Consider the following 55,916-nt stretch of genomic DNA (forward strand, 5'->3'; position numbering starts at 1 on the left):
GCTTCCCTTCGGTGTTTCCAACCTTACCAGATCCGTTTTCCGTTCCGTTTCCGGTCGGATTTTCGTTTCCGGCCCCCTGTTGGAGCGGGGTTTCGCTTTCGGCCTTTCGGCCCCCGGCGTGATCACTACTTTAGCGGATTTTCCCCGGGGCGCCTAATCGGTGCCCGTTCCGAATTTCGGCAAGCCGAAATTCTTCCCGTTCAGGGAAGCCGTCCAAGTAGTGGAGGTCGTTGCCGTGTGGCAACTCGGAGAACTCTACACGAGGTTCAGGGGTGCTTGCGCCGCCCCTTGGGCGCCCGCGCCGCAGGGTTGCCCGTGCGGGTCGTGCGGCGGCGCTCGTGGCGGGCGCGGGCCGCGTCGTACTCGGCGCGGTGGAGCTTCTCGCCCGGGGCCTCCATGAGGCTCCGGAAGAAGTAGGCGAGCAGGGTGCCCAGGAAGCCGATCATCATCAGGCTCTGCATCGAGCGTTCGGCCGCCGCGTCCGCCGGGCCCTCCGGGCGGCGGACGAACCGCTCCCATGTACGACGGAAGGCGAGGGCGCTGCAGACGGCGAAGGCCACGACGACCATCGCGTTGATCAGGCCGCCCACCTGGGCGATGGCCAGGCCCTCGTACCCCAGGCGGAGGACGAACGCGCCGGCCGCCGCCGCTGCCAGGGAGCCCACGGCGAGCCCGGCCCGGCGCAGGGCGTAGCCGCCGTCGTGCTCGACCCAGGTCGTACCGAAGAACCGGATCGGTTCGGGCCGGGGTCCGGTCGCCATTTCGTGCTCGCCGCTCATACGTCGATTATCGCCAGGGCCGCGCGTCCGGCGGCGAGGCGGCGGCGAGCCGGCAGCGAAGCGGCTTGTCGGCCTCAGCCGCCTCAGCCGCCTCAGCCCGAGCAGGCGACGGCCACGTAGCCGCTGCTGCCCGTCTTCACATAAGCGTCGGACACGTACTGGCCCGGGGCGATGCAGTCCCAGACATCCGTCGTGCCGCACGGGCCGGAGATGGTCTCGCCGCGGGTCTGGCAGCGGATGGAGACGCTGGAGCCCTGCGGGAGGACCTTGACCAGTTCGCTGTCGCTGCTGGGGCCCCGGCGGACATTGACCTGATAGCCGGGAGCGATCGAGTAGTACGCCATGGTGTTCTCCCCCGTGAGGTGAATGACATGCGCAGGCTAGCAACGCGCGGCTCCGCCTCCCCGGTCCCCCCTGCCCCATCGATTAGGCTCCGCAAGCCGCCGAAAGCGGTCGAATCACACGGGTGACACGGGGGTGGGGCATGCCGCCGCTGCGCAGTACGGGGACCGGTCCGGAAGCGGACGATCCGCAGTACGCGGGCCGGTACCGGCTGGAGGGGCGCCTCGGCTCGGGCGGCATGGGCGTCGTCCATCTGGCGCGGTCGCCCTCCGGGCTGCGCATCGCGGTCAAGGTGGTGCACGCGGAGTACGCGGTGGACCCCGAGTTCAGGGCGCGTTTCCGGCAGGAGGTCGCGGCGGCGCGACGGGTGAGCGGTGCGTTCACCGCGTCCGTCGTGGACGCCGATCCCGATGGTGAACGGCCGTGGATGGCCACCCTCTACATCCCCGGCCCCACCCTCTCCGAGCAGGTGAAGCGGAACGGGCCGCTGAGCTCCGACGAGGTGCGGCGGCTGGCGGCCGGGCTCGCGGAGGCGCTGCGCGACATCCACCGGGCGGGCGTCGTGCACCGGGACCTCAAGCCCAGCAATGTGCTGCTCGCCGAGGACGGTCCGAAGGTGATCGACTTCGGCATCTCCCGGCCGTACGACAGCGAGCTGCGCACGGAGACCGGCAAGCTGATCGGTACGCCGCCCTTCATGGCCCCGGAGCAGTTCCAGCGGCCGCGTGAGGTGGGGCCGGCGGCGGACGTGTTCGCGTTGGCGTCGTTGCTGGTGCACGCGGCGACGGGGCGGGGGCCGTTCGAATCGGAGAGTCCGTACATCGTCGCGTACCAGGTCGTCCACGACGAGCCCGATCTGACGGGGGTGCCGGACGATCTCGTACCGCTGATCCGGGCCTGTCTCGCGAAGGAGCCGGCGGACCGGCCGACGCCCGACGCGATCATGGCGATGCTGCCGACGCCGGAGCCCGGGCCGGTGACGGCCTCTCCGGTCACGGCTTCAGTCGCTCATTCCCCTTCCCCTTCCCCTTTCCGTTCCTCCCGGCGGATGTCGCGGTTCCGACGGGGCGCGGCGGCCACCGTGGCCGCCGTCGCGCTGATAGCGGGCGGCGCCTGGGTGATGGAGGAGGCGGAGGACCTCGGCAAGCAGCCGGCGCACAGCGACCACTCCACTCCCGCGGGTTCGTCCTGGCGCCCGTGGGAGACGTCCGTCCTGGCGGACCCCGCCGGGAACGGTGAGGTGCGGGCCGGGTTCTGTACGTACGCGGACGGTGCCCTGTACTGCGCCGGGCGGGACGTGCACGCGGCCCGTATCGACGCCGCCTCCGGCAAGGTCGCCTGGCGGCGGCCGGCGGCCAACAGTGACCGGCCCGGTGTGAGCGGGGCGCGTGCGCCGCATGTGTCCGGTGGGCTGGTGCACGCGCTGTCGCCGGACAAGCGGGAGCTGTCCGCGCTCGACCCGGCCACGGGTGAGCCGCGCTGGACCCGCGATGTGTCGGCGTACGACGGGCGGGTCTACCACGCGGGCGACACGGTGCTGCTGGTCGCCGGGGACGGGGTGATCACGGCGGTCGACGGGGCGACGAACCGGGAGCGGTGGCGGCACGCGCTGCCCGGTGGGATCAAGCCCGTCTTCTCCTTCTACGGGCGTGACGCCATCGGCGTCGCCCTCGCGCCCGACGGGCGGCACACCCAGGTCGTCGGCGTCGACCCGGTGCGGGGCACGACGCTGTGGCGGTGGACGGCGGACGGTGCGCTGACGGCTGTCGGCGCCGGGCCGAACGGCAGCGTCTATCTCAGCGAGGCCAATGCGCGGACGCAGGTTTCCGCTGTCGTCCGCTACACCCCGGGGATCGGACGGGAGCGGCGGATTCCGCTCCGTACGCCGCTGGACGCATCGAGCGTCTTCGCGAAGGGGGATCTGGTCTACGTCCTGTCCTCGGACGGCGGGCTGACGGCCGTCGATACGGCGGACACGCCGCCCGGGCATACCCCGGGGCAGCTGTGGCGCATGGAGACGTCCGTGGCCAACGCGTCGGCGCTGGTCGCTGACGAGGACGGACGTCGGCTGTACTTCTCCGCCGCCGACGGGCGGCTGCTGGCCGTGGACGCCGGGCGCGGGGCGCTGCTGGGGCAGACGTCGCCGCGCCTCGGGCGGGCCGGGCGGGGCTTCCTGGAGCTGCTCCCCGCGCCGGTCGTCGCGGACGGGAAGGTGTTCGGCGCGGCGCCGGACGGGACGGTGTTCGCGGTGGACGCGCGGAATCCGGCGGGGTGGCGTTAACGAGCGGAATCCGGCGGGGTGGCGGTAGGGCGCGCCGCCCCGCCGAGGGCCCGTCCTCACCCCAGCTTGCTGACGTCCCGCACCGCGCCCTTGTCCGCGCTCGTCGCCATGGCCGCGTAGGCGCGGAGGGCCGCCGAGACCTTGCGGTCGCGGTTCTTCGGCGCGTACGTGCCGCCGAGGGCCTCGCGGCGGGCGGCCAGTTCGTCCTCCGGGACGAGGAGTTCGATCGAGCGGGACGGGATGTCGATGCGGATGCGGTCGCCGTCGTGGACGAGCGCGATCGTGCCGCCCGAGGCGGCCTCGGGCGAGGCGTGGCCGATCGACAGCCCCGACGTGCCGCCGGAGAAGCGGCCGTCCGTCACCAGGGCGCAGGCCTTGCCGAGGCCGCGGCCCTTGAGGAAGGACGTCGGGTAGAGCATCTCCTGCATGCCGGGGCCGCCGCGCGGGCCCTCGTAGCGGATGACGACGACGTCGCCCTCCTTCACCACCTTGGAGAGGATCTTGTCGACGGCCTCCTCCTGCGATTCGCAGACGACGGCCGGGCCCTCGAACGTCCAGATCGACTCGTCGACGCCGGCGGTCTTCACCACGCAGCCGTCGACGGCCAGGTTGCCCTTGAGGACGGCCAGTCCCCCGTCCTTGGAGTACGCGTGCTCGACGGAGCGGATGCAGCCGCCGGCCGCGTCCACGTCGAGGGACTCCCAGCGCTCGGACTGCGAGAAGGCGGTCGCGGAGCGGACGCAGCCGGGGGCGGCGTGCCACAGCTCGACGGCTTCGGCGGAGGGGGAGCCGCCGCGCACGTCCCAGGTCTTGAGCCACTCGGCCAGCGTCGGCGAGTGCACGGAGTGGACGTCCTCGTCGAGGAGGCCGGCGCGGTAGAGCTCGCCGAGGATGGCGGGGATGCCGCCCGCGCGGTGGACGTCCTCCATGTAGTACGTGCCGCCGGGGGCGATGTTCGGGGCGACCTTGGCCAGGCAGGGGACGCGGCGCGAGACGGCGTCGATGTCCTTGAGGTCGTAGTCGAGCCCGGCCTCCTGGGCGGCGGCGAGCAGGTGGAGGATGGTGTTGGTGGAGCCGCCCATGGCGATGTCGAGGGCCATGGCGTTGTCGAAGGCGGCGCGGGTGGCGATGTTGCGCGGCAGGACGGACTCGTCGCCCTGGTCGTAGTAGCGCTTGGTGATCTCCACGACCGTGCGGCCGGCGTTCTCGTAGAGCGCCTTGCGGGCGGTGTGGGTGGCGAGGACGGAGCCGTTGCCCGGGAGGGAGAGGCCGATGGCCTCGGTGAGGCAGTTCATCGAGTTGGCGGTGAACATGCCGGAACACGAGCCGCAGGTCGGGCAGGCGTTCTCCTCGATGCGCAGGACGTCCTCGTCGGAGACGTTCTCGTCGACCGAGTCGACGATGGCGTTGATCAGGTCGAGCTTGCGGACCGTGCCGTCGACGAGCGTGGCCTGGCCGGCCTCCATGGGGCCGCCGGAGACGAAGACGACGGGGATGTTCAGGCGCAGCGCGGCCATGAGCATGCCCGGGGTGATCTTGTCGCAGTTGGAGATGCAGATCAGGGCGTCGGCGCGGTGCGCCTCGACCATGTACTCGACGGAGTCGGCGATCAGGTCGCGGGAGGGCAGCGAGTAGAGCATGCCCGCGTGGCCCATGGCGATGCCGTCGTCGACGGCGATGGTGTTGAACTCGCGGGGGATGCCGCCCGCCGCCTTGATCGCGTCGGAGACGATCCGGCCGACCGGCTGGAGGTGGGTGTGGCCCGGCACGAACTCCGTGAAGCTGTTCGCGACCGCGATGATCGGCTTGCCGAAGTCCTCGCGCGCTACGCCCGCGGCCCGCAGAAGGGCTCGGGCGCCCGCCATGTTGCGGCCGTGGGTGACAGTGCGGGACCTCAGCTCGGGCATCCTGCTCACTCCTTGTGTCTCGGACGTCCGAGCCTACGCCGCCGGTCCGCGAGGCGGACAGGGTTTCCGGGATGCGAGATGCGGCTGAGGCCTCCGGGGCCCCTACGCGGCCGGGTCGCCCGTCAGGTGGCGCTGGACCGCCGGGGCGACCATCGCCACGACCTGGCCGATGTCCCTGGACGCCAGCGGTTCGATCTTGATGACGTGCCGCAGCATGATCACGCCCACCAGGTGCGCCGCCGCCAGCTCGGACCGCAGCTGTGCGTCGGGGGCCGTCAGCTCGGCGGCGATGCGGGTCATCAGCCGGGTGTACACCAGGTTCCGGAAGACCTCGGCGGCGGCCTCGTTGGCCACGGCCGACCGCACGATCGCGAGCAGCGGCTCGCGGGTGACCGGGTCCTCCCACAGCCCGAGGACGAAGCGGGTCAGCCGCTCGCCCGCGCTGTCCAGCGGGCCCTGGACGACGACCGCCTGGGCGTCGAGGGCGGGCGCGAAGGCCGTCTCGACGGCCGCGGCGAAGATCTGTTCCTTCGGGCCGAAGTAGTGGTGGACGAGCGCGGGGTCGACGCCGGCGCTCCTGGCCATGCCGCGGATGGACGCCTTGTCGTAGCCGCGCTCGGCGAATTCGGCGCGGGCGGCGGTGAGGATGCGCTCGCGCGCGCCGGGGCCGTCGCCCGCGTCGGTACGGGCGGGACGGCCGCGACGGCGGGGGGCGGGGGGCTGGTCCTCACGGCCCCCGGTCGGCGGTTCCTCGCTCGTCGTCACGGTCTCGGGACCCCCGTCCTCGGCGCTCCCGTCGGGGAGGCGAGGTGGAGGCGGGTGTAGGCCAGGGCCTCCGCCAGGTCCGCTTCGCGCTCGGCGGCGGACATGGCCCGGCGGGTGTTGACCTCGATCACGATGTGCCCGTCGAAACCGTTCGTCGCCAGGCGCTCCAGCACCTCGGCGCAGGGCTGCTTGCCGCGCCCGGGGACGAGGTGCTCGTCCTTCGCGGAGCCGTTGCCGTCGGCGAGGTGGATGTGGGCGAGCCGGTCGCCCATCCGGTCGATCATCTGGAGGGCGTCCGTGCGGGCCGTCGACGTGTGCGACAGGTCGACCGTGAAGTGGCGGTAGTCGTCCTTGGTGACGTCCCAGTCGGGGGCGTAGGCGAGCATCTCGCGGTCGCGGTAGCGCCACGGGTACATGTTCTCGACGGCGAACCGGACGTCGGTCTCGCCCGCCATGCGCCACAGGCCCTGGACGAAGTCGCGCGCGTAGGAGCGCTGCCAGCGGAACGGCGGGTGGACGACGACGGTGCTCGCGCCCAGCTTCTCCGCCGCCGCGCGGGCGCGCTGGAGCTTGACCCACGGGTCGGTCGACCAGACGCGCTGGGTGATCAGCAGACAGGGGGCGTGGACGGCCAGGATGGGCACCTGGTGGTAGTCGGAGAGGCGACGCAGCGCGTCGATGTCCTGGCTGACCGGGTCGGTCCACACCATGACCTCGACACCGTCGTAACCCAGCCGGGCGGCGATCTCGAAGGCCGTCGCCGTCGACTCGGGGTAGACCGATGCCGTGGACAGCGCGACCTTCGCATCCGGAATGCGCACCACTGGCTCTGTCACGAGGGACAGCGTATGCCCGCCCCTCCGGCGGCGGGCAGGTGGTTCCGTACGAGGAGTACGTCGCGTACGTCACGGTGGGGCGGCACGGCACCGCCCGGTGGGGCGGCACTGCCCGCCCCACCGGGCGGTCCGCTCAGGGCGTGGGCAGGTGGTCCAGGCGGCGCAGGATGACGCCCTCGCGCAGCGCCCACGGGCAGATCTCGATCTCCTCGACCCCGAACAGCTCCAGCGCCGCCTCCGCGACGAGCGCGCCCGCGAGCAGTTGCGGCGCGCGGCCGTCGGAGACGCCGGGGAGTCTGCCGCGCTGGGCGGTGGTCATCGTGGCCAGCTTGGGCACCCACTCCTCCAGCGCCTTCCGGCTGAGCGTGCGCTGGGTGTAGAGGCCCTCGGCGGAGCGGGCCGCGCCCGCGATCCGGGCGAGCTGCTTGAAGGTCTTGGAGGTGGCGACGGCGTGGTCGGGCGCGCCGAGGCGGGCGAAGTCGCCGACCTTACGGGCGATCTCGGTGCGCACGTGGCGGCGGAGCGCCCGGACGTCCGAGGGGTCGGGCGGGTCGCCGGGGAGCCATGCCTTGGTGAGGCGGCCGGCGCCGAGGGGGAGGGAGGCGGCCGCGCCGGGCTCCTCGTCGAGGCCGAAGGCGATCTCCAGGGAGCCGCCGCCGATGTCGAGGACAAGGAGCTTTCCGGACGACCAGCCGAACCAGCGGCGGGTGGCGAGGAAGGTGAGCCGGGCCTCCTCCTCGCCCGTGAGGACGGGCAGGGTGACGCCGGTCTCCTGCTGGACGCGGCTGAGGACGGCGTCGGCGTTGGAAGCCTCGCGGACGGCCGAGGTGGCGAAGGGGAGCACTTCCTCGACGCCCTTGTCCTCGGCGGCCTGGAGCGCCTCCTGGATCACGGCGATGAGCCGCTCTATCCCGGCGTCGCTGATCGCGCCGGACTCGTCCAGCAGCTCGGCGAGGCGCAGCTCGGTCTTGTGGGAGTGGGCGGGCAGCGGGCGGGCGCCGGGGTGCGCGTCGACCACCAGCAGGTGGACCGTATTCGAACCCACGTCGAGGACACCGAGTCTCATGGCCTGAACGCTACTGCGGTGGCCGAGGGCACTTAGTCTTGAGGGGTGGCGAAGACGAAGAAGGCCAAACCGGACAAAGGGCGGGAAAGAGCCTCCAGCAAGCAGGTCGACGGTTCCGGCGAGAACGGTTCTGGCAAGAACGGTTCGGGTGGGAACGGCTCCGGCAAGGCGGACAAGCTCGGGTCCAAGGCGGGCAAGCTCGGGTCCAAAGTGGTGAAGGCCGCCAAGGACGCCCCGGCGCCCGACGAGGTCGGGCTCGACTTCGCCCGTGCCTGGGTCGAGTTCCCCGACCCGGCCGACGACGAACAGGTCTTCCGCTGTGACCTGACCTGGCTGACCTCCCGCTGGACGTGCGTCTTCGGCGACGGCTGCCAGGGCATCCGGGCCGGGCGCGCCGCCGACGGCTGCTGCACGCTGGGCGCGCACTTCTCCGACGAGGAGGACGAGCAGCGGGTCGCCGGGCACGTGGCGCGGCTGACGCCGGAGATCTGGCAGTTCCACGAGGTGGGCGCGGAGTCCGGGTGGACGCAGGTCGACGAGGACGGCGAGCGGCAGACCCGGCGCTGGAAGGGCTCCTGCATCTTCCAGAACCGCCCCGGCTTCGCGGGCGGCGCGGGCTGCTCGCTGCACATCCTGGCGCTGCGGGAAGGCCGCGAGCCGCTGGAGACGAAACCGGACGTCTGCTGGCAGCTGCCGGTGCGGCGTACGTACGACTGGATCGACCGGCCGGACGACACGCAGGTGCTGCAGGTTTCGATCGGCGAGTACGACAGACGGGGCTGGGGTCCGGGCGGGCACGATCTCCACTGGTGGTGCACGTCGGCGCGGTCCGCGCACGTGGGCGCGGATCCGGTGTACGTGTCGTACCGGGCGGAGCTGGTGGAGCTCATGGGTGAGCAGGGGTACGCGCGGCTGGTGGAGCTGTGCGAGCAGCGGATGGGGTCGCTGCTGCCGATGGCTCCGCATCCGGCGGATGGTCGGCCCGGGGCCTGAACGGCGGCGCGTGCCCGGGTGCGGGCCGGTGGTCCCGTTGTGCCCACCCGTTCCGCCCTGCGGAACGATTGCCCACAACGGCTACGGGCTCGGGGGCGCCGACGGGTGGGTCGTCGACGGGTACGGGGTCGGTGTCGGTGTCGGGCGGGGGGTGCCGCAGCCTTCGATGGTGACGACCGTGCCGCCCGGCGCGATGGCCACTCGGGCGCTCCAGGGGCCCGCCGGTTCCCGGCTGTGGTCGACGAGCACGGTGACCGTCACGGACTGCCCCGGGCGCAGCACTCCCCCGGGCTGGCTCAGACGTAGCCAGGGCGCCCCGGCGGACATCGACCAGCTGACCGGTTCGCCACCGTCGGCGGTGAGCTTGATGAGCGTGGCCGTGCCGCTGGGCTGCGCCTCGACCGTCAGCCTGCCGGGGCCTACGTGACCGACCGGTGCGGCGGGACCGACCGGTCCGGCGGGACGGCCCGCTGGAGCGTGCGGCGGTGTGGTGGCGGCCGGGGGTGCGGTGCCGGCGGAGCGCGGGGCCGGGGCGGTGCTGCCGTCCGGGCCGAGGACGGCCACGGAGACGTCCGGGAAGCGGTGGCCGATGGGCCCCGGGGTGCCGTTGACGCGCCGGGTGGGGCCCGCCGGGGCGGTCGCCTCGTACGGATCGGCGTAGGCGCCCTCGTACATGCCCTCGTGGGGGCTGCCGCCCAGGCTGTCGGTCTCGGTGGCGGACACGGGTGCGGCGCCCGAGCCCTCGCCGACCGGGGTGCCCCGGTAGGCGGCCCACAGGGCGAGGAGTGGCGCGGCGACGACCGTGGCGACGACGGTGGTGGTCACGGCCCGGCTGCGCAGTCTGCTGCGGCGGGCGGCGCGGTCCTTGGGGGTGAGGGGGAAGCCGCCGCGGTCGAAGCGCGGGGTCGCGGCGCGCTGGGCGCCCGCGCGCCGGCGCTGGGGGCGTGCGTCCAGGGCGCCGCGCATCGCGGCGCGCGCTGCGGCGCGGGGGGCGCGGAGGACGGGCAGGGCGGCGGCCGGGGACGCGGCGGTGCCCGGCCAGGGCTCGCCCGCGACGGCCCGCTCGGCGGTACGGCGGCAGTCGGCGCACTCGTCGACGTGACGGACGAGCTCGCGCCGCAGCGCGGCGCCCAGCAGCACTTCCCGGTCGCCCACGAAGCGGGTGACCACCGGACAGCGGCCCGACTCGACGACGGCGAGCGCGGTGCGGGTGCGCTCGACCTCGCAGGCGGCGCTGGAGAGCAGGACGCGTGCCGCGTCGAGGTCCAGGCGGAGCACGGCGGCGACCTCGTGGGGGGCGAGCCCGTGGCGCACGGCCAGTTCCAGGGCCTCGCGCTGCTCGGCGGTGGTGCCGGCGGCCTCGGGCCAGGCGAGCAGGGCCAGTTCCGCGCGGGCGCCCGCGTCGGGGGCGGGCGGCGGGTCGCCGGGGCCGCGCTCAGCGAGCCTGCGCAGGCACCCCCAGCGCGCGAGGGCGTACAGCCAGGCGCGGTGCGCCTCCTCGGCGGCGGGGGCACGGTCGGCCCGGCGCTCGGCGAGCGCCAGGGTCTCGCCGAGGGCGGCGACGGCGGACTCGTGGTCGCACAGGACGGACAGGCAGTAGGTGAACAGGCCGTCGAGGTGCGGGCTGTTCCCGGGGCCTTCCTCGCCTTCCTCGTCATGGTCGTACGCGTGGTCGTACGCGATGTGCTCGGTGGTGCTCTCGACGACCTGGTGCCGGTCCGCGCGCGGCGCACTGCTGGGTGCGCGGTGCGCGCCGGTGGCATGCGTGGGGGGCTCGGGCCTGCTCGTCATCATCCCGGCGACGGTAGGCCGGTGTCGCGCCCTCGTCCGCCCTGCTCACAGAGGTTTAGCCCATACGGGTGACTCTCTCCCTCAAAGGGGGACAGGAGCCCAACATTCCGCCCCGATTGGCCGAGCTCCGGACAGGGCGGTACGTACTGGCGACCGAAACCGACGACCGAACTCGCGACCGGACCGACCGAACTCGCGACCGGACTGTCAGTGCCCACCGCTACGGTGTTCCGCATGGCTGCCCGTACCTCTCGCTCGTCCGCCAAGGACCGGCCCTCCTACCGCTGCACCGAGTGCGGCTGGACCACCGCCAAGTGGCTCGGCCGCTGCCCCGAGTGCCAGGCGTGGGGCACCGTCGAGGAGTTCGGCGGCGCCCCCGCCGTGCGGACGACCGCGCCCGGCAGGGTCACCACCGCCGCCGTGCCCATCGCCCAGGTCGACGGCCGTCAGGCCACCGCGCGCGGCACGGGCGTCCCCGAGCTGGACCGGGTGCTCGGCGGCGGCCTGGTGCCCAGCGCCGTGGTGCTGCTCGCGGGCGAGCCCGGCGTCGGCAAGTCGACCCTGCTGCTGGACGTGGCGGCCAAGGCGGCCACCGACGAGCACCGCACGCTGTACGTGACGGGCGAGGAGTCCGCGAGCCAGGTCCGGCTGCGCGCCGACCGCATCGGCGCCCTCTCCGACCATCTCTATCTCGCCGCCGAGACGGACCTGTCCGCCGTCCTCGGGCACCTCGACTCGGTCAAGCCCTCGCTGCTGATCCTGGACTCCGTCCAGACCGTGGCCTCCCCCGAGATCGACGGTGCGCCCGGCGGCATGGCCCAGGTCCGCGAGGTCGCCGGCGCCCTCATCCGGGCCTCCAAGGAGCGCGGCATGGCCACGCTCCTGGTCGGTCACGTCACCAAGGACGGCGCCATCGCGGGCCCCCGCCTGCTGGAGCACCTGGTCGACGTCGTCCTGCACTTCGAGGGCGACCGGCACGCGCGGCTGCGCCTGGTGCGCGGCGTGAAGAACCGCTACGGCGCCACGGACGAGGTCGGCTGCTTCGAGCTCCACGACGAAGGCATCACCGGCCTCGCCGACCCCAGCGGCCTCTTCCTCACCCGCCGTGCCGAGCCCGTGCCGGGCACTTGTCTGACGGTGACACTGGAGGGCCGTCGTCCGCTGGTGGCCGAGGTGCAGGCGCTGACCGTCGACTCCCAGATCCCCTCCCCGCGCCGGACGACCTCGGGCCTGGAGACCTCGCGCGTCTCGATGATGCTCGCCGTGCTGGAGCAGCGCGGCCGCATCAGCGCCCTCGGCAAGCGCGACATCTACAGCGCCACGGTCGGTGGCGTGAAGCTCTCCGAGCCCGCCGCCGACCTGGCCGTCGCCCTCGCCCTGGCCAGCGCCGCCAGCGACACCCCCCTGCCGAAGAACCTGGTGGCCATCGGCGAGGTGGGCCTGGCGGGCGAGGTCAGACGGGTCACGGGCGTGCAGCGGCGGCTGGCCGAGGCGGCCCGGCTCGGCTTCACCCACGCCCTCGTGCCCGCCGACCCCGGCAAGGTGCCCAGCGGGATGAAGGTGCTGGAGGTCTCGGACATAGGCGAGGCCCTCCGGGTGCTGCCCAAGCGCCCCCGCCGCGAGCCGGCCCGGGGGGCGGGCAAGGAGACGGGCCGGGAGTCCGGCGGGGAGACCGGCCGGGAGGCGAGCCCGAGGACCACTCCCGAATAGGCTGGGCGCCAGTAGACTTTCCCTGGTCCCGCCCGCACGTACGCTCCGCCGCACACCACAGCGCGCGACGCGCACGGCGTGCACGACGGCGCGTACGCGACAGCAGGGCGGCCCGCGGCACCGTTGACCTTGCGACCTGAGGAGTGCAGTGGCAGCCAACGACCGGGCATCGGGCCCCGGCAAGTCCGGAGGCGCCTCCGGTGGCTCCGGGGTCGACGGGCTGATGCGCACGCTGAGCGCCGTCGCGCCCGGCACGGCCCTGCGTGACGGCCTGGAGCGCGTGCTCCGCGGCAACACCGGCGGGCTCATCGTCCTCGGCATGGACAAGACCGTCGAGTCGATGTGCACCGGCGGATTCGTCCTCGACGTGGAGTTCACGGCCACCCGGCTGCGCGAGCTGTGCAAGCTGGACGGCGCGCTGATCATCGACAAGGACATCAGCAAGATCGTGCGGGCGGGCGTCCAGCTGTACCCCGACGCGTCGATCCCCACCGAGGAGACCGGCACCCGCCACCGCACCGCGCAGCGCGTCTCCATCCAGTCGGGCTTCCCCGTGGTCTCCGTCAGCCAGTCGATGCGGCTGATCGCCCTGTACGTGGGCGGGGAGCGCCGCGTCCTGGAGGAGTCCGGCGCGATCCTCTCCCGTGCCAACCAGGCGCTGGCCACCCTGGAGCGCTACAAGCTCCGCCTGGACGAGGTGGCGGGCACGCTGTCCGCCCTGGAGATCGAGGACCTGGTCACCGTCCGGGACGTCACGGCCGTCTCCCAGCGGCTGGAGATGGTCCGCCGCATCGCCACGGAGATCGCGGAGTACGTGGTCGAGCTCGGCACGGACGGCCGGCTGCTCTCCCTCCAGCTCGACGAGCTGATCGCGGGCGTCGAGCCCGAACGGGAGCTGGTCGTGCGGGACTACGTCCCCGAGCCGACCGCCAAGCGCACCCGCACGGTCCCCGAGGCCCTCTCCGACCTGGACTCCCTCTCCCACGCCGAGCTCCTCGAACTGCCCATCGTCGCCCGCGCCCTGGGCTACAGCGGCTCCCCCGAGACGCTGGACTCCGCCGTCTCGCCGCGCGGCTACCGGCTGCTGGCGAAGGTGCCCCGGCTGCCCGGCGCCATCATCGAGCGGCTCGTGGACCACTTCGGGGGGCTCCAGAAGCTTCTCGCCGCCAGCGTGGACGATCTCCAGACCGTGGACGGCGTGGGCGAGGCCCGGGCGCGGTCCGTGCGCGAGGGGCTCTCGCGGCTGGCGGAGTCGTCGATTCTGGAGCGGTACGTCTAGCTTCGCCGCTCAGCCGGATGCCGTCAGACCGCTGCGGGTCGGCGTTGGCTGAGCGCGCAGTTCCCCGCGCCCCTTTGGGGCGCGGGTTTCCCTCTCAGGCCTTCTCCAGGGTGAATTCCGTGCGGTCCGTGACGCCCGCCACCTTCACCTCTACCCGGTAGGTCCCCGGTACCGCCGCCGAGGGGCCGGAGGGCGTGGCGCACTGGGGGGCGCTGCGCCTGCGGTCCCACTCGACGGTGCGCTTGGCCTCGCCGGAGCCCGGTACCTCGAAGAGCACCGCGGCCGTGCCCCGGACACAGTCGCCGGAGTTCCAGACGTGCTCCTCGCCCTTGTCGTCGGTGATGACGAACATGGCGGCGGTGGCCCCGAAGTTCACCTTGCAGGCGCTGCCACCGGAATTCTTCACGACGAGTTCGAACTTGGGCTTCTCGTCCGGGCGGTAGGAGTCCTTGACGCTGCGCACGCTCAGCCGCACCGCGCCCGGCGCGCAGTCGGGCAGGCTCGACACGGCCGCCACCGGCTTGCTGTCACCGGTCACCGCCAGCCCGGGGCCGCCGCCGAAACCACCGGCCGCGGCGGCCGCGCCGCCCGCGCCACCGGCCGCTCCCGAACCGCCGCCGCTCCCGGCACGGTCACCGGAGCCGCCGGCACCACCGCCGGTTCCACCGCCGCCCGAATCGCCACGGCCGCCCGGTCGTTGACCGATGTGCGGCCCCGAAGGCGTCGGGCCCGGGGTGATCGTGGCATCCGCCGTCGGCGTCTGGCCGTTCTTGGCGCCCTCGCTCTGATCGCCCTCGGAACCGCCCCCGCCACCGTCCATGGCGAGGAACCAGATGACGACCAGGGCCAGAAGTCCGAGCACGCCAAGTGCAACTGCCCTCCGCCGCCAGTAGATGGAGGAAGGAAGCGGCCCGATCGGATTGCGCAGAGATCCCACGCGAAAACTCTACGAGAGATCGGCCGGGGGACCAGCCAGTACCCGCCGTAGGAGTGCCTGCTTTTCCCATCATCTGCCCGCAACTGGGACCGTGGTGACGGTCCGACCGGTCACCGGCACGGTCTGCGAGCGTTCGTACGGCTCGTCAGAAGGTCTTCTCCCATTCCGTCTTGTGCCCGAACCCCCGGCCGTTGTCGACCAGCCGCAGCCAGTGCGGGCGCAGTTCCCACAGCCCCGTGCGCTCCATCGCCTGCCGCAGCCGGTCGGTCCGCTCCACGTACGGGAAGCGCGCGCTGTACGCGTGCCAGGCGGTCTCGCGGTCGGCGCCCTGAAGGAGGCGGCAGGTGCCGCGGCCCTGGACACCGGTGAGCGAGGTCCAGTCCTGTCCGTCGCGCTGTGCGGTGAAGGCGACGCGGCCGTCGCCCGCGAGCAGGGCACGGCCGTGACGGGTGGTGCCGGAGGTGACGAAGAGGAGAGACGGGACGGATTCACCGGACCCGCCGGTGGCCGCTGTGGACACCGCGTAGAGCACCGCGCACGCCTGCGGGCCGTCCTCGTCCACGTAGGCCAGGGTCAGGGTCGCGTGCGCGTCCAGGGCGGCCCGGATCTCGGCGGGCGGCGCGAACGACTGGTCTGTCGGGTGGTCCGTCGGGTCGGTCATGGCATCACCCTAGGAAGTGGACGAAGCGGCTCGCACGGGGCCGGTCGGCGGTGGGGGCGCTCACTCGATCGGGGCGGCCGGGGGCTCGGGTGGCCGACGCGGGCTCCAGCCGTTTCGCCGCCCCGCGTGGGCGTGCCAGGATCGGAGACGACATGACTGCGATGCCTGCCACCACACCCCAGACGTCCACCCTGTTGCACGCCCCGGTGATCGACTGGTTCGCCGTGCACGCCCGTGATCTGCCCTGGCGCCGCCCGGAGGCCGGGCCGTGGGGGGTGATGGTCAGCGAGTTCATGCTCCAGCAGACCCCCGTGAGCCGGGTGCTGCCGGTGTACGAGCAGTGGCTGGCCCGCTGGCCGCGCCCGGCCGACCTGGCGGCGGAGCCGCCCGGCGAGGCGGTGCGGGCCTGGGGGCGGCTGGGCTATCCGCGCCGGGCGCTGCGGCTGCACGCCGCCGCGTCCGCGATCACCGAGCGGCACGGCGGCGAGGTGCCGAGCGATCACGCCAAGCTGCTGGCGCTGCCGGGTGTCGGCGAGTACACGGCGGCGGCCGTGGCGTCCTTCGCCTACGGGCAGCGGCATGCCGTCCTCGACACCAACGTCCGCCGGGTCTTCGCGCGCGCGGTGACCGGCGCCCAGTACCCGCCGAACGCCACGACCGCCGCCGAGCGCCGGCTGGCCCGCGCCCTGCTGCCCGAGGAGGAGCCGGTGGCCGCCCGCTGGGCCGCCGCCACGATGGAGCTGGGCGCGCTGGTCTGCACGGCCCGCACGCCCTCGTGCGGCGCGTGCCCGATCGCCGCCGAGTGCGCGTGGCTGGCCGCCGGCTCGCCCGCCCACGACGGGCCGCCGCGCCGGGGCCAGACGTACGCGGGCACCGACCGGCAGGTGCGCGGCAAGCTGCTGGCGGTGCTGCGGGAGGCGGTCACGCCGGTGCCGCAGGCCGCGCTGGACGCGGTGTGGCACGAGCCGGTGCAGCGGGCCCGGGCGCTGGACGGGCTCGTGGCCGACGGGCTCGTCGAGCCGCTGGCCGACGGCCGCTACCGGCTGCCGCTGACGTGACGGGCCCGCGCGGCGCCCGTACGCGGAGCCCGCGGCACGCACGCCCGTAACGGCGCCCGCGGCGATTCGCACAGCCGTCATACAGCGGTCACAAAGCCATCGTCGGAAGCCGCCCCCGCCTTGCTTCCGAAACGGACAGAGCCGGTCTTTCTTTGATCTATTCCTCCGGCTGTTACACAACCTATGGATAGCTGTGCCACAGCCGACGGGCTCTCGCACATCGCGTCGCAACAGCTCCTCCGTAGCGTCCTACCCGTGCTGGAGGACCACCAGCGTGGCGCGGGGAACGCGAGTGGAATGGAGGCTGCGGTTATGGCAGGCAGCAGCGGCAAGGTGCTGGACTTCGAGGAGTACGTGCGCAACCGTCAGGACGCCCTCCTGCGCAGCGCCCGGCGTCTCGTCCCGGACCCCATCGACGCGCAGGACCTGCTCCAGACCGCCCTCGTGCGCACCTACGGACGCTGGGACGGGATAGCGGACAAGTCGCTGGCCGACGCCTACCTCCGCCGCGTCATGATCAACACCCGTACGGAGTGGTGGCGCGCCCGCAAGCTCGACGAGGTGCCCACCGAGCAGCTGCCCGACGCGAGCGTCGAGGACGGCACGGAGCAGCACGCCGACCGCGCGCTGCTGATGGACATCCTCGGGGTCCTCGCGCCCAAGCAGCGCAGCGTCGTCGTGCTGCGACACTGGGAGCAGATGAGCACCGAGGAGACCGCGGAGGCGCTCGGCATGTCCACGGGGACGGTCAAGAGCACGCTGCACCGCGCACTGGCCCGGCTGCGCCAGGAGCTGGAGAGCCGGGACCTGGACTTCCACGCCCTCGAGCGCGTCGATCGGGGGCAGGAACGGTGCGCCGCCTGAAGCGCGCCGCCGGCTTCGGGCCGGCGATGATCACCGGTGGAGCGGTCACTGCCATGGCCGCTGCCGCCGGTCTTCTGCTTGCCGGCTGCGGGACGAGCGGTGACGGGGTGCGCAAGGAGGGGCCGGCGCAGAACCAGCCCGCCGCGAAGGCGGTCACGCGTACGCCCGGGACGACCGCCACCCCGGCCCAGAAGGTCGACGCGATCAAGCTGATCAAGGCGGACCCGAAGGTCAGCGATCAGATCAAGAAGAACCTCAAGCCGTGCGTCAAGGACCAGTACCCGGTCGACGTCACCTACGGCCAGCTGACGGACGACGGCGGCACCGATGTCGTGGTGAACGTCCTGACGTGCGGGGACTCCCTCGGTATCGGCTCGTATGTGTACCGTCCCAAGGGGGATACGTACGAGAATGTGTTCACGGTCGAGCAGTCGCCCGTGTACGCGGACATCGACCGCCGGGATCTCACGATCACCAAGCAGGTCTACGGTCCGGGTGACGCGGTGTGCTGCCCCTCGGGAGTCGACGTCCTGACGTACCACTGGTCGGACGGCGCGTTCCACGAGATGGGCCGTACCCACACCGACTACAACAAGGTCGGCGACACCGGCATGGTGCCGAGCGAAGGATCGGAGGGCTGAGAGCGGCGTGGCCGATACGCATGTGCTTTTCGTCGAGGACGACGACGTCATTCGCGAGGCGACGCAGCTCGCTCTGGAGCGCGACGGCTTCATGGTGACGGCGGTGCCGGACGGACTGCTGGGGCTGGAGAGCTTCCGGGCCAAGCAGCCCGACATCGCCCTCCTCGATGTGATGGTCCCGGGCCTGGACGGGGTCAGCCTGTGCCGCCGGATCCGCGACGAGTCCACCGTTCCCGTGATCATGCTGTCGGCGCGGGCCGACTCCATCGACGTCGTGCTGGGCCTGGAGGCCGGCGCCGACGACTATGTGACCAAGCCCTTCGACGGCGCCGTGCTCGTCGCCCGCATCCGGGCCGTGCTGCGCCGCTTCGGCCACGCCAGCGGGGCCGGCGGGGCGGGCGCCGCGGCCGAGGAGCCCCAGGGCATCGAGGGCGGGGTGCTGCGCTTCGGCGACCTGGAGGTCGACACGGAGGGCATGGAGGTCCGCAAGGCGGGCACGCCCGTCGCCCTGACCCCCACCGAGATGCGGCTGCTGCTGGAGTTCTCCGCCTCGCCCGGCACGGTCCTCTCCCGCGACCGGCTGCTGGAGCGCGTGTGGGACTACGGCTGGGGCGGCGACACCCGGGTCGTGGACGTCCACGTGCAGCGACTGCGCGGCAAGATCGGCCAGGACCGCATCGAGACGGTCCGTGGCTTCGGCTACAAACTCCGGGGCTGACGGCCCGGTGCGGTTCGTTTCCTCGACACGGTTCCCTTCCGACGGCCCGGTGCGATTGGTTTCCGACGGCCCGGTGCGGTTCGTTTCTCAGGGCTCGGTCGTCCCAAAGGGCACGGTCGTGTCAGGGTGAAGTCGTGGTGAAGCTCGCTCTGCGCAGTGGCCTGCGCTGGAAGGTCAGTCTGGCCATCGCCTGCGTCGGCGCGCTCGTCGCCGTCGCGCTCAGCCTGGTCGTCCACAACGCGGCCCGCGTCTCCATGCTCAACAGCAGCCGCGACCAGATGGACGACCGGGTCCAGATCGCGCAGCGCTACTACGAGTCCACCGGCGGCAAGCGGATGCTGCGCGCCCAGGTCAACGACCCGGCGCTGCCCAAGCAGCTGCGCGAGGCCGCCGAGCTCGGGCTGCGCGCCACCTACCTCCAGGACAACGGCTCGGGCGCCCCCGAGGTGTGGGCCTCCACCCCGCTGCGCGACGGCAAGATCCTCTCGATCCACACCCGGTTCAAGGACCGCTACGACATCCTCAACGACCTCGACCGGGCCCTGATCATCGGCTCCGTCTCCGTCGTCCTCGGCGGCACGGCGCTGGGCATCCTCGTCGGCGGCCAGCTCTCCCGGCGGCTGCGCAAGGCCGCCACGGCCGCCCGCAAGCTCGCGGACGGCGAGTCGGACATCCGCGTCCGCGACGCCATCGGCGGCCGCGTGCGGGACGAGACCGACGATCTGGCCCGGGCCGTCGACGGCATGGCCGAGGCGCTCCGCGACCGGCTGGAGGCCGAGCGGCGCGTCACCGCCGACATCGCCCACGAGCTGCGCACCCCGGTCACGGGCCTGCTGACCGCCGCCGAGCTGCTGCCGCCGGGCCGGCCCACCGAGCTCGTCCGGGACCGGGCGCAGGCCATGCGCACGCTGGTCGAGGACGTCCTGGAGGTCGCCCGGCTGGACGGCTTCGCGGAGCGCGCGGAGATGCAGGACATCGAGCTGGGCGAGTTCGTCCAGCGCCGGGTGCGGGCGGCGGCCCCGGAGGCGGAGGTGACCGTCCTGCGGACGGCGTACGTCTCCACCGACCCGCGCCGCCTGGAGCGCATCCTGGGCAATCTGCTGGCGAACGCCGCCAAGCACGGCAAGGGCCCGGTCGAGGTCACGGTGGAGGGCCGGGTGCTGCGCGTGCGCGACCACGGCCCCGGCTTCCCGGAGGAGCTGCTGCGGGAGGGCCCGAGCCGCTTCCGGACGGGCAGCGAGGACCGCGCGGGCAAGGGCCACGGCCTGGGCCTGACGATCGCGGCAGGTCAGGCCCGGGTGCTGGGCGCCCGGCTGACCTTCCGCAACGCGGATCCGGTGGTGGAGGGCGGCAGCGGCGCGATCGCGGTGCTGTGGCTGCCGGAGTCGTCCCCGACGAGTACGGGGACGTTCCCGGTGATCAGCGTCTGACGCGGTGGCGGGATTCGGTCAGAGCGCGCCGCCGCGGGCGCCCATGAAGGCGACCGGGTCGACGGCGGAGCCGTAGTCCGGGGTCGTACGGATCTCGAAGTGCAGGTGGGGGCCGCTGGAGTTGCCGGTGGAGCCGGACAGGCCGATGTCCTGGCCGGTCATGACCCGCTGGCCCACGGAGACCTTCACCGAGGACATGTGCGCGTACTGCGAGTACTGGCCGTCCGCGTGCTTGATCACGACGGCGTTGCCGTACGCGGGGCCGTCGCCGCCACCGTTGGGGCCGGCCTTGACGACCGTGCCGGCGTGGACGGCCTTCACGGGCGTACCGGAGTTCACGACCAGGTCCTGGCCGCTGTGCTTGTTGGCCCACATGCTGCCGGCCTTACCGAACGGCTGGCCGATCTGATAGCCGTCGACGGGGTGCACCCAGGCGTTGGCGCGGCTGCGCGAGGCCTCGGCCTCCTTGCGGGCGTCCTCGGCCCGCTTCCGGGCCTCCTCCGCGCGCTTGGCGGCCTCCTGCTTCTCCTTCTCGGCCGCCTTCTGCTGCGTCTCGGCCTGCGCGTGCAGCGCGTCGCCCAGCGGCGCGGCGGCCGCGAAGCCGGGGAGGACGCCGGCCGAGGCGGCGGCGTCGGCCGCGAGCGCGACCCCGGAACCGAGCGCGACCGACGCCCCGAGCCCGGCTGCCACGAGAGCGGCGGCACGGACGCGGGAAACGGACTTGCTCGGGTCACGGAAAGCGGTGCGCTTCGGCTTCGGCATACGGGAAAACCTCCGGAAAAAGAACAGGTCCCGGCCGTCGGACCGGGATCGCCATTCCTTGGTAACCCGCGCTCGGGGGCGCTGACAAAGGGGGCTGCTACTAGGGCGGGCCGTAATTCGTAAATGATCTTGGGCGGGGCGCGCGGGCCCGCCCGGGGAGGGTTTCCCCTCCCGTGCACTATCGGGCTTAGTGGCGGCGAAAAGGCCTGTGGGTCTTGTCACCGCGCAGGGACCAACGACCCTATGGATTCCGGGACCAAAGTCCCGGCGAGGGCGATACGCTCCGGGAAACGTGCCAGGGGGGATCACAATGAGCGACTTCGACGAGATCATCGAGCTGTCGGACGCGGTCCGGGCCATACGCGACGGACTGACCAGCGCGGCGGCGGCCGCGGCCGAGTCCGGGGAGGACCTGACGTTCGACGTGGGCGAGATCGCCATGGAGTTCACGGTCGAGCTGCGACGGGACGTGAAGGGCCGGGGCGGCGTGAAGGCCTGGGTCGTCGACGCGGGCACCGACGCCTCCCGGGGCTCCACGCGGACCCACAAGGTCGCCTTCAAGCTGACCCCGAAGGATCGCCGCACGGGCGAGGGCTGGAAGGTCGGCAACGACCGCCCGGCGGGGCTGTCGGGATTCGGGCTCGCGGACCAGCAGTGACACCCTTCGAAAACCGCCTGGTGGCGGTGCTCGGGGCACGGCAGGGCAGCGGGGTGCTGCTGTCACAACGGCTGGTGCTGACGGCGGCGCACGTGCTCGGGGACGAGCCGTCCGCGATGGTCGCGGTCCCCGGCGAGCGCGAGGCGGCGCGCTGCACGCGCGTGTGGACCGGTGCGCCCGGGGACTGCGACGCGGCCCTGCTGGTGGCCGAGCGGGACCTCGTGCCCGGCGGCAGCCTGCCGCCGCTGCGCTACGGCACCGTCACCCGCGCCGGGGCCGTGCACGACTGCCAGGTGTTCGGCTTCCCGCAGGTCCAGCGGTTCGCGGAGGACCAGCTGGAGGCCGCGCAGGTCTTATGCACCCTGATGCCCACGTCCGGCTGGCTGCGTGAGCGCTACGTACTGCACAGTCGGCACCACCCGCCGCGTCCCCTCCACGACGGCTCTCCATGGGCGGGCCTGTCGGGAGGGCCCGTCTTCTCGGGCCCCGTCCTCCTGGGCCTGGTCATCGAGGACCGCCCGGGCTGGCAGCACTCCGCCATCGACGCCATCCCCATCGAGAAGATCCTCCTGAGCCCGGGCTTCTCCACCTCGGCAGGCGCACACGGCCTGCGGCCCGTGCTGGAAGTGCTCAACCCGGAGAACCCTGCGGACTTCGCCTACCAGGACGTGTACGCCAAGGCGATCAAGGCCCGCTACAGCCGCATGGAGGTCTTCGGCCTCGACGACCTGGGCAGCAACGAGAACAGCTGGGACCTGGACACGGCCTATCTGAGCCTGGAGGCGCTGGCTCCGCGCCGGCCCGACCGTCCTGACAGCGCGGGCCTCCGTCCTGAGCCGCAGCGGATCGAGGAACTGCTGGGCTCACGTCCGCGGGCGGTGCTTCGCGGGGAGGCGGGCGCCGGGAAGACGACGCTCGTGTGGTGGCTGGCCTCGCACGCCGCCTGCCGGACCCTGCCGGAGGAGCTCGCCGCCCTGAACGGCCTCATCCCCTTCGTGATCCCCATGCGCAGCCTCGCCGCCCAGGGCATCACCACCCCCACCCCCGCCCTGCTGCCCACCATCGCCCGGCTCCAGGTGGACGAGGCGCCGAGCGGGTGGGCCGGCCGCGTCCTGGAGGCGGGACGGGCCCTGCTGCTCGTCGACGGCCTGGACGAGCTCCCGCAGCCCGACCGCGGCCCGGCCCGCAAGTGGCTCGCCGACCTGCTGCGGATGTACCCGGACACCCGCTGCCTGGTGACCGTCCGACCGCTCGCGGTCGAGCACTCCTGGCTGGCCTCCGAGGGCTTCGAGGAGCTGCAGCTCCTACCCATGAGCGACGGCGACATCCAGTCCTTCGTGGCCGCCTGGCACCAGGCCGCCCGCCTGGAGTGCGACGGCTATGCCGACGCGGCGCGGGCGGACCAGGAGCGCGCCCGTCTCACCGCCCTCGAACGCGACCTCGCCCAGGAGTTCCAGCGCAACGCGGGCCTGCGCGACCTGGCCCGGACACCGCTGCTGTGCGCGGTGATCTGCGCCCTCCACCGGCGCCGCCAGGGCCTCCTCCCCCGCACCCGCTGGCACCTCTACGAGGCCGCGCTGGCCATGCTGCTGGGCAACCGCGACGCCCACCGCCGCGTCGGCAGCCCGGAGGGCATCGACGTGACGATCGAGGACAGCCGGCAGCTGCTCCAGCGCATCGCGGTCTGGCTGGTCCGGAACGGCCGCGCCGAGTTGTCGAGAGAGCAGGCGGTGCGCCAGCTCGAACAAGCGATGAAGGGCCTGCGCCGCGTGCGGGAGCAGGGCCCGGCGGAGCGGGTCCTGACGCACCTCCTCAATCGAAGCGGGTTACTGCAGGAACGCGCTGCGGATTCCCTGCAGTTCATCCACCGCACCTTCCAGGACTACCTGGCGGCGAAGGAGTTCCAGGACAGCGATTCGCTGGACGAACTGCTGGGGCATGCGGAGGAGGAGCAGTGGCAGGACGTCATACGGCTCGTCGTCGGCCACTGCGGGCGTGGCGAGGTCCGGCGGGTCATCGCGGGGTTGATCGCGGCCGGTGACTCGGCGGACGGGCGGAGGGCTCGGTGGTCGCTGCGCACGCTGGCGGCGGAGTGCGCGATCGGGGCGGCGTATCTGGACGACGCGCAGCACGACGCGGTCTGGGAGGAGGTCAGGGGGCTCGGGGCACCCACGACACAGAGGGAGATGGAACTCCTTTCCTCCCTCGGACCGGAAGTCCTGCCGTTCCTGCCGGAGCCGGGGGGTTTGGCCGCAGAACCGGCACGACATGTCGTGAGGGTGCTCGGCTCACTGGGAGACGCGGCCATGCCGCTCTTGAAACGCTATGGCCGGCATAAGTCGGACAGGGTCCGGCAGCAGGTGGCCAGTACCTGGAACGTCATGAACGCCCGGTCCTTCGCCGAAGAGGTGCTCGCGGAGATGTGCATGGATGACGTCACGCTCCTCGCCCGCTCGACGGACGAACTCGCCCAGCTCCCGTCTCTCGGCCCCATCAGCTACCTGGCCATCACGGGTGACCATACAGCGGAGGAAGTCGGCCCAGTCCTCAGCAGCCATCCACTGAGGGCTCTGAGCCTGTCCGACAACCTCGTCCTCGCACATCTGGATTTCATCCGCGATCACTCGGCGATCGAGACCCTGATCCTCAGGAACTGCTCCGGACTACGGGATATCAGGGCCTTGGCGGGATCCGGAATTCGGAGTCTGGATCTGGACGCGAGATCCCTTCCGTTCTCCGAACTGGAATTCCTCGGCGAGCTGTCGGAGCTGACTTCCCTGATACTGCTCGGTCTACCGCCCGATGGCGGAAAAATCCCTCCGCCACTGCCAGGAGTCCTGAGTCTCGGTATCGAAAGTGAGGCAGGCCCTGTACACCTGACCAATATCGGGGCTTGGCATAACCTCACCGGATTGTTTATCCAGGCGGAACTGGCTTCTCCGGAGGAGCTGGGCGAGCTGGCAGGTCTGAACCACCTGGATACCCTCGTTCTGCGCCTCGGGGCAGCCGGGGCGCTCGCGGGCATGGAACCGCTCGGTCAGATAAGCGTCCTCGATCTCACCCTTACCAAAGACGTGACAGTGGACGCGGGGCTGCTCCGGGTCTTCCCGGAACTCGACGTGCTGCATCTCAAGGCGTGGGGTCCTTCGGGACCCATCGAGCTGGACCTTACGGACCTGCCCGATTTGAGGGCCCCACTGGAGGTGTGGGCCGACGCCCGACCAGGAATGAAGGTGATCGGCGCCGAACACCTCGGCGACCGCATCACGATCAGAACCGGCCCCTGACCGCCGTCTACTCCCCCACCGCCAGCTTCACCCCGAATCCCACGATCGCCGTCCCCGTGACCCGGTCCATAACCCTCCGGGCCGCCGGCTTGCGCAGCCAGTCCCGGAGCGCCCGGGCGAAGCCCACCAGCACCGTCGCCCACAGCACACCCAGCACCGCGTGCACGGAAGTCAGTGCCAGGCCCATCAACAGATGCGGCGCCGTCGCCGGGATGAACTGCGGCAGGACAGCGACGTAGAAGACGCCCATCTTCGGGTTGAGCAGGTTGGTGACGAGCCCCTGCCGCCAGCCGGCGGCGAAGCCGCCCGGGGCGGCGGGTTCGGCGGGCTCGGGCCCGTCGTCCACCGACCCCGCCGCAGAACGGCCCCGCGCCTCCCACAGCATGCGCGCGCCCATCCACAGCAGGTACGCCGCCCCGGCCCAGCGCAGGGTCTCGTAGGCGAGGCGGGAGGCCGCCAGGAGGGCGGTCACGCCGGCCGAGGTGAGGGCGCCCCAGCACAGGGTGCCGGTCTGGATGCCGAGGACGACGCCCCACGCGCGGCGCTGCTCGCCGCGTGCGGCGGTGCGGAGGATGAGGGCGGTGTCGAGGCCCGGGGTGATGGTGAGGAGCCCTACGACCAGGGCGAATGACCACAGTGCGGTGATGACCATGGAATGCCAGCGTAATCAGCCGGTGATCCCCGGGCCATGCCTTGGCGCTCGCGATATCCGAAAACGGGTCGGCCCCGGACCGTCGTTCGACGGGCCGGGGCCGATCAGCGCGCTACGCGCTTACGCGTCCTTCGAGAGGTTCGGGCCCGCGCCACCGGCGGCGGACTCGACCGGCGGGGTGTCGGGCAGGGCCGACTTCTCCTCGCCGCGGAAGGTGAACTTCTTCTCCTCACCCTCGCCCTCGGTGCCGACGACCACGATGTGGCCGGGGCGGAGCTCACCGAAGAGGATCTTCTCGGAGAGGATGTCCTCGATCTCGCGCTGGATGGTCCGGCGCAGCGGGCGGGCGCCCAGGATCGGGTCGTAGCCCTTCTTGGCCAGGAGCAGCTTGGCGTCACCGCTGAGCTCGATGCCCATGTCGCGGTCCTTGAGCCGCTCGTCCACCTTGGCGATCATCAGGTCGACGATCTGGATGATGTCTTCCTGGGACAGCTGGTGGAAGACCACCGTGTCGTCGACACGGTTGAGGAACTCGGGCCGGAAGTGCTGCTTGAGCTCCTCGTTGACCTTGGCCTTCATCCGCTCGTAGCCGGTCTTGACGTCGCCCTGGGCGGCGAAGCCCAGGTTGAAGCCCTTGGAGATGTCCCGGGTGCCGAGGTTCGTCGTCATGATGATGACGGTGTTCTTGAAGTCGACCACGCGGCCCTGGGAGTCGGTCAGGCGACCGTCCTCCAGGATCTGCAGGAGCGAGTTGAAGATGTCCGGGTGGGCCTTCTCGACCTCGTCGAACAGGACCACCGAGAACGGCTTGCGGCGGACCTTCTCCGTCAGCTGGCCGCCCTCTTCGTAGCCCACGTATCCGGGCGGGGAGCCGAAGAGACGCGAGACGGTGTGCTTCTCGCTGAACTCCGACATGTCGAGGGAGATCAGCGCGTCCTCGTCGCCGAAGAGGAATTCGGCGAGCGTCTTGGACAGCTCCGTCTTACCGACACCCGAGGGGCCGGCGAAGATGAACGATCCGCCGGGGCGCTTCGGGTCCTTGAGGCCCGCGCGGGTGCGCCGGATGGCCTGGGAGAGCGCCTTGATGGCGTCCTTCTGGCCGATGACGCGCTTGTGGAGCTCGTCCTCCATGCGCAGCAGGCGGGAGGACTCCTCCTCCGTCAGCTTGAAGACCGGGATGCCGGTGGCGGTGGCGAGGACCTCGGCGATGAGCTCGCCGTCGACCTCGGCGACGACGTCCATGTCGCCGGCCTTCCACTCCTTCTCCCGCTTGGCCTTGGCGGCCAGCAGCTGCTTCTCCTTGTCGCGGAGGGAAGCGGCCTTCTCGAAGTCCTGCGAGTCGATCGCGGACTCCTTCTCGCGGCGCACGTCGGCGATCTTCTCGTCGAACTCGCGGAGGTCCGGCGGCGCGGTCATCCGGCGGATGCGCATTCGGGAGCCGGCCTCGTCGATCAGGTCGATGGCCTTGTCCGGCAGGAAGCGGTCCGAGATGTAGCGGTCGGCCAGCGTGGCGGCCTGGACCAGCGCCTCGTCGGTGATGGAGACGCGGTGGTGGGCCTCGTAGCGGTCGCGCAGACCCTTGAGGATCTCGATGGTGTGCGGCAGCGACGGCTCGGCGACCTGGATGGGCTGGAAGCGGCGCTCGAGGGCGGCGTCCTTCTCCAGGTGCTTGCGGTACTCGTCGAGCGTGGTGGCACCGATGGTCTGCAGCTCGCCACGGGCCAGCATCGGCTTGAGGATGCTGGCGGCGTCGATCGCGCCCTCGGCGGCGCCCGCACCGACCAGGGTGTGGAGCTCGTCGATGAACAGGATGATGTCGCCGCGGGTGCGGATCTCCTTGAGGACCTTCTTCAGGCGCTCCTCGAAGTCACCGCGGTAGCGGGAGCCGGCGACCAGGGCGCCGAGGTCGAGGGTGTAGAGGTGCTTGTCCTTGAGGGTCTCGGGCACCTCGCCCTTGACGATGGCCTGGGCCAGGCCCTCGACGACGGCGGTCTTGCCGACGCCGGGCTCGCCGATGAGGACCGGGTTGTTCTTGGTGCGGCGGGACAGCACCTGCATGACCCGCTCGATCTCCTTCTCGCGCCCGATGACCGGGTCGAGCTTGGACTCGCGAGCGGCCTGCGTGAGATTGCGGCCGAACTGGTCCAGGACGAGCGAGGTCGAGGGGGTGCCCTCGGCCGGACCGCCGGCGGTGGCGGCCTCCTTGCCCTGGTAGCCGGAGAGCAGCTGGATGACCTGCTGCCGGACCCGGTTCAGGTCGGCGCCCAGCTTGACCAGGACCTGGGCGGCGACGCCCTCGCCCTCACGGATCAGGCCGAGCAGGATGTGCTCCGTGCCGATGTAGTTGTGGCCGAGCTGGAGGGCCTCGCGGAGCGACAGCTCCAGGACCTTCTTGGCACGGGGGGTGAAGGGGATGTGGCCGGACGGAGCCTGCTGGCCCTGCCCGATGATCTCCTCCACCTGCTGGCGGACCGCCTCGAGCGAAATCCCGAGGCTCTCCAGGGCCTTAGCGGCGACACCCTCACCCTCGTGGATCAGGCCCAGGAGGATGTGCTCGGTGCCGATGTAGTTGTGGTTGAGCATCCGGGCTTCTTCCTGAGCCAGGACGACAACCCGCCGCGCGCGGTCGGTGAACCTCTCGAACATCGTTAATCGCTCCTCAGAGCGGTCAGGCAGTTAGGGGTCGGTCCCCTCCCTGTCCTTCCGCATGCTAGTCCCGCTGGGCGGGACAGCTCATTCCAACTGCCGACACCCGTCCTTGGCCTCCTGCCCCGAACAGCCGACATCTGCTCCAACCTGATGGTGGGAGACGATGTTCCCGCAGGCCAGGCATATACGCCCACCATCAGTACGCCCACGGCGAACGCCCACCTGGGCCGACACGCCCGCCCCCGGCCCGGCCACCACCGCTGGTGGCCCGCTCCGGGGCCCGCTGTACCGCCTCTTCCCTCGGGGAATGTCTTACCCGCAAGCACTGACAGTCCATGCGGCGCACCCCCTGTGCATCCGCTACGGGCGAACACCCCCGCACCACCGAGTGCGCGTATGCGCTCCGCTTGTGTTATACGCGGAGTGTTCGAGCGGCAACGGCGCGTAACCTCTGGGGTCTTCCACAGTTGCACCGTTCATGACGGTAGTCCTCCCGCGCCCGTGCCGCCCCTCGGACGATCCGGGCACGCGGCGCCGCTGGCGCCAGTGGTACGAGTGCGTGCTCGGCTGGCCGACGGGGCCGACCACGGGCGGGCGGCCCGTGGAGCTGCTCACCGGGGTCCGGTTCGACGCCCTGGGGATGCCCGCGGAGGCCGGTCGCGCGGTGCTCGGGCGGGTCCGCCCGACCGGTCCGGTCGCGCTGGACCGGCGGAGCCGGACGATGTGGTTCCTGACCGCCGTGGGCACCGCCGACGAGCTGCCGGGGCTGCTCGGCTGGCTGGAGTGGGGCGGGGTGGCCCTGGAGCTGACCGCCCTGGGCACGGGCGGCCGGATCGTCGCTCCGGCCCCGGTGGGCACCGGAGTCCGCCCGGATCCCGGTGGGCCCGGGGAACGCGGCCGGCGCGGCCGCTCCGGCCAGGCCGGTCGGTGCGGTCCGTACGGCCCCCAGGAGGGCGCGGAAGCCGTCTGGGTGCGACCTCCCGAGCCGGGGTGCGAGGTGGAGCCGACGCTGCCTGTTGTCGGCGTGGACGGCAGCGGTGGCGCCCCCGATCTCGTGCGGCTCGTGGGCGCGGCGGCCACGGAGTGCCATCGGGCCCGACTGCTGCGCGCCGAGGGGGCGCGCAGGAATCAGCCGCCGGGGGATCGCCCGGGAGGACCGGCGGGAGAGCCGGACGATCAGGCGTTGGCCTTCTCGTACGCCTCGCGGATCTCGGCCGGGACACGGCCGCGGTCGTTGACGTTGTAGCCGTTCTCCTTGGCCCAGGCGCGGATCTTCGCGGTGTCCGGGCTGCCGGCGGCGGTGGCGACGCGGCCCTTGCCGCGGGCCGCGGCGGCACGACCGCCGGTGCGGCGGGCGGCCTTCACGTAGTCCGCGAGCGCCTCACGCAGCTTGTCCGCGTTGCCGGTCGTGAGGTCGATCTCGTAGGACTTGCCGTCGAGGGCGAACGTCACGGTCTCGTCGGCCTCGCCGCCGTCGAGGTCGTCGACAAGAAGGACCTGAACCTTCTGCGCCACGGGGGATTCCTTTCATCAGCGGAAAAGGATTACGGAGGAATAGCAAACCGCCTTTCCCGGAAAAACACAAACCCTCCGGGAAGGTTCAGCTGGCGTTCCCCGTGGGAACGATGGCTTCCGGGCGTCCGCGATAGGGGCGCGATTCGGACATAGGGACCGCGATCACAGATGCAGAAGCATCCGGCTGTTGCCAAGGGTGTTCGGCTTCACTCGTTCGAGACCCAGGAACTCGGCAACACCCTCGTCATAGGAACGCAGCAGCTCGCTGTAGACATCACCGTCCACCGGCGTCTCCCCGATCTCGACGAAGCCGTGCTTCGCGAAGAAGTCGACTTCGAAGGTGAGGCAGAAAATACGCCGCACCCCGAGCCAGCGCGCGGTCTGGAGCAGCTTGTCCAGTACCTGGTGGCCGACTCCGCCGCCCCGCACATCCGGGTCGACCGCCAGAGTGCGCACCTCCGCGAGGTCTTCCCACATCACGTGGAGAGCACCGCATCCGATGACGGTACCGTCCTCGTCCCGCTCGGCGACCCAGAACTCCTGGATGTCCTCGTAAAGCGTCACGGTCGCTTTGTCGAGCAGGATGCGGTCCCGTACGTAGGCGTTGATGAGCCGGCGGACGGCGGGCACATCGCTGGTGCGGGCCCTGCGGACGGTGACGACTTTAGTTAGAGCGGACATGACCGGACGCTATCGCCCCGGCGGTCCCGGGGTCTCGTCGGGCCCGTCGAGTTGCACGACCCGGATCGCGTCGCGGAGCGCTTCCCGTTGTTCGGCCGACATCATGCCGAAGAAGGCGACGAGAGCGGCGGCGGGGTTGTCGCTGAGGGACCAGGCTTCGTTCATCAGTGCGGCCGAGTAGGCGGCCCGGTTGGAGACCGCCTCATATCGATAGGCGCGGCCTTCGGCTTCCCTGCGGAGCCAGCCCTTCTGATACAGGTTGTCCATTACGGTCATCACGGTCGTGTACGCGATGGACCGTTCCTGCTGAAGGTCTTCCAGGACTTCTCTGACGGTGACCGGCCGGTTCCACTCCCACACGCGCGTCATCACGGCGTCTTCCAGTTCACCCAGGCGTCGAACCACACGCGAATAATAGTGGGAGATGTCGCGAATGCCGGTTTATCGGCGCGGGTCAGCGCGGCAATCCGCACGGCGAAAAGGGCGTACGTCCCGGGGAATGGCCCCGGGACGTACGCCCCTGCCGTGCGGCGCGTTTCTGTGCGGCGTGTGCGGCGGTCTCAGGCGCCGGCGGCCTTCGAGGGCTGCTGGGCGGCCTCCACCCGGGCCAGTGCGGCGTCGACGATGGCGTCTTCCTTCGCCTTGTTCGCACCACCCTGACTCTTGACGATCGTCACGACCAGTGCGGTGAAGGCGATCGCCATCACCAGGGGCGGGACCAGCGCGGCGACATAGTCCATGGCCGTCGGCTCCTTCTGGATCGGGGTTTCGCGCCGACTGCGCGACTCGTCCAGATTACGCATCCGCCTTTTCCCCCGGGAATGCCGGGGGCACCGGGGCGTCAGGCCGGGCGGGCCGTCGGGAGGCCGGACGCGGCTCCCGGCGGCGGGGCGGGTTTACGGCGGGGCGGGAATACCTCGCCGGGGGTCGGAATGGGCCGGTCCGGCCGTGGTGGCGCCTTCGGCTGGGGCGTGGCGGGCGGCGGCGCGGTGGGGGCGGGCTTGCCCGGGGGCGGGGGCTTGACCCCGGGTTTGGGGTCGGCCACCTCGGCGGCGTGCGGGGTGCGGCCGCCCGGGAGCGCGAGCAGGCGCGTACGCACGGGGAGGGCGCACGAGGGGTGGGTGTGCACCGGTTCGGGCCCCGGCTGGGGGCGGGCACCGGGGACGGCGGGGACGCCCGGGACGGCGGGGACGCCCGGGACGGCGGGGACGCCCGGGACGGCGGGGACGCCCGGGACGGCGGGGGTGGCCCGGGGCGCGAGCCGGGCCGTCGTGGGCCGGGTTCGTAGCTTCTGCTCCGCGAGGTGCTCGCAGCGCCGCAGCAGGGCGCGGCGGTGACCGGCCTCGGTGGCGCCCGTCGGGAGCGCGCACAGCGAGCGCAGGGCGGCGACGTCCTCGGGGCCGGGCGGATAGCCGTCCGCGAGGGCGTCCCTGAGCAGCCGCGCGTAGCCGGGCGCGGCGCCGGGCAGGGCGGCGCGGTAGCGGGCGAGCTCGGCCAGCAGGAAGGCGCGGAACCGGTCGGCCTCGTGGTCGGCCTCGGCCATGGCTTCGGCGAGCCGGAGGCAGTCCCGGACCTCGGCGTCCCGTGCGGGGCCGGGCCGGTCGGGAACGGTGTCTGGGCGGAGTGCGATGTCGAGGGCACGGCGCAGCACGCGCAGCTCGTCCGCGCTGAACGCCATGCCGCCGCGTGATCCATAAGGCGTGGGCATGGGCCGACTTTAAGTGCTAAGTGGACAAAATTCGCTTAGCTGGTTATTTCGGGCGTGGCATAAGGCGTGACATCAGCGGTGAACGGCTCAGTGCTCGCGGCGGCGGGCGGCGCCCAGGGCTATGGCGCCGGCGGACAGCGCGGTCCCGGACGTGGTGGCGAGCAGCAGGGTCGCGGAGGCGTCGCCGTCGTCCGTGGACGGGTGGCGGGGCGGGTCGACGGGCCTGTCGCCGGGCGCGCGGCCGGTGACGTCGACGACGATCGGCGCGCTGTCGTTGGCCGGATCCGGGTCGGGGGTGCTGCCGGGGCCGAGGATCCGGACCCAGCCCTCCGCGCCCTCGACCTTCTTGTCGATGCGGATCCGGAAGCGCAGCGTCTCGCGGTCGCCGGCGGCGAAATCGCCGCCGATGGCGCAGAGGTAGGTGCGGGCGGCCGTGTCGTGCGGGGCGCAGCGGTGGCCGGCGTCGCCCTCGGGGGCGATGGTGGTGCCTTCTGGCGCCGTGACCGCGTAGGCCCGACGGCCGGCGGCCGGCCCGGGGCCGCCGTTGCGCACGCCGACCTCGACGTCGACCGTCTGCCCCACGCGGCCCGCGACCGGGTGGGCGATGGCCTGGTAGTCGGCGGGCGGGGGCGGCGGGGTGGCGGCCGCGGTGCCGCCCGTCAGGGCGGCGAGGGTGAGGGCGGCCGCGGCCGCCGCCGTTCGACGCGCTGTTCGATGACGCGCTGTTCGCTTCGGCTTCACGCGTGTCCGCCCGCCCTTGGATCCGGTCCGTCCGTCCTGCGTGCTGTCAGACCGTCGGGGGCGGGGGTTTGGTTGCACGCCCCGCCCCGATGGCGCGCGACAGCCGGCCGTCAGCCCCGCATCATGTTGCGCTCGTAGACCAGGCGCAGGCCGATGAGGGTCAGCCACGGCTCGTGCTCGTCGATGACCGACGCCTCGCCCAGGACCAGGGGGGCCAGGCCGCCCGTGGCGATGACGGTGACGTCGTCGGGGTCGTCGGCCAGCTCACGCGCCATGCGGCCGACGACGCCGTCGACCTGGCCCGCGAAGCCGTAGAGGATGCCGGACTGCATGGCCTCGACGGTGTTCTTGCCGATGACGCTGCGCGGGCGGGCGATCTCGATCTTGCGGAGCTGGGCGCCGCGGACGCCCAGGGCCTCCGTGGAGATCTCGATGCCGGGGGCGATCACGCCACCGACGTACTCGCCGCGCGCGCTCACCGCGTCGAACGTCGTCGCCGTGCCGAAGTCGACGACGACGCACGGGCCGCCGTAGAGCTCGACGGCGGCGACCGCGTTGATGATGCGGTCCGCGCCGACCTCCTTCGGCTGGTCCATGAGGATCGGCACGCCGGTCTTCACGCCCGGCTCGACCAGGATGGCGGGGACGTCGCCGTAGTAGCGGCGGGTCACCTCGCGCATCTCGTGGAGCACGGAGGGGACGGTCGAGCAGATGCAGATGCCGTCGATGCCGTCGCCCAGCTCGTCGCCGAGCAGCGGATGGCGGCCCATCAGGCCCTGGAGCAGCACCGCCAGTTCGTCCGCGGTGCGGCGCGGGTCGGTGGAGATGCGCCAGTGCTCGACGATGTCCTCGCCGTCGAACAGGCCGAGGACGGTCTGGGTGTTGCCGACATCGATGGTGAGCAGCATCAGGAGGCCTCCTCGTGGAGGTCCAGGCCGATGTCCAGGATCGGGGAGGAGTGGGTCAGCGAGCCGACGGCCAGGTAGTCGACGCCGGTCTCGGCGTAGGCGCGGGCGTTGTCCAGGGTCAGCCGGCCCGAGGACTCCAGCTTGGAGCGGCCCGCGACGAGCTCGACGGCCTCGCGGGTCAGCTCGACGCTGAAGTTGTCCAGCATGATCAGGTCCGCGCCCTCGGCGAGGACCGGCGGGATCTGGTCGAGCCGGTCCACCTCGACCTCGATGTCCACGTCCGGGAACTCCTGGCGCACGGCCCGGAACGCCTCGGCGACACCGCCGGCGGCGATCACGTGGTTGTCCTTCACCAGCGCGGCGTCGGACAGCGACATGCGGTGGTTGACGCCGCCGCCGCAGCGGACCGCGTACTTCTCCAGCGCGCGCAGCCCGACGGTGGTCTTGCGGGTGTCGCGGACGGCGGCGCCGGTGCCCTCCAGGGCGTCGGCCCAAGCGCGGGTGGCGGTGGCGATGCCGGAGAGGTGGCAGAGGATGTTGAGCATGCTGCGCTCGGCGGTGAGCAGGTCCGTGGTGCGGGTACGGACGGTCAGCAGCTTCTGGCCCGCCTCCACCCGGTCGCCGTCCTCGACGTGCCGCTCGACCTCGAACTCGTCGGTGCAGGCCACCGAGAGGATGGCCTCGGCGATGCGCAGACCGGCGACCGTGCCGGCCTCGCGGGCGGTGAAGTCACCGGAGGCGACGGCGTCCTCGGGGACGGTCGCGAAGGTGGTGATGTCCTTGCCGCCGTCGAGGTCCTCCTCGATGGCGAGGTGGGCGAGGTCCTCGACCTGGAGCGGGTCCAGCCCGGCCGCGACCAGCAGCCGGACGAGCTCGGGGTCGAGCCCGCACTCGAAGGCGTCCGCTTCGTAGTCCCCGCCGGAGCAGCCGCAGGCGTCGCCGCAGCCGCCGGTCGCCTCGGGCTCGGCGGCTTCCCGGCCGGAACGGCCGATCTGGTGGAGGGGGGCGTCTTCGGGGGTACTCACGCTGTTCTCCTTGGGGGCGGAGGCAGATACGGGCTGCGATACGGGCTCTACGGGCGGGAACGCGGCCGACCCGGTGGTGGCGACCGCGAGGGTGCGGTCGGGGCGCAGCGTCACCAGGAGGTGACGGCGGGAGTGGGCGTCGTCGCGGTCGGGGAAGTCCTCGCGCCAGTGGCAGCCGCGGGTCTCCTCACGGCGGAGGGCGGCGGCGACGAGGACCTGGGCGACGAGGAGGAGGTTGGTCGTCTCCCAGGCGTCGGTACCGGGGACGGGCTGTTTGTCGGTGGCTTCCTCGCGGATGCGGGTCAGCTGCGCTGCGGCTTCTTCCAGGCTTCGGCGTGAGCGGAGGACTCCGGCGCCCATCGTCATGGCGCGCTGGATTTCGGGCCGCGCCTCGGGGGCGATCAGGAGTGCTTCCGGCTCTCCCGCCGTCGGGGGGTTTTCTCCCACCCGCTCACCCGTTGCCCCGAATACGTCGGGCTTCGGGGATGTGATGTCCTCCGCTATGCGTTCCGCGAAGACCAGGCCCTCCAGGAGGGAGTTGGACGCCAGGCGGTTCGCGCCGTGGACCCCCGTGCAGGCGACCTCGCCGCACGCGTAGAGGCCCGGCACGGTCGTCCGGCCGCGCAGGTCCGTGCGGACGCCGCCCGAGGCGTAGTGCGCGGCGGGCGAGACGGGGACGAGGTCGGTCACCGGGTCGATGCCGTGCGCCCGGCAGGCCGCCAGGATCGTGGGGAAGCGGCGCTCCCACTTCTCCCGGCCGAAGTGGCGGGCGTCCAGGTACATGTGCTCGGCGCCCGTCTCGCGCATGCGCCGCATGATGCCCTTGGCGACGATGTCGCGCGGGGCGAGCTCGGCCAGCTCGTGCGCGCCGAGCATGAAGCGGTCGCCGTCGGCGTCCACCAGATGGGCGCCCTCGCCGCGGACGGCCTCCGAGACCAGGGGCTGCTGGCCCTCGGCGTCGGGGCCGAGCCACAGCACGGTCGGGTGGAACTGGACGAACTCCAGGTCGGAGACCTCGGCGCCGGCACGCAGGGCGAGGGCGACGCCGTCGCCGGTGGAGACGGCGGGGTTGGTGGTGGCGGAGAAGACCTGGCCCATGCCGCCGGTGGCCAGGACGACGGAGCGGGCGCGGACGGCGCCGACGCCGTCGTGCTGCCCCTCGCCCATGACGTGGAGGGAGACGCCCGCCGCGCGGCCCTCGGCGTCCTTGAGGAGGTCGAGGACGAGGGCGTGCTCGATGGTCTTGATGCCCGCCGCGCGCACGGCGTCGACGAGGGCGCGGGAGATCTCGGCGCCGGTGGCGTCGCCTCCGGCGTGGGCGATGCGGTCGCGGTGGTGGCCGCCCTCGCGGGTCAGCAGGATCTCGCCGGTGCCGGCGTCGGTGTCGAAGCGGGCTCCGGTGGCGATGAGGCGGCGCACGGCGTCGGGACCCTCGGTGACCAGGACCCGGACGGCCTCCTCCGAGCAGAGGCCCGCGCCCGCGACGAGGGTGTCGTCGAGGTGCTGCTCCGGGGTGTCGCCGTCGCCGAGGGCGGCCGCTATGCCGCCCTGGGCCCAGCGGGTGGAGCCGTCGTCGAGGCACGCCTTGGTGACGACGGCGACGCGTCCGCCGGCCGCCGCGCAGCGCAGCGCCACGGTCAGGCCCGCCACGCCGGAGCCGACGACCACGACGTCGGCGTCGACGGACCAGCCGGGGCGGGGTGCGTGGAGTCGTATGCCGGTCATCGCGCCGCTCCGACGGTGAGGGGGATGTTGTCGATCAGACGGGTGGTGCCCACCTTGGCGGCGACGGCGAGGATGGCCTCGCCGGTGTAGTCGTCGGGGACCTCGGTGAAGTCGGAGGGGTCGACGAGCGCCAGGTAGTCGAGGCGGAGCGGGGGCTCCAGCCGGGCCGCGCCGTCCAGGACGGCCAGGGCGGAGCGCCGGACGGGGGCCGGGCCCTCGGCGGCCGAGGCGCCGGCGGTGAGGAGGGCGCGGGAGAGCTCCAGCGCCGTGGCCCGGTCGGCTTCGGAGAGGTAGCGGTTGCGGCTGGAGAGGGCGAGGTTGTCGCCCTCGCGGACCGTGGGCACTCCCACGATCTCCACGGGGAAGTTGAGGTCGCGCGCCATGCGGCGGATCAGGGCGAGCTGTTGGGCGTCCTTCTGCCCGAACAGCGCGACGTCCGGCAGGGTCAGGTGGAGGAGCTTGCCGACGACGGTGAGGACGCCGTCGAAGTGGCCGGGGCGGCTGGCGCCTTCGAGGCGCTCGCCCATGGGGCCGGCGGTGATCCGCACCTGGGGCTCGCCGCCGGGGTAGACCTCGTCGACGGAGGGGGCGAAGACGGCGTCGGCGCCGGCCTGCCCGGCGATCGCCACGTCGGCGTCGAGGGTGCGCGGGTAGCGGTCGAGGTCCTCGCCGGCGCCGAACTGGAGCGGGTTGACGAAGACGGTGACGACGACCTGGCCCGTCGGGCCCACCAGCCGGCGCGCCTCGCGGACGAGGGTGGCGTGGCCCTCGTGGAGGGCGCCCATGGTCATGACGACCGCGCGGCGGCCGTCGCGCGGGAGGGTGTGCAGCTCCTTCGCGGTACGGATGAGCTGGGGGGTCACTGGTTGCCTCCGTCCGCGAGGACACCGAGCAGGTCCTCCGCAAGTTCCGGCTTGAGCAGGCCGTGCGCGAGGGCGCGGTCCGCGGTGGTGCGGGCCATCGCCAGGTATCCGGCGACGGCTCCGGGAGCGTGGGCGCGCAGCTCGGCGACGTGGGCCGCGACCGTGCCGGCGTCGCCTCGGGCGACCGGGCCGGTGAGGGCGGCGTCGCCGCTGCGCAGGGCGTTGTCCAGGGCGGCGCCCAGGAGCGGGCCGAGCATCCGGGCGGGGTGCTCGACCCCGGCGGTGCGCAGCAGGTCCATGCTCTGGGCGACGAGGGTGACGAGGTGGTTGGCGCCGATGGCGAGGGCCGCGTGGTAGAGCGGGCGGGCGCTCTCCTCGATCCACTCGGGCTCGCCGCCCATCTCGATGACCAGCGCCTCGGCGGCCAGCCGCAGCTCCTGGGGGGCGGTGACGCCGAAGGAGCAGCCGGCCAGCCGCTGGACGTCCACGGGGGTGCCGGTGAACGTCATCGCGGGGTGGAGGGCCAGCGGCAGGGCGCCGACGCGGGTGGCCGGGTCGAGGACGGCGGTGCCGTGCCGGCCGGAGGTGTGGACGAGGAGCTGGCCGGGGCGGACGGCGCCGGTCTCGGCGAGCCCGGCGACCAGGCCCGGCAGGGCGTCGTCGGGCACGGTCAGCAGGACCAGCTCGGCGTGGGCGAGCACATCGGCGGGCGCCATGACGGGCACGTCCGGCAGCATGGCGGCCGCGCGCCGCAGCGAGGCGTCGGAGACGCCCGAGACGGCGACGGGGCGGTGCCCGGCGAGCTGGAGGGACGCGGCCAGGGCGGGGCCGACACGGCCGGCGCCGACCACGCCGACGGTGAGCCTGGCGGGGCGGTCCTGGGGGCTCGTGTGCTCGGAGGAGAGGTGTGCGTTCACGCGGCGGGATGCCTTCCGTTCCAGTCCGCGGGGGTACCGGACGATTCCTTTGTCATGCTACGCGAGGCGCGTCGGGCGGTCCCGGGCCGTCCCCAGCCCTGTGGATAACTCGTTGCTCCTGTCGTACCCGCCCACGATGATCCCCTCATGGCAGACGACCTCGTGGCGGACGACCTCATGGCAGACGAACAGAAAACCGGGCACCCGGTGGACCCGCCGGTGGACCGGGCCCGCAGGTTGGCCGCGTTGCGCGGCGCCGAGCGGGTCCTGTCGGGCCACTCGCTCGCCCTGACGATCGGCGACAGGCTGGCCCGGCTGGCCGCCGAGGCCCCGGAGGCGTACGACCTCGGCGAGGGCGTCGACCTCTACGGCGACGGGGTCGTGGAGGAGCTGGAGCGCCGGGTCGCCGGGCTACTGGGCATGGAGGCCGCCGCCTTCTTCCCCACCGGGACGATGGCCCAGCAGGTGGCCCTGCGCTGCTGGGCGGGGCGCACGGGCAGCCCGGTCGTGGCCGCGCACCCGCTGTCGCACCTGGAGGTCCACGAGCGGAACGCGTACGCGACGGTCACCGGCCTGCGCACCGTCCATCCCACGAGCGATCCCCGGCCGCCGACGGCCGAGGAGATCCGGGAGCTGGACGAGCCGTTCGGCACGCTGACGCTGGAGCTGCCCTTGCGGGACGCGGGTTTCGTGCTCCCCACGTGGGAGGAGCTGACGGAGGCGGTGGCGGCCGCCCGCGACCGTGACGCGGTGGTGCACTTCGACGGGGCGCGGCTGTGGGAGTGCGCCTCGCACTTCGGGGTGGAGCTGCCGGAGATCGCCGCGCTCGCGGACTCGGTGTACGTCTCGCTCTACAAGTCCCTCGACGGCATATCGGGGGCCGTGCTGGCGGGCCCGTCCTCGTTCGTGGAGGAGGCGAAGGCCTGGCGCCACCGGTACGGGGGCACGCTCTTCCAGCAGTGGCCCGTGGCGCTCGCCGGGCTCGCGGGGCTGGATCGCGAGCTGCCCCGGCTGCCGGCGTACGTGGCGCACGCCAAGGTGGTCGCGGAGGCCCTGAAGGACGCCTTCCGCGCGGCGGGGGTGCCGTGGTTCCGGGTGCATCCGGACGTGCCGCACACCCATCAGTTCCAGGTGTGGCTGCCGTATCCGCCGGAGGCGCTGACGGCGGCGGGGGTGCGGCTCGCGGAGGAGACCGGCACGTGGGTGTTCAACCGCTGGGACGCGGCCCCGGTGCCCGGGTTGGCCGTCACCGAGGTCACCGTCGCCGCGTCAGCGCTCGCATGGACTCCCGCAGCCGTTCGCGACGCGGTCGGGGCGCTCCTGGAGCGACTGGACCGGCTGGACGGGGGCGGGGGCGGGGGCGGCGCTCCGGTCGGCTGACGGGCGGGCGGCGGCCACCGTTCGTACGGGGCGGGCCGGGCGGAGGGCCGTCGTCCATCGGGCCCAACGGGTCCAACGCGCCCGTCGGGCGGCGACGCGCTCGTCGACGACGGCCAGGAAGGCCCACCACGTGCGGAGTTCCCGGACGGCCTGACGGTCGCCGGTGCCCGGCGCGGGCGGCGGGGTCTCACCGTGGCGGGCGGTGCGGTACAGGTCGAGCAGGTATTGCTGGTTCGCGCTCATGCCCTCCACCGTGCGGCCCGGCCCGCCCGTTCGGCGCGTGAATTGACGAGGACCGTCAATCGGCGGCCCGACCTGCGAAAAAGGAAGGCACGATGGCGGCATGAGCGTGACGATCGACATCGCGGGCCTGCCGGCCGAGCGGCTGGTCTTCCGGCCCTCCCCGCTGGCCGAGCTGTGCACCGCCCTCCACGCCCTGGCCGAGCCCGGGCACCACCCCGGGCTCCACGGCTGGACCACCGCGACGAACGCGGGGCTCAAGCCGGACCTCGCCGACCGGCTGTGCGAGGCGGACTTCCTGTGGAGCTCGACCTTCTCCGACATCTCCCACGCCTTCGCCGCCCTCCCCGAGACGAACGGCCAGCCCGGCGCCACCCTCGCCGAGGACCTGGACATGATGGACCGGCTGGACGACGAGCTGTTCGTCGACGCCGCCCTGGAGATCTCCTGCTCCAGCAAATACACCCTGCGCGGCCCGTCGCCGCTGGTGAACGCGCAGATCCGCGAGCAGGCCCTGGAGCGCGCCACCGCGCGCGGCCCCCGCCAGCTGGAGTTCGCCAAGCGGCTGCTCCAGGACCCCCCGGCGGTCCGGGCCTGGCTGCGGCGGCTGTTCGAGGACTGCGCGGACGCGTTCTTCAACGACGTCTGGCAGCGGGTGCGCGTCCAGCTCGCGAGCGACGCCCGCCACAAGACGGAGGTCCTGCGGCGCAAGGGCCTCGCCGAGGCCCTCGCCGAGGTCTCACCCGCCGTGACGCTGGCCCCCGACGGCTCCCGGATCGTCGTCGACAAGCTCACCAGCGGCCATACGACCGCCGTCGACCCGGCCGTCGGCGCGGGCGTCACGTTCGTCCCGTCGTCCCTCGGCTGGCCCCATCTGTGGGTGCTGCACGCCCCCGGCTGGCGGCCGACGATCCACTACCCGGTGGCCGCCCCCGAGCTTCCCGGGCCGCAGTCCCTCGACCTGCTCACCCTCCGGCTGGAGGCGCTGGCGCACCCGATGCGGATCAGGATGTGCCGCTATCTGGCGCGGGCCGCGTTCACCACGGGCGAGCTGGCGGCCGCGCACGAAGTGAGCGCGCCGGAGGTGTCCCGGCACATCGCGGTGCTGAAGAAGGCGGGGCTGATCACTACGCGGCGGCGCGGGCGGTATGTGCTTCATCAGCTGGATCTGACGGTGGTGGCGCGGCTGGGGAGCGACTTTCTTGAAGGGGTGCTTCGCTGAGCCAGCCGGTCACCTGCGGGCCGGTGGGGGGCCGATCGCGCCCACGCGGCGGTAGCCGCATATCGACACAGCCCCGCGCCCCTTCGGGGCGCACCCTCAGTGCGCGGGTCCTCCACCCGCCCGGACCAGGCCCGTCTCGTACGCCATCACCACCACCTGTACCCGGTCCCGCAGGCCCAGCTTGGTGAGGATGCGGCCCACGTGCGTCTTCACCGTCGCCTCCGACAGCACCAGCCGCGCCGCGATCTCGCCGTTGGACAGGCCCTGCGCCACCAGCAGCATCACCTCGCGCTCCCGGTCCGTGAGCCGGCTGATCTCCGCGCTGGTGGGCTCGGGGCCCGCGCTGGGCAGCATCGGGGTGAAGCGGTCCAGCAGCCGGCGGGTGGTGCTGGGCGCGACCACCGCGTCACCGCTGTGCACCGCCCGGATCGCGCCCAGCAGCTCGGCGGGCGGCACGTCCTTGAGCATGAAGCCGCTCGCGCCGGCCTTCAGCGCGGAGAAGGCGTACTCGTCGAGGTCGAAGGTGGTGAGGATCAGCACCTTCGGCGGGTTCTCGCCCAGGCAGATCCGGCGGGTGGCCTCCACGCCGTCCATGTGCGGCATGCGGACGTCCATCAGGATGACGTCCACCTCGGTGCCCTCCAGCGCCTTCAGGGCCTCCACGCCGTCCCCGGCCTCGGCGACGACCTCCATGTCCGGCTGGGCTGCCAGCACCATGCGGAATCCGGTACGGAGCAGTACCTGGTCATCGACGAGGAGCACTCGGATCGACATGCGGGGTCCCTTTCAGAGGCGTACGACGAATCAAACCTGATGGCCCGAGGGTTTCAGCGGCCGGACCTGGCCGGGAGCAGCACACTGATCCGGAAGCCGCCGCCGGGTCGCGGCCCCGCGTCCAGCGTGCCGCCCACCATGCCGACGCGCTCGCGCATACCGATCAGACCGTGTCCCATGCCGTCGGCGCCACCGTCCTCGTACAGCTCGTGCTGCGCGCCCCGGCCGTCGTCCTCGACCAGCAGGCCCAGGCCGTCGTCGAAGTACGTCAGCCGGACGCTCGCGCCGACGTCCGGGCCGCCGTGCTTGCGGGTGTTGGTCAGCGCTTCCTGGACGATCCGGTAGGCCGTCAGCTCCACGCCGCTCGGCAGCGGCCGCGGCGCGCCCTCGACGGTGAACTCCACCGGCAGCCCCGCGCCCCGCACCTGCTCGACGAGCTCGCCGATCTGCTCCACGTCCGGCTGCGGCACATACGTCTCACCGCTCTCCCCGCCCTCCTCCGTGCGCAGCACGCCCAGCAGGCGGCGCATCTCGGTGAGGGCCTTGCGGCCGGTGCTGGAGATCGTCTCCAGGGCCTGCTTGGCCTGCTCCGGCGAGGCGTCCAGGACGTAGGCGGCGCCGTCGGCCTGCACCACCATCACCGACACGTTGTGGGCGACGACGTCGTGGAGCTCGCGGGCGATGCGCGCCCGCTCGGCGGTCACCGCCATCTTCGCCTGCTGCTCGCGCTCCTTCTCCAGGCGCGTGGCGCGCTCCTCCAGCTGCGCCCAATAGGCGCGGCGGGTGCGCATCGAGTCGCCGAGGACCCAGGCGAGGATGAACGGGACGCTGAGGAACGCCGCGCCCAGCACGGCGTTGCCCACCTCGCTGTGCGGCGCGGGCCAGCGGACGGCGGAGATCGGCGCCGCCAGCAGACCGCCCACCAGCGCGAACCGCGACGCCCAGCGCGTATTGCCGGAGGCGACCGTGTAGATGATGACCAGCATCGCGAAATCCGCGATGTCCGGCGAGACGCCGAAGACGACCTGGCCCACCCCGGTCGCGGCCGTCAGCAGCAGCATCTTCTCCGGCCAGCGGCGGCGCAGCGCGATCACCGCGCAGAGCGCGAAGGCCGCGAGGACCTTGAGCGCCGTCGGCCCCTGCCCGCTCCCCTCGGCGATGGACAGCGCGCTGAGCCCCAGCAGCAGGAGGGCCCAGAAGGTGTCCACACCGGTGGGGTGTCTGCGGAGGAAGTCGTAGAGGCGCTGCACGTCACCCAGCGTAGGCACGCCGGGTCGCCGCACGGGTCAGCCCGGCGATCGATCCGGTCGGTTTCCGTCTACTCCCCAAGGTGGAGGGCGGGTGTCCGGTGGGCCCGCTTAACGTGTGCGTATGGGAAGCGGAACGAACGTGGCGAGCGGTGCGAGGACCTGGCGGGAGGCGACCGAGGCGGCCCTCTACGGCCCCGACGGCTTCTACCGCCGCCCCGAGGGCCCCGCGGGTCACTTCCGTACGTCCGTCCACGCCTCTCCCCTGTACGCGGGGGCCGTCGTGGAGCTGCTGTGCCGCGTCGACGCGGCCCTGGGGCGCCCGGCGGAGCTGGCGTTCGTCGACGTCGGGGCGGGGCGCGGCGAGCTGGTGGCCGGGGTGCTCGCCCGGTGCCCCGACGGGCTCGCCGGCCGGCTGCGCCCGTACGCCGTGGAGCTCGCCGGCCGCCCGGAGGACCTCGACCCCCGGGTGGACTGGCGGGACACCCCGCCCGAAGGCGTCCGGGGGCTGCTCTTCGCCAACGAGTGGCTCGACAACGTGCCGGTGGACGTCGCCGAGACGGACGGCGAGGGCACGCCCCACCAGGTGCTCGTCCGCGACGACGGCGAGGAGCTGCTCGGCGACCCGGTCTCCGGCGAGGACGCCGACTGGCTGAAGCGCTGGTGGCCCTTGGAGGGCGCGCCGCCCGGCTCCCGCGCCGAGATCGGCCGCCCGCGCGACGCCGCCTGGCGGCGGGCGGCCGGCAGCCTGCGGTCCGGGCTGGCGGTGGCGGTCGACTACGCGCACGGGCGCGCCGCCCGCCCGCCCTACGGCACCCTGACCGGCTTCCGCGAGGGGCGCGAGGTGCGGCCCGTGCCCGACGGCTCGTGCGACATCACCGCGCACGTGGCGCTGGACGCGGCCGCCCTGCCGGGCGGCTCGGTCGTCAGCCAGCGCGCGGCGCTGCGCGCCCTCGGGGTGGACGGCTCCCGTCCGCCGCTCTCGCTCGCCTCGACCGACCCGGCCGCCTATGTACGGGCCCTCGGCGCGGCCGGCGAGGCGGCGGAGCTGACCGCCCCGACGGGCCTGGGCGGCTTCGGCTGGCTGCTCCAGCCGGTGGGGCTCCGGCTGGAGGCGCTGGGGTTTGAGAAACTAACCCCATGACGGAGACGACAGTCGGGATCGGCGGCGCGGCGGAGAGCACCGACATGGTGCTCAACATCGGGCCCCAGCACCCGTCCACCCACGGTGTGCTGCGACTGCGCCTCGTCCTGGACGGCGAGCGGGTCCAGAGCGCCGAGCCGGTGATCGGCTATATGCACCGGGGCGCGGAGAAGCTGTTCGAGGCCCGCGACTACCGCCAGATCGTCATGCTCGCCAACCGGCACGACTGGCTGTCGGCGTTCTCCAACGAGCTGGGCGTCGTCGGGGCCGTCGAGCGGATGCTCGGCATGGAGGTCCCCGAGCGCGCGGTGTGGACGCGCACGCTGCTGGCCGAGCTGAACCGGGTGCTCAACCACCTGATGTTCCTCGGCTCGTATCCGCTGGAGCTCGGCGGCATCACTCCGGTCTTCCACGCGTTCCGTGAGCGCGAGGAGCTCCAGACGGTCATGGAGGAGGTCTCCGGCGGCCGGATGCACTACATGTTCAACCGCGTCGGCGGCCTGAAGGAGGACCTGCCCGCGGGCTGGCTCGGCCGGGCCCGGCAGGCGGTCGCCGAGGTGCGCTCGCGGATGGACGTGTACGACCGGCTGGTGCTCGGCAACGAGATCTTCCGCGGCCGGACGCGCGGCGTCGGCGTCCTCACGCCGGAGGCCGTCCACGCGTACGGGGTGAGCGGGCCGATCGCCCGCGCGTCGGGCGTCGACTTCGACCTGCGGCGCGACGAGCCGTACCTCGCGTACGGCGAGCTGGGGGACGTCCTGAAGGTCGTCACCCGCGAGGAGGGCGACTGCCTGGCGCGCTTCGAGTGCCTGCTGGAGCAGACGCACAACTCGCTGGACCTGGCCGACGCCTGCCTGGACCGGCTGGACGCGCTGCCGCCCGGCCCGATCAACCAGCGGCTGCCCAAGGTCCTCAAGGCCCCGGAGGGCGCGACCTACGTCTGGACCGAGAACCCGCTGGGCCTCAACGGCTACTACCTGGTCTCCAAGGGCGACAAGACGCCCTGGCGGCTGAAGCTGCGGTCGGCCTCGTTCAACAACATCCAGGCCCTGACCGAGCTGCTTCCGGGGACGCTGGTCGCGGACATGGTGGCGATCCTGGGCTCGCTCTTCTTCGTCGTGGGCGACATCGACAAGTAGCCGGAACGGGAGAGGGCCCGGGGCTTCGCCCCGGGCCCTCTTTCTTTTTACGAGGTCGCGTTACGAGATCGCGTTACGAGATCGCGCCGCGCAGCTCCACGACGTCTATCTGCTCGGTGTCATCGTGCGCGGTGAGGTCTATGACCTTGCCGTCCGCGTCGGCGAGGGCCTCCTCGCCGACGACGTCCGCGAGGTCCTGCTCCTCGACGGCCTTCTTCTTGGCGTTGCCGAAGAAGTCGAAGCCGCCCGACTTGCGGCGCGCCGCCGGGACGACCGTGCCGGTGGGGCGGGCCGCCGCCTTGGCGGGCGGGGCCGCCGCCTTGGCGGGGGCGGGCGCGGCCGCCTTGACCGGTGCGGGCTGGGCGGCCTTGGCCGGTGCAGGCTGGGCGGCCTTGGCCGGTGCAGGCTGGGGTGCCTTTGCGGCTGCGGGCCGGGGGGCGGGTTGTGCCCACCCGTCCCGCCCAGCGGGACGATTGCCCACAACCGGGGCGGCCTCTCCCAGCTTCTTCAGGGCGTCCGCCGCCTTGCGGTACGCCTCCGCGTTCAGGGGGGCCGGCTTGTCGGTCGGCTTGCCGGTCTTCTCCAGCAGGCGGCGGCCCTCCAGGGCGCTGGCCCGGCCGGTCTCGGCCGAGGCGTAGCGGCGCAGGAGGTCGGCGTGCTCGGTGCGGAGGCGGGCGAGTTCGGCGCGCTTGGCGCGGAGCTTGGTCTCCAGGCCGGCGCGTGCCAGGCGGGTCTCCTCGAGGTCCGTCTCCAGCTCGGCCACGCGTTCCTCGGTCTTCCACTCCTCCCGCGTACGGGCGGCGGTGAGCTGGGCGACGCGTCTGCCCGCGGCGCGGTCCCAGCGGCGCATCATCACCGAGCCGACCACCGTGGCCGCGGCGGCGGCCACGGCGAGGCCGCGGATGACAGCGGTTTCACCCACCGCCAGCGCACCCGCGGCGCAGGCGACAGATGTCGCGGCGACCGTCAGCGGGGGAAGAAGCCGGTGGAGGGGGGCGGAATGGCGATGGCGTCCTCGTGGCATGGCCTGAAACTTACCGTGCGTCGCCGCGAACGTGTGAGCCCACCGCCAAACTCTTCCCTTGATCTTACTTCTCTCCTACGCCGTCACTTCGTCAGAAGCTTCTTCTCCTTGAGGTACTGAGCCGCCACATCGGCGGGCTTGAGCCGCTCGGCGTCGACCTTCTTGTTGAGTTCGGTGAGATCCGCGGTGGTCAGCACCTTGTTCAGCTTGCCGAGCGCATCCGCGATCTCCTGCGAACCCGCCTTCTTGGCATTCACGACGGGCAGGACGTTGTCCGCGTTCTGCAGCTTCTTGTCGTCTTCCAGAAGGACGAGCCCGAACTGCGCGAGCGTGGCGTCCGTGGTGGTGGTCAGCAGCAGTTGGTCCTTGCCGCCCTTGACCGCCTGCTTGGCCTGGGTGCTGCCGACCTCCAGCGGGTCGAGACCCGCGACGTCTATGCCGTAGGTCTTCTGCAGACCCGGCTGGCAGAAGGGGCGCTGGGAGCATTCGTCGCCCGCCGCGAGCCGTACCTTCTCCTTCGACTTTCCAAGATCGGAAAGCGTCTTGAGCTGGTGTTTCTTCGCGAACTCGCCGGTAACCGCGAAGGCGTTCTGGTCGACCGCCGACCCGGCGTCCAGCACCTTCAGCCCGCGCGGCTCGGCGAGTTTACGGAGGGCCTTCACCGTGGCTTCCGAGTCGCCCGAGGCGACCTGCGCGGCGTCCTTCCCGTTCTGCTTCTTGTTCAGGAATTCGGTGAGCGTCGCGGCATACTCCGGGACCACATCGATCTGCCCCTTCTCCAGCGCCGGCTCATACAGCTCCCGGGCGTCGACGGTCTGGATGGACGTCGAATATCCGGCGTCCTTGAGCAGCCCCGCGTATATCTCCGCGAGCACCTTCGACTCGGTGAAGGACGCCGAGCCGACGACCAGCGAACCCTTCTCCGACCCGGTGGAGCTCCCGGCCTCCTTGGACTTCTCCAGGCTGTCGCCGCCGCACGCGGCGAGACCCGCCGTGAGGGCCGCGACGCCGGCCACCGCCAGCAGGGCGCGAGCGGTCCGCGCTCGACGCGGTGTCCTGGTCATACGAGACTCCATCCAGTCAGGCTTGAGCGTTCGTCATGCAGGGTTCATGCGGGGATCACGCGGGGGTACGCACCGCGCGGGCCCGGACCCGCAGCGGGTCGAGCCGTCGCTGGAGCAGGACGAAGGCGCCCTCCACCAGCAGCGCGAGCACCGCGACCAGCAAGGCCCCGGCCACCACCTGCGCGGTGTCCGTGAGCCGGAAACCGGCCGTGATGACCCGGCCGAGGCCGCCGCCCCCGGGGAGCGCGGCGAGCGTGGTGGTGGCCACGACCTGGACGGCGGCGGACCGCACCCCCGTCACGATCAGCGGAAAGGCCAGGGGCAGCTCGACCCGGGCCATCACCTGACCGCCCGTCATGCCCATCCCCCGGGCGGCCTCGACCATGTCCCGGTCCACCCCGCGCATCCCCACATAGGCGTTGGTCAGCACCGGGGGTATCGCGAAGAGGACCAGCGCGATGATGGTGGGCCAGGAGCCGTGGGTACCGAGCGGGCTCAGCAGCAACAGCACCAGCACCGCGAACGTCGGCACCGCGCGGCCCGCGTTGGAGAGGTTGACCGCGAGGGCGCCCCCCTTGCCCAGATGGCCGAGGAGCACGGCGACGGGCAGCGCGATCGCACACGCGATCAGCAGGCACACGGCGGTCAGGAAGAGGTGCTCCCCCAGCCGGTGCCAGACGCCGTCCGTGCCGGACCAGTGCGCGGCGGTCGTCAGCCAGTCCCACGTCCGTCCGATGACGTCCATCAGACCACCACCGCCTCTTCGGCCGCGCGGCGGTTCACCGCACGGCGGCCGGTCCGCGCCCAGGGCGTCAACAGCCGCTGGACGAACAACAGCAGGAGATCGGCGGCGACGGCCAGCGCCACGCACAGCACCGACGCGGTGAGCACCTGCGCCTTGAAATAGCTGCGCATTCCCTCGTAGACCAGATTGCCCAGGCCGCCGTAGCCGATGATCGCGCCCACCGTCGTGAGCGAGACGGTCGAGACCGTGGCGATCCGCAGACCGGCCATCAGCGCGGGAACCGCCAGGGGCAGTTCGACCCCGAAGAGCAGCCGTATCGGCCCGTACCCCATGCCGCGCGCGGCCTCGCGGGCCTCCTCCGGCACGGCGGCGAGGCCGGCCAGGATGTTCCGCACGAGGATCGTCAGCGAATAGAGCACCAGGCCCGTGACCACGACGGCCGCCGACAGGCCGAACACCGGCACCAGCAGCGAGAACATGGCCAGCGAGGGCACGGTGTAGAGGATCGTGGTCATACCGAGCACCGGGCCCTCGAACGTCCGCCAGCGGCGGGCGAGCAGCGCCAGCGGGAAGGCGACGAGCAGGCCGATCGCCACGGACACCAGGGTGATGCCGACGTGCTGGAGCGTGGCGTCCGTCAGCTCCTGGCCGCGCGTGCGCACGTACTCGCCGCAGAACCAGTCGTTGGCGATCAGGCAGTTCTGACCCGCCATCCGTGCCTCACCTCCCCCTCGGCTTTCACGGTCGGTTACTGGCGACCCTAACCCGGAGCACTGACATTCGCCTCCGACCGGGGTCCAACGGCAACAATGTTCGAAGGACAGTACGGCGACAATGGGGAACCATGATCCGCTTCGAGCACGTCACCAAGCGCTACGCCGATGGCACAGCCGCCGTGGACGACCTCTCCTTCGAGGTCGCGGAGGGCGAGCTGGTCACGCTCGTCGGACCGTCGGGCTGCGGCAAGACCACCACGATGAAGATGGTCAACCGGCTGATCGAGCCCACGAGCGGACGCATCCGGGTGGCCGGCGAGGACATCGCCGGCGTGGACCCCGTCGAGCTGCGGCGCCGCATCGGCTATGTGATCCAGCAGGTCGGCCTCTTCCCCCACAAGACGGTCCTGGAGAACACCGCGACCGTCCCCCATCTGCTCGGCTGGCAGCGCAAGCGGGCCCGCGAGCGGGCGGCCGAGCTCCTCGACCTCGTCGGGCTCGACCCGTCCGTCTACGGCGACCGCTACCCCGACCAGCTCTCCGGCGGTCAGCGCCAGCGCGTCGGGGTCGCCCGGGCGCTCGCCGCCGACCCGCCCGTCCTCCTGATGGACGAACCCTTCGGCGCGGTCGACCCGGTCGTGCGGGAACGGCTGCAGAGCGAGTTCCTGCGGCTGCAGTCGCAGGTGCGCAAGACGGTGCTGTTCGTGACGCACGACATCGAGGAGGCGGTCCGGCTCGGTGACCGCATCGCGGTCTACGGCCACGGAAAAATCGAACAGCTTGACGCCCCGGCGGTGGTGCTGGGCGCGCCCGCCACCCCGTACGTCGCCGACTTCGTCGGCGCGGACCGGGGGCTGAAGCGGCTGTCGGTGACGCCGATCGAGGCGGGGGATCTGGAGCAGCCGCCGGTGGTCCACCTCGACGACCGGCTGTCCGACGCGCGGGCGCGGCTCGCCGTGGACGACGCGCGCTGGGCCGTCGTCCTGGACGACGCGGACCGGCTGCACGGCTGGGTCTCCGCCGACGCGATCGCCTCCGGCGCGGGGACGGCACGGGTGCGGGAGCGGGCGCGGCGGATGGACGCGTGGTTGCCGCTGGGGGCTTCGCTGAAGCAGGCGTTCAGCACGATGTTGCAGCATGACGCGGGGTGGATCGCCGTTCTGGACGGCGACGACGCGGACCACTTCCTGGGGGTGTTGACCCCCGCGCGGTTGCATGAGGCGCTGCGGCGGTCGATCGAGGCGGACGCCCGTGGCGGGTTGCGGCAGGACGTCTACCTGGAGACCGTGCCCGATCGGTAGCTCGCCCCTGTCCCGCCCTTTCTCCGTTTCTTCCAGGGGCTCCGCCCCCGGGCCCCCGGACCGGGCTTCGCCCGGGGTCCTCAAACGCCGGACGGGCTGACAAAGTCAGCCCGTCCTCGCTACGCCCGGGACGCGCCCGGGCCGCCCTCGTCGTCCTCGTCCTCCGGGAGTTTGCAGACGCGTTCCATGAAGAAGGCGGCCGCTATCACGCAGGCGCCTGCCAGGACGGACGCGCCCGCGTAGATCGCCTGGTCGCGGTGGGCGGGGACGTCGAGGCCGGCCATGAGGAGGAAGGCGCCCACTCCGCCGTACATGCCCGCGACCAGGGCCGCGACCAGGGCGCTGGCCTGGCCGAAGACGACCGCTCGCGCGGCCACCAGGGGGTCGACGCCCTTCGCGCCCGGCCGGCGCTCGCGCTGGGCGCGCAGCCGGGCGCGCAGGGACAGGGCCGTGGCGAAGAGGACCACCGCGATGACGGCCAGCACGATGGGCGCCGCCACCGGCACGCTGGGCAGCGTGCCGAAGGAGTCCCACAGGCGGGCGGCGGCCCATGACAGGACCCCGGCCACGGCGAAGAGGCCGGCCAGCACCCCGATCCGAAGTTGCTTCACCGAGCTGTCGCCCCTCTTCGTCATCCGGAAAAACTACGTAGGCCCAACGGCTACTCGGGCAGCCGCAGTTCCAGGTCGGCGCGCGGCTCCACGCCCTCACGGCCGATACCGGCCAGCAGCTCGCTCACCGAACCGTGGCCCGGGACCACGGCCTCGGGATCCACGTCGTACCACGGGGCGAGCACGAAAGCACGCTCGTGGGCGCGGGGATGCGGCAGCGTCAGCACCGGGTCGTCGGAGATGACGTCCTGGTACGTGACGATGTCGACGTCGAGCGTCCGGGGGCCCCAGCGCTCGTCCCGCACGCGCTCGAAGGCCTCCTCGATCGCGTGGCCGCGCTCCAGCAGGGAGTCCGGCGGGAGCGTGGTCTTCACCAGAACCACCGCGTTGAAGTACGACGGCTGGGTGCCCGGCTCCACGCCCCAGGGCTCCGTCTCGTAGACCGGGGAGACGGCTTTGACGCGCAGGCCGGGGGTGTCCTCCAGGGCGTCGATCGCGCCCTGGAGGGTCTCCAGGCGGTTGCCCAGGTTGCTGCCGATGGAGATCACGGCGCGCTTGGGGTTGCTCAGGGTCACATCGGCCGCGTCCACTCGCTCCACCACGGAGGCGGGAACCGGCTGCACGGTCGGGTCGCTGCTGCTCATACTCGGCTCCGGGTGATAGTGATCGTCACATCGTCGAAGGGAACGGTGATGGGAGCGTCCGGCTTGTGGACGACGACCTCCACCTCCCGGACCGCCTCGTGCTTGAGGCACTGCTGGGCGATCCGCTCGGCGAGGGTCTCGATGAGGTCGACGGGCTCGCCCTGGACGACGTCCACGACCTCCTCGGCCACGATGCCGTAGTGCACGGTCTTCGCGAGGTCGTCGTCGGCCGCGGCGGGCCGGGTGTCCAGGCTCAGCACCAGGTCCACGATGAAGGTCTGACCTTCTTCGCGCTCCTTGGGGAACACCCCGTGGTGGCCGCGAGCCTTCAAGCCGCGCAGCGCGACACGATCCACACGAATCAGCTCCTGCTGGTTGTCGGTAAGGACCCGCCTTCGACCGGGTTGCCCACCTTCGAATCTACCTGCGGGCACCGACAGCGCCCGACCTCGGGTGCCGGGCGGTTCGCGCCGCGCTTACCCGAGAGTCACGTGCTCAACCCCTACCCGGGCGTCGAGCAGCTCGAACGAGTGGCCACTTTTCCTCACACTGACGTGTGGCGCCGTGACGGCCGTCACGTACCCGGCTCGGACGAGTCGTCCTCCTCCTCGTCCTCGCGCCCCGCGAGCACGGGTGAGCCGTGGTGGGACCACACCTTCCAGCCGTCACCCACGCGCCGGAAGACATTGGTGGCCACGACGAGCTGGCCGACCAGCGGGCCGAGCTCGCCCTCGGTCTCCGAGGGGGCACCGCTGAGGATGTTCTCCGTGCAGGTGACCAGGGCCGTGTCGCCGACGACCGCGATCTCCACATCGGTGAGGAAGAACTGGATGTAGTCCGTGCTCGCCATGATCAGGGCGTAGGAGCGCAGCACCTCGCTCCGGCCGCGCAGCACGGGCCAGCCGGGGTGGACGCAGGAGACCTCGGTACCGGGGTCGTCCAGCCAGAGCCGGTCCATGGCGGCCGTGTCGCCGCGCTCCATCGCCTCGTAGAGGGCGGTGTTCGCCAGCTCGACCCGCTCGGCGTCCGTGCGGGCGGCGCTCACTCGGCCCCCTCGGTGGCGGTCGGGCCGGCGGCGGGCGCGGCGGTGGCGGGAGCGTCGGCGGCCCGACCGGTGGGGGCCGCGGCGGCCGCCCGTTCCACCGCCCGGATCACCCGGACGGCGTCGGCGCTGGCCCGTACCTCGTGGACCCGGACCGCCCAGGCGCCCTCGCGCGCGGCGAGCGCCGAGACGGCGGCCGTGGCGGCGTCCCGCTCGCGGGCCGGCGGCGGATCGGCCTCGGGCCCGGCGAGCACCCGGCCCAGGAAGCGCTTGCGGGAGGCGGCCACCAGCATCGGCAGCTCCAGCTCCCGGCGGAACCGGTCGAGCCCGGCCACCAGGGCGAGGTCGTGCTCGGCGTGCTTGGCGAAGCCCAGGCCGGGGTCCACGACGATCCGGTCCGGCTGGATGCCGCCGTCGACCACCGCGTCCAGCCGCTGCCGCAGCTCCTCGACGACGTCGCCGACCACATCGGGGCCGTAGACCGCACGGCTGTTCATGTCGGCGCTGAAGCCCCGCCAGTGCATCACCACGAACGGCACTCCGGCGGCGGCCACCACCGGGACCATCGCGGGGTCGGCGAGGCCGCCGCTGACATCGTTGACCAGTACCGCGCCCGCCTCCACGGCGGCCTCGGCGACGGCGGCCCGCATGGTGTCCACCGAGACGACCACGCCCTCGCCCGCCAGCTCGCGGACGACCGGGACCACCCGGCGGAGCTCCTCCTCCTGGTCGATCCGCACCGCGCCCGGCCGGGTGGACTCGCCGCCCACGTCGACCAGGTCGGCGCCGGCGGCGGTGAGCTCCAGCCCCCGCTTGACCGCCAGCGCGGTGTCGAACCAGTGACCGCCGTCGGAGAACGAGTCGGGCGTGACGTTCACCACGCCCATCACCGCACAGCGGTCCCACTCGGGCAGTCCGACCGGCCCGATACGGCCGCGCAACGTACTCATGGAACCAGCCTAGGGCGTGCGACGAGGCCGGTGAACGACGCGACCCCTCCCCGGCGGGTGGCCGGGGAGGGGTCGCGGGGCGGTATCGGCGCATGTCACGCGGCGCGCGTGACCTCGCTCTGCTCGGGAGCCTCCTGCTCCAGGACCTCCTCCGGCGGGGCCGGGCGGCGGCGCAGCAGTCGCGGCAGCTCCAGGAAGCCCTCGGCCTGCATCATCGCGAAGCCGATGCGGGGCAGGTCACGGCTGTTGGGGAAGACGATGAAGCGGGGCTCCCAGCGGGGCCGGAACTTCTCGTTGAACTTGTACAGCGACTCGATCTGGAACCAGCGCGAGAGGAAGATCAGCACCGCGCGCTGGATGCGGACCACCGGGCCCGCGCCCAGCTTGCCGCCGCGCTCCAGGGCGGAGCGGAAGAACGCGAAGTTCAGCGACAGGCGCTTGATCTTGAGCTCGGGCGCGGCCTGGAGGAAGGCCACGATCAGCAGCTCGTTCATGCCCGGGTCGGCGCTGCGGTCGCGGCGCATCAGCTCCAGCGAGCTGCCGTCCTTGCCCCAGGGCACGTAGTGCTGCATGGCGCGGAGGTCGCCGAAGGGGAGGTCCTCGCCCTCCTCCGGGTCCTTGTGGGCGGTCGCGATGATCGCGTCCAGGTCCTTGGGGTCGCCGATGCGGCCCAGGGCCATGGAGAAGCCGCGCTCGTCCTCGGTGTCGCGCCAGGCGTTGGCGGCGCGCTGGACGGCGTCCAGCTCCTCGGGGGTCAGGTCGCCGACGCGGCGCACCTTGGTGGAGTAGCCGTTGCGCTCGATGCGCTTGACCATCTGGCGGACGTTCCGCATGGAACGGCCGGTCAGGCTGAAGTCGGCCACGTCGACGATGGCCTCGTCGCCCATCTCCAGCGCGTCCAGACCCGTCTCACGGGTCCACACCTCACCACCGGTCTCGCTGCAGCCGGCGACGGCGGGGGTCCAGGAGTGGCGCTTGGCCAGCTCCATGAACTTCTCGATGGCGCCCGGCCATGCCTCGACGTCACCGATCGGGTCACCACTGGCGAGCATCACGCCGGAGACGACGCGGTACGAGACGGCGGCCTTGCCCGACGGGGAGAAGACGACGCTCTTGTCACGGCGCAGGGCGAAGTGGCCGAGCGAGTCGCGCTCACCGTGCTTGGCCAGCAGCTCGCGCAGCTTGTCCTCGTCCTCCTCGGTGAGGAGGGGGGCCGGGTAGGCCGGGCGGAAGGCCAGGAAGGCGGTGGTGAGGACGGTCAGCAGACCGAGGGCGCCCAGCGAGTAGCCGACGGTGTAGTCGACGTGGTCGGTGTAGCGGATCGAGCCCTCGAAGCCGACGAGGCCCCAGAGGACGTGCTCGATCTGCTCCAGCACCGGCGGGTCGCCGATCATCTTGTTGGCGTGGGAGCCGACGATCACCCAGCCGAGGGCGAAGCTGACGCCGCCCATGATGATCAGGTTGGCCAGCGCCTTCCAGCGGCTGCGGGAGTCCGGCAGCGCGGCGAAGGACTTCTTGTGCCGGAGGAGGTAGACGAAGAGCAGCAGGGAGAGGGCGCCACCGATGTAGGAGTGGCGGTAGAGCAGCTGCGCGGCGGCACCGATGGGCAGCAGGATCACGGCGGCCAGCCATGCCTGCTGCTTGGCGCGCTTCAGGCCGTGGGCGATCATCAGCAGCAGGATGCCGACGATGATCGAGCCGGCGGCCGCCAGCTGGGTCACGGAGCCGGGCAGCACCTCGGAGAGGGCGTGCACCCTGCTCCACCGGAACCGGGGGATGACCCCGGCCGCGATGTCAGCGAGGCCGATCAGGGCCCCGATCGTGCCCACGACGGCAGGCACGTTCTCGGGCTTGGGCCCCTTGATAAGACGCGCAAGCCCCGCGAGCCTCTTCGACCCCGAAGGAACCTCGTCGGACTTTTTGCCATCTACCCTGACAGACATCTCTTCCCGTCGTCCTGTCGAGTGGGCCTGCGCCACTTGGCGGCAGCACCCGGACAATGTGCGCCCTGTAGGACGACGGTTTCGGGGTTGAGGTTCCGTGGGGGGCCGAGCCCGGAAAGAAGTAACCATTCCGCGACCCCGCGCGCCGGGGCGCTCGGCAGAAAGCACCTCATGGGTCTCACCAGCATGGCAGTACTGATCATTGCCATCGTGGCTGCGGTCGTGCTGTTCGCATTGACCATTTGGCTCTGGCCCCGCCTGGGCAAGAAGGGCATCGGCTCCGTTCTGGCCCGCGTCGGCATGATGATCGCCACGCAGCTGTCGCTGTTCGCGGCGATCGGCCTCTGGGCCAACCAGTCCTTCGGTTTCTACGGCTCCTGGGCCGACCTCTTCGGTCAGGTCAAGAACGAGGGCGTGGTGGTCGACCACAGCGCCGGGGCCAAGCGGGTGCAGGTGGTCAGCGCCCAGCAGGTCAAGGTGCCGCGCGGCAATGTGCCCCGCGTCGGCGGCAAGATCGAGAAGATCAACATCGTGGGCGTGGAGTCCAAGATCTCCAGCCCGGCGTACGTCTACCTGCCGCC

53 protein-coding genes and 1 pseudogene (1 of these 54 running past the window's edge) are annotated in these 55,916 nt (G+C 72.3%); 18 read left to right on the top strand and 36 right to left on the bottom strand.

Annotation, left to right across the window (positions count from 1 at the left end):
• Window positions 1–266: 266 nt before the first annotated feature.
• Together IE096_RS29580 and IE096_RS29585 are read right to left on the bottom strand one after the other, a co-directional pair.
• Entirely contained in the window at window positions 267–779 is a 513-nt protein-coding gene (locus tag IE096_RS29580; RefSeq protein WP_189456961.1) for a hypothetical protein, read from the bottom strand.
• A 92-nt stretch (window positions 780–871) separates the two neighbouring features.
• Window positions 872–1,147, bottom strand: a complete 276-nt coding sequence (locus tag IE096_RS29585) for an SH3 domain-containing protein (protein WP_189457075.1) — start codon at window positions 1,145–1,147, stop codon at window positions 872–874.
• 116 nt (window positions 1,148–1,263) lie between these two features.
• Between IE096_RS29585 and IE096_RS29590 the strand changes: the two genes are divergently transcribed.
• Entirely contained in the window at window positions 1,264–3,402 is a 2,139-nt protein-coding gene (locus IE096_RS29590; protein WP_189457076.1) for a serine/threonine-protein kinase, read from the top strand.
• 56 nt (window positions 3,403–3,458) lie between these two features.
• On the opposite strand, the gene ilvD is transcribed toward IE096_RS29590, so the two are convergent.
• From ilvD to IE096_RS29610, 4 genes are all read right to left on the bottom strand, one after another.
• A complete protein-coding gene (ilvD, locus tag IE096_RS29595) occupies window positions 3,459–5,309 on the bottom strand; it encodes a dihydroxy-acid dehydratase (RefSeq protein ID WP_189456963.1) in 1,851 nt (616 codons plus the stop codon).
• A 102-nt stretch (window positions 5,310–5,411) separates the two neighbouring features.
• Window positions 5,412–6,074 carry a TetR/AcrR family transcriptional regulator gene (locus tag IE096_RS29600; protein WP_189456965.1) on the bottom strand — a complete coding sequence of 221 codons (663 nt, stop codon included), beginning with the start codon at window positions 6,072–6,074 and terminating at the stop codon, window positions 5,412–5,414.
• Window positions 6,071–6,910 (bottom strand): sugar phosphate isomerase/epimerase family protein, encoded by an 840-nt coding sequence (locus IE096_RS29605; RefSeq protein WP_189456967.1) that lies wholly within the window; start codon window positions 6,908–6,910, stop codon window positions 6,071–6,073. Before IE096_RS29605 ends, IE096_RS29600 begins: the two co-directional genes overlap by 4 nt.
• A gap of 133 nt (window positions 6,911–7,043) precedes the next feature.
• Window positions 7,044–7,976 carry a Ppx/GppA family phosphatase gene (locus IE096_RS29610; protein WP_189456969.1) on the bottom strand — a complete coding sequence of 311 codons (933 nt, stop codon included), beginning with the start codon at window positions 7,974–7,976 and terminating at the stop codon, window positions 7,044–7,046.
• 210 nt (window positions 7,977–8,186) lie between these two features.
• Here IE096_RS29610 and IE096_RS29615 point away from each other — a divergent pair, with 210 nt between their 5' ends.
• Window positions 8,187–8,969 (top strand): DUF3109 family protein, encoded by a 783-nt coding sequence (locus IE096_RS29615; RefSeq protein WP_229820711.1) that lies wholly within the window; start codon window positions 8,187–8,189, stop codon window positions 8,967–8,969.
• Window positions 8,970–9,050: 81 nt separating this feature from the next.
• On the opposite strand, the gene IE096_RS29620 is transcribed toward IE096_RS29615, so the two are convergent.
• Window positions 9,051–10,763 carry a BACON domain-containing protein gene (locus IE096_RS29620; RefSeq protein WP_308430396.1) on the bottom strand — a complete coding sequence of 571 codons (1,713 nt, stop codon included), beginning with the start codon at window positions 10,761–10,763 and terminating at the stop codon, window positions 9,051–9,053.
• A 231-nt stretch (window positions 10,764–10,994) separates the two neighbouring features.
• Between IE096_RS29620 and radA the strand changes: the two genes are divergently transcribed.
• Entirely contained in the window at window positions 10,995–12,470 is a 1,476-nt protein-coding gene (radA, locus tag IE096_RS29625; RefSeq protein ID WP_189456973.1) for a DNA repair protein RadA, read from the top strand.
• A gap of 148 nt (window positions 12,471–12,618) precedes the next feature.
• The gene (gene disA, locus IE096_RS29630) at window positions 12,619–13,749 is read left to right on the top strand and encodes a DNA integrity scanning diadenylate cyclase DisA (RefSeq protein WP_126915373.1); all 1,131 of its coding nucleotides are present in this window, start codon (window positions 12,619–12,621) and stop codon (window positions 13,747–13,749) included.
• Between the two features lie 94 nt (window positions 13,750–13,843).
• On the opposite strand, the gene IE096_RS29635 is transcribed toward disA, so the two are convergent.
• A complete protein-coding gene (locus tag IE096_RS29635) occupies window positions 13,844–14,611 on the bottom strand; it encodes a hypothetical protein (protein ID WP_308430397.1) in 768 nt (255 codons plus the stop codon).
• Between the two features lie 220 nt (window positions 14,612–14,831).
• On the bottom strand, window positions 14,832–15,347 hold the full coding sequence (locus IE096_RS29640) for a pyridoxamine 5'-phosphate oxidase family protein (RefSeq protein WP_189456977.1): 516 nt from the start codon (window positions 15,345–15,347) through the stop codon (window positions 14,832–14,834).
• 152 nt (window positions 15,348–15,499) lie between these two features.
• Between IE096_RS29640 and IE096_RS29645 the strand changes: the two genes are divergently transcribed.
• The 5 genes from IE096_RS29645 to cseC all read left to right on the top strand — a co-directional run bounded on the left by IE096_RS29645 (window position 15,500) and on the right by cseC (window position 20,058).
• Window positions 15,500–16,405, top strand: a complete 906-nt coding sequence (locus IE096_RS29645) for an iron-sulfur binding domain-containing protein (protein ID WP_189456979.1) — start codon at window positions 15,500–15,502, stop codon at window positions 16,403–16,405.
• A 312-nt stretch (window positions 16,406–16,717) separates the two neighbouring features.
• Window positions 16,718–17,269, top strand: coding sequence for a SigE family RNA polymerase sigma factor (locus IE096_RS29650; RefSeq protein WP_126915368.1), 552 nt, complete (start codon window positions 16,718–16,720; stop codon window positions 17,267–17,269).
• Window positions 17,257–17,910 carry an LppP/LprE family lipoprotein gene (locus IE096_RS29655; RefSeq protein ID WP_229820706.1) on the top strand — a complete coding sequence of 218 codons (654 nt, stop codon included), beginning with the start codon at window positions 17,257–17,259 and terminating at the stop codon, window positions 17,908–17,910. The genes IE096_RS29650 and IE096_RS29655 overlap by 13 nt, the downstream gene beginning before the upstream one ends.
• A gap of 7 nt (window positions 17,911–17,917) precedes the next feature.
• Window positions 17,918–18,628 (top strand): two-component system response regulator CseB, encoded by a 711-nt coding sequence (gene cseB / locus IE096_RS29660; RefSeq protein WP_189456981.1) that lies wholly within the window; start codon window positions 17,918–17,920, stop codon window positions 18,626–18,628.
• A complete protein-coding gene (gene cseC / locus IE096_RS29665) occupies window positions 18,517–20,058 on the top strand; it encodes a two-component system sensor histidine kinase CseC (protein WP_373298226.1) in 1,542 nt (513 codons plus the stop codon). The genes cseB and cseC overlap by 112 nt, the downstream gene beginning before the upstream one ends.
• 18 nt (window positions 20,059–20,076) lie before the next feature.
• On the opposite strand, the gene IE096_RS29670 is transcribed toward cseC, so the two are convergent.
• The gene (locus IE096_RS29670; protein ID WP_189456983.1) at window positions 20,077–20,820 is read right to left on the bottom strand and encodes a M23 family metallopeptidase; all 744 of its coding nucleotides are present in this window, start codon (window positions 20,818–20,820) and stop codon (window positions 20,077–20,079) included.
• A 310-nt stretch (window positions 20,821–21,130) separates the two neighbouring features.
• On the opposite strand from IE096_RS29670, the gene IE096_RS29675 reads away from it, so the two are divergent.
• Together IE096_RS29675 and IE096_RS29680 are read left to right on the top strand one after the other, a co-directional pair.
• Complete coding sequence (locus IE096_RS29675; RefSeq protein ID WP_189456984.1) at window positions 21,131–21,478, top strand: trypco2 family protein; 348 nt, start codon at window positions 21,131–21,133, stop codon at window positions 21,476–21,478.
• Window positions 21,475–24,765 (top strand): serine protease, encoded by a 3,291-nt coding sequence (locus tag IE096_RS29680; RefSeq protein ID WP_189456987.1) that lies wholly within the window; start codon window positions 21,475–21,477, stop codon window positions 24,763–24,765. The genes IE096_RS29675 and IE096_RS29680 overlap by 4 nt, the downstream gene beginning before the upstream one ends.
• A 7-nt stretch (window positions 24,766–24,772) precedes the next feature.
• On the opposite strand, the gene IE096_RS29685 is transcribed toward IE096_RS29680, so the two are convergent.
• Window positions 24,773–25,417 (bottom strand): LysE family translocator, encoded by a 645-nt coding sequence (locus IE096_RS29685; protein ID WP_189456989.1) that lies wholly within the window; start codon window positions 25,415–25,417, stop codon window positions 24,773–24,775.
• Window positions 25,418–25,537: 120 nt separating this feature from the next.
• Window positions 25,538–28,063, bottom strand: coding sequence for an ATP-dependent Clp protease ATP-binding subunit (locus IE096_RS29690; RefSeq protein ID WP_126915361.1), 2,526 nt, complete (start codon window positions 28,061–28,063; stop codon window positions 25,538–25,540).
• 481 nt (window positions 28,064–28,544) lie between these two features.
• Between IE096_RS29690 and IE096_RS29695 the strand changes: the two genes are divergently transcribed.
• The gene (locus IE096_RS29695) at window positions 28,545–29,312 is read left to right on the top strand and encodes an SCO3374 family protein (protein ID WP_229820707.1); all 768 of its coding nucleotides are present in this window, start codon (window positions 28,545–28,547) and stop codon (window positions 29,310–29,312) included.
• Here the strand turns inward: IE096_RS29695 and IE096_RS29700 are convergent.
• The 11 genes and pseudogenes from IE096_RS29700 to IE096_RS29750 form a co-directional block, all read right to left on the bottom strand.
• On the bottom strand, window positions 29,243–29,581 hold the full coding sequence (locus tag IE096_RS29700; protein ID WP_189456990.1) for a histone-like nucleoid-structuring protein Lsr2: 339 nt from the start codon (window positions 29,579–29,581) through the stop codon (window positions 29,243–29,245). The two genes, IE096_RS29695 and IE096_RS29700, sit on opposite strands and share 70 nt — an antisense overlap.
• Before the next feature lie 162 nt (window positions 29,582–29,743).
• The gene (locus tag IE096_RS29705) at window positions 29,744–30,262 is read right to left on the bottom strand and encodes an amino-acid N-acetyltransferase (protein WP_071962335.1); all 519 of its coding nucleotides are present in this window, start codon (window positions 30,260–30,262) and stop codon (window positions 29,744–29,746) included.
• Between the two features lie 9 nt (window positions 30,263–30,271).
• Window positions 30,272–30,667, bottom strand: a complete 396-nt coding sequence (locus IE096_RS29710) for a BlaI/MecI/CopY family transcriptional regulator (RefSeq protein WP_189456992.1) — start codon at window positions 30,665–30,667, stop codon at window positions 30,272–30,274.
• A gap of 155 nt (window positions 30,668–30,822) precedes the next feature.
• Entirely contained in the window at window positions 30,823–31,002 is a 180-nt protein-coding gene (locus IE096_RS29715; RefSeq protein WP_189457079.1) for a hypothetical protein, read from the bottom strand.
• Window positions 31,003–31,103: 101 nt separating this feature from the next.
• A complete protein-coding gene (locus tag IE096_RS29720) occupies window positions 31,104–31,970 on the bottom strand; it encodes a chromosomal replication initiator protein DnaA (RefSeq protein WP_229820708.1) in 867 nt (288 codons plus the stop codon).
• A gap of 87 nt (window positions 31,971–32,057) precedes the next feature.
• Window positions 32,058–32,711, bottom strand: a complete 654-nt coding sequence (locus IE096_RS29725) for a DUF11 domain-containing protein (RefSeq protein ID WP_189456994.1) — start codon at window positions 32,709–32,711, stop codon at window positions 32,058–32,060.
• A gap of 110 nt (window positions 32,712–32,821) precedes the next feature.
• On the bottom strand, window positions 32,822–33,619 hold the full coding sequence (locus tag IE096_RS29730) for a type III pantothenate kinase (RefSeq protein WP_189456996.1): 798 nt from the start codon (window positions 33,617–33,619) through the stop codon (window positions 32,822–32,824).
• A complete protein-coding gene (gene nadC / locus IE096_RS29735) occupies window positions 33,619–34,644 on the bottom strand; it encodes a carboxylating nicotinate-nucleotide diphosphorylase (protein ID WP_189457081.1) in 1,026 nt (341 codons plus the stop codon). The genes IE096_RS29730 and nadC overlap by 1 nt, the downstream gene beginning before the upstream one ends.
• Window positions 34,645–34,686: 42 nt before the next feature.
• Window positions 34,687–36,369 (bottom strand): annotated as a pseudogene (locus tag IE096_RS29740) (L-aspartate oxidase); the annotation flags it as partial.
• The gene (gene panC, locus IE096_RS29745; protein WP_189456998.1) at window positions 36,366–37,232 is read right to left on the bottom strand and encodes a pantoate--beta-alanine ligase; all 867 of its coding nucleotides are present in this window, start codon (window positions 37,230–37,232) and stop codon (window positions 36,366–36,368) included. The gene panC and the pseudogene IE096_RS29740, both read right to left, overlap by 4 nt.
• Window positions 37,229–38,149 (bottom strand): Rossmann-like and DUF2520 domain-containing protein, encoded by a 921-nt coding sequence (locus tag IE096_RS29750; RefSeq protein ID WP_189456999.1) that lies wholly within the window; start codon window positions 38,147–38,149, stop codon window positions 37,229–37,231. Before IE096_RS29750 ends, panC begins: the two co-directional genes overlap by 4 nt.
• 177 nt (window positions 38,150–38,326) lie before the next feature.
• Between IE096_RS29750 and IE096_RS29755 the strand changes: the two genes are divergently transcribed.
• Complete coding sequence (locus IE096_RS29755; protein WP_229820712.1) at window positions 38,327–39,529, top strand: threonine aldolase family protein; 1,203 nt, start codon at window positions 38,327–38,329, stop codon at window positions 39,527–39,529.
• Here IE096_RS29755 and IE096_RS29760 read toward each other — a convergent pair.
• On the bottom strand, window positions 39,419–39,772 hold the full coding sequence (locus tag IE096_RS29760) for a hypothetical protein (RefSeq protein WP_189457001.1): 354 nt from the start codon (window positions 39,770–39,772) through the stop codon (window positions 39,419–39,421). The two genes, IE096_RS29755 and IE096_RS29760, sit on opposite strands and share 111 nt — an antisense overlap.
• 100 nt (window positions 39,773–39,872) lie before the next feature.
• On the opposite strand from IE096_RS29760, the gene IE096_RS29765 reads away from it, so the two are divergent.
• Window positions 39,873–40,991 carry a DUF5937 family protein gene (locus IE096_RS29765; protein WP_189457002.1) on the top strand — a complete coding sequence of 373 codons (1,119 nt, stop codon included), beginning with the start codon at window positions 39,873–39,875 and terminating at the stop codon, window positions 40,989–40,991.
• Between the two features lie 96 nt (window positions 40,992–41,087).
• Here the strand turns inward: IE096_RS29765 and IE096_RS29770 are convergent, their stop codons facing one another.
• Together IE096_RS29770 and IE096_RS29775 are read right to left on the bottom strand one after the other, a co-directional pair.
• Window positions 41,088–41,765, bottom strand: coding sequence for a response regulator (locus IE096_RS29770; RefSeq protein WP_189457003.1), 678 nt, complete (start codon window positions 41,763–41,765; stop codon window positions 41,088–41,090).
• Between the two features lie 53 nt (window positions 41,766–41,818).
• On the bottom strand, window positions 41,819–43,015 hold the full coding sequence (locus IE096_RS29775) for a sensor histidine kinase (protein WP_189457005.1): 1,197 nt from the start codon (window positions 43,013–43,015) through the stop codon (window positions 41,819–41,821).
• Between the two features lie 121 nt (window positions 43,016–43,136).
• Between IE096_RS29775 and IE096_RS29780 the strand changes: the two genes are divergently transcribed.
• Both IE096_RS29780 and IE096_RS29785 read left to right on the top strand, forming a co-directional pair.
• Window positions 43,137–44,156, top strand: coding sequence for an SAM-dependent methyltransferase (locus IE096_RS29780; RefSeq protein WP_189457006.1), 1,020 nt, complete (start codon window positions 43,137–43,139; stop codon window positions 44,154–44,156).
• The gene (locus IE096_RS29785; protein WP_189457007.1) at window positions 44,153–45,295 is read left to right on the top strand and encodes an NADH-quinone oxidoreductase subunit D; all 1,143 of its coding nucleotides are present in this window, start codon (window positions 44,153–44,155) and stop codon (window positions 45,293–45,295) included. Before IE096_RS29780 ends, IE096_RS29785 begins: the two co-directional genes overlap by 4 nt.
• A 73-nt stretch (window positions 45,296–45,368) precedes the next feature.
• Here the strand turns inward: IE096_RS29785 and IE096_RS29790 are convergent, their stop codons facing one another.
• The 4 genes from IE096_RS29790 to IE096_RS29805 form a co-directional block, all read right to left on the bottom strand.
• The gene (locus tag IE096_RS29790; RefSeq protein ID WP_308430398.1) at window positions 45,369–46,217 is read right to left on the bottom strand and encodes a hypothetical protein; all 849 of its coding nucleotides are present in this window, start codon (window positions 46,215–46,217) and stop codon (window positions 45,369–45,371) included.
• 185 nt (window positions 46,218–46,402) lie between these two features.
• Entirely contained in the window at window positions 46,403–47,383 is a 981-nt protein-coding gene (locus tag IE096_RS29795) for an ABC transporter substrate-binding protein (protein ID WP_189457013.1), read from the bottom strand.
• Window positions 47,384–47,438: 55 nt separating this feature from the next.
• Window positions 47,439–48,128, bottom strand: coding sequence for an ABC transporter permease (locus IE096_RS29800; protein ID WP_126915346.1), 690 nt, complete (start codon window positions 48,126–48,128; stop codon window positions 47,439–47,441).
• Window positions 48,128–48,841: an ABC transporter permease gene (locus tag IE096_RS29805; protein ID WP_189457015.1), complete on the bottom strand. Its 714-nt coding sequence runs from the start codon at window positions 48,839–48,841 to the stop codon at window positions 48,128–48,130. The genes IE096_RS29800 and IE096_RS29805 overlap by 1 nt, the downstream gene beginning before the upstream one ends.
• Window positions 48,842–48,972: 131 nt before the next feature.
• Here IE096_RS29805 and IE096_RS29810 point away from each other — a divergent pair, with 131 nt between their 5' ends.
• Window positions 48,973–50,145, top strand: a complete 1,173-nt coding sequence (locus tag IE096_RS29810; RefSeq protein WP_189457016.1) for an ABC transporter ATP-binding protein — start codon at window positions 48,973–48,975, stop codon at window positions 50,143–50,145.
• Between the two features lie 119 nt (window positions 50,146–50,264).
• On the opposite strand, the gene IE096_RS29815 is transcribed toward IE096_RS29810, so the two are convergent.
• From IE096_RS29815 to IE096_RS29840, 6 genes are all read right to left on the bottom strand, one after another.
• Window positions 50,265–50,756 (bottom strand): DUF3180 domain-containing protein, encoded by a 492-nt coding sequence (locus tag IE096_RS29815; protein ID WP_189457082.1) that lies wholly within the window; start codon window positions 50,754–50,756, stop codon window positions 50,265–50,267.
• Between the two features lie 50 nt (window positions 50,757–50,806).
• Window positions 50,807–51,400: a 2-amino-4-hydroxy-6-hydroxymethyldihydropteridine diphosphokinase gene (gene folK, locus IE096_RS29820; protein ID WP_189457017.1), complete on the bottom strand. Its 594-nt coding sequence runs from the start codon at window positions 51,398–51,400 to the stop codon at window positions 50,807–50,809.
• Window positions 51,397–51,756: a dihydroneopterin aldolase gene (gene folB, locus IE096_RS29825; RefSeq protein WP_126915341.1), complete on the bottom strand. Its 360-nt coding sequence runs from the start codon at window positions 51,754–51,756 to the stop codon at window positions 51,397–51,399. Before folB ends, folK begins: the two co-directional genes overlap by 4 nt.
• Window positions 51,757–51,974: 218 nt before the next feature.
• Complete coding sequence (locus IE096_RS29830) at window positions 51,975–52,445, bottom strand: nuclear transport factor 2 family protein (RefSeq protein WP_189457018.1); 471 nt, start codon at window positions 52,443–52,445, stop codon at window positions 51,975–51,977.
• Window positions 52,442–53,392, bottom strand: a complete 951-nt coding sequence (gene folP, locus IE096_RS29835) for a dihydropteroate synthase (RefSeq protein WP_189457019.1) — start codon at window positions 53,390–53,392, stop codon at window positions 52,442–52,444. The genes IE096_RS29830 and folP overlap by 4 nt, the downstream gene beginning before the upstream one ends.
• Window positions 53,393–53,487: 95 nt before the next feature.
• The gene (locus tag IE096_RS29840; RefSeq protein ID WP_189457020.1) at window positions 53,488–55,335 is read right to left on the bottom strand and encodes a phosphatidylglycerol lysyltransferase domain-containing protein; all 1,848 of its coding nucleotides are present in this window, start codon (window positions 55,333–55,335) and stop codon (window positions 53,488–53,490) included.
• A gap of 171 nt (window positions 55,336–55,506) precedes the next feature.
• Here IE096_RS29840 and IE096_RS29845 point away from each other — a divergent pair, with 171 nt between their 5' ends.
• Window positions 55,507–55,916, top strand: the start of a protein-coding gene (locus IE096_RS29845; protein WP_189457021.1) for an alpha/beta hydrolase. Its footprint extends 703 nt past the window's final position; the window shows 410 of its 1,113 coding nt (coding positions 1–410); its start codon is at window positions 55,507–55,509; the stop codon falls past the right edge of the window.

It is taken from the genome of Streptomyces abikoensis, assembly GCF_014648775.1.
GTDB classification, from domain to species: Bacteria; Actinomycetota; Actinomycetes; order Streptomycetales; family Streptomycetaceae; genus Streptomyces; species Streptomyces abikoensis.

Coding starts and splice junctions, on each gene's coding strand:
- IE096_RS29800 (WP_126915346.1), bottom strand. CDS start 48,128: ATGGACGTCATCGGACGGACGTGGGACTGGCTGACGACCGCCGCGCAC.
- IE096_RS29645 (WP_189456979.1), top strand. CDS start 15,500: ATGACTGCGATGCCTGCCACCACACCCCAGACGTCCACCCTGTTGCAC.
- IE096_RS29675 (WP_189456984.1), top strand. CDS start 21,131: ATGAGCGACTTCGACGAGATCATCGAGCTGTCGGACGCGGTCCGGGCC.
- IE096_RS29760 (WP_189457001.1), bottom strand. CDS start 39,772: ATGAGCGCGAACCAGCAATACCTGCTCGACCTGTACCGCACCGCCCGC.
- IE096_RS29610 (WP_189456969.1), bottom strand. CDS start 7,976: ATGAGACTCGGTGTCCTCGACGTGGGTTCGAATACGGTCCACCTGCTG.
- IE096_RS29755 (WP_229820712.1), top strand. CDS start 38,327: ATGGCAGACGAACAGAAAACCGGGCACCCGGTGGACCCGCCGGTGGAC.
- IE096_RS29795 (WP_189457013.1), bottom strand. CDS start 47,383: ATGACCAGGACACCGCGTCGAGCGCGGACCGCTCGCGCCCTGCTGGCG.
- IE096_RS29810 (WP_189457016.1), top strand. CDS start 48,973: ATGATCCGCTTCGAGCACGTCACCAAGCGCTACGCCGATGGCACAGCC.
- IE096_RS29730 (WP_189456996.1), bottom strand. CDS start 33,619: ATGCTGCTCACCATCGATGTCGGCAACACCCAGACCGTCCTCGGCCTG.
- IE096_RS29620 (WP_308430396.1), bottom strand. CDS start 10,763: ATGATGACGAGCAGGCCCGAGCCCCCCACGCATGCCACCGGCGCGCAC.
- IE096_RS29770 (WP_189457003.1), bottom strand. CDS start 41,765: ATGTCGATCCGAGTGCTCCTCGTCGATGACCAGGTACTGCTCCGTACC.
- IE096_RS29840 (WP_189457020.1), bottom strand. CDS start 55,335: ATGTCTGTCAGGGTAGATGGCAAAAAGTCCGACGAGGTTCCTTCGGGG.
- folK (WP_189457017.1), bottom strand. CDS start 51,400: ATGAGCAGCAGCGACCCGACCGTGCAGCCGGTTCCCGCCTCCGTGGTG.
- IE096_RS29785 (WP_189457007.1), top strand. CDS start 44,153: ATGACGGAGACGACAGTCGGGATCGGCGGCGCGGCGGAGAGCACCGAC.
- folP (WP_189457019.1), bottom strand. CDS start 53,392: ATGAGTACGTTGCGCGGCCGTATCGGGCCGGTCGGACTGCCCGAGTGG.
- ilvD (WP_189456963.1), bottom strand. CDS start 5,309: ATGCCCGAGCTGAGGTCCCGCACTGTCACCCACGGCCGCAACATGGCG.
- IE096_RS29805 (WP_189457015.1), bottom strand. CDS start 48,841: ATGGCGGGTCAGAACTGCCTGATCGCCAACGACTGGTTCTGCGGCGAG.
- IE096_RS29640 (WP_189456977.1), bottom strand. CDS start 15,347: ATGACCGACCCGACGGACCACCCGACAGACCAGTCGTTCGCGCCGCCC.
- IE096_RS29715 (WP_189457079.1), bottom strand. CDS start 31,002: ATGGACTATGTCGCCGCGCTGGTCCCGCCCCTGGTGATGGCGATCGCC.
- IE096_RS29705 (WP_071962335.1), bottom strand. CDS start 30,262: ATGTCCGCTCTAACTAAAGTCGTCACCGTCCGCAGGGCCCGCACCAGC.
- radA (WP_189456973.1), top strand. CDS start 10,995: ATGGCTGCCCGTACCTCTCGCTCGTCCGCCAAGGACCGGCCCTCCTAC.
- IE096_RS29720 (WP_229820708.1), bottom strand. CDS start 31,970: ATGCCCACGCCTTATGGATCACGCGGCGGCATGGCGTTCAGCGCGGAC.
- IE096_RS29685 (WP_189456989.1), bottom strand. CDS start 25,417: ATGGTCATCACCGCACTGTGGTCATTCGCCCTGGTCGTAGGGCTCCTC.
- IE096_RS29780 (WP_189457006.1), top strand. CDS start 43,137: ATGGGAAGCGGAACGAACGTGGCGAGCGGTGCGAGGACCTGGCGGGAG.
- IE096_RS29695 (WP_229820707.1), top strand. CDS start 28,545: ATGACGGTAGTCCTCCCGCGCCCGTGCCGCCCCTCGGACGATCCGGGC.
- IE096_RS29580 (WP_189456961.1), bottom strand. CDS start 779: ATGAGCGGCGAGCACGAAATGGCGACCGGACCCCGGCCCGAACCGATC.
- IE096_RS29690 (WP_126915361.1), bottom strand. CDS start 28,063: ATGTTCGAGAGGTTCACCGACCGCGCGCGGCGGGTTGTCGTCCTGGCT.
- IE096_RS29765 (WP_189457002.1), top strand. CDS start 39,873: ATGAGCGTGACGATCGACATCGCGGGCCTGCCGGCCGAGCGGCTGGTC.
- IE096_RS29590 (WP_189457076.1), top strand. CDS start 1,264: ATGCCGCCGCTGCGCAGTACGGGGACCGGTCCGGAAGCGGACGATCCG.
- IE096_RS29650 (WP_126915368.1), top strand. CDS start 16,718: ATGGCAGGCAGCAGCGGCAAGGTGCTGGACTTCGAGGAGTACGTGCGC.
- IE096_RS29670 (WP_189456983.1), bottom strand. CDS start 20,820: ATGCCGAAGCCGAAGCGCACCGCTTTCCGTGACCCGAGCAAGTCCGTT.